The sequence below is a fragment of the Streptomyces sp. NPDC029674 genome (genome assembly GCF_044903205.1).
Classification (GTDB): domain Bacteria; phylum Actinomycetota; class Actinomycetes; order Streptomycetales; family Streptomycetaceae; genus Streptomyces.
Genome location: NZ_JBJDPY010000014.1, coordinates 1 through 54,131, shown reverse-complemented (window position 1 = coordinate 54,131; position 54,131 = coordinate 1). Strand labels below are relative to the sequence as shown.

Sequence of the window (54,131 nt, the reverse complement as noted above, 5' to 3'; positions counted from 1 at the left end):
CGCGCCCCCGCGCCCCCCCCCCCCGCCCCCCCCGCCGCCCCCCCCCCCCCCCCCCCCCCCCCCCCCACCGGGGGGGGGGCCCCCCCCCCCCGGCCCCCCGGCCCTTTTATGCGCTTTGTGCTGATGCGGTGCTACCGCGCCGTTCGCCCTCTCAGGCGGACTTGCGGCTGTCTCGCGGGTGCACCGCGATGTTCATGGCGCCGGACCGGAGAACCGCGAGTCGCTCCTCGAGGACCTCTTCGAGCTCCTCTCGGGTGCGGCGCTCCATGAGCATGTCCCAGTGCGTACGCGCCGGCTTGCCCTTCTTCTCCTCAGGTCCGTCGCCGTCCACGAGGAGTGCCTGGGCCCCGCAGACCTTGCACTCCCACTCCGGCGGGATCTCCGCCTCGACCGAGAACGGCATCTCGAAACGATGTCCGTTCTGGCATGCGTACTCCACGGCCTGGCGCGGAGCCAGGTCGATGCCGCGGTCGGTCTCGTAGCTTGTCACCACGAGGCGCGTGCCGCGAAGAGCTCGCTCACTCATGAATCGTGCCTCCCGGGCTTGTCGCCCACAGGACAGGTGTCGCTGTCGTCGTCATCCGGTCAACGTCCGGTCGGCGGTAAAGATTCCCGTTCTGGGTCATGCGTCGCCGTCGTATGCCGCCCCTTGTTGTACCCACCAGCGCCCGGTTTGTCACATCTAGTAGCAGATGTCACCCAGCGTTTCTGATTCTTCAGCTCGCAGTAACGGTCCGCCTGGCAGGCCAAAGGCGTACACTACCGCCCTTTGCCTCCAGTTGCTAAATCCGCCGGGGTACGGGATTGCCCGCGTCGTGTACCGCACGCCGTACGGGTACCCGTACGAGCAGGACGAAACCGAGCAAAAAGAACGCCACGAGCGAGCCGATCGCATCCCGGTAGCTCCCCGTGAGCTGATACGTGAGGCCGAAGATCAACGGTCCCAGCCACGCCATGCCGCGGTCACTGATCTCGTACGCGGAGAAGTACTCGGCCTCCTTCCCACGCGGGACCAGGTGCGAGAAGAGCGAACGGGACAGCGCCTGCGTGCCGCCCAGAACCAGGCCGATCCCCGCCGCGAGCACGAAGAACCACACGGGCGCGCCGGCGGGCAGGAAGTAGCCCGCCCCGATCGTGACCGTCCACGCCACCAGCGAACCGAGGATCGTGCGCTTGGCGCCGTACGTCCGGGCGAGCCGCCCCATGGCGAGCGCCCCGGCGACGGCGAGCAGCTGCACGAGCAGCACCGCGACGATCAGTGTCGACTGGTCGAGGCCCAGCTCCTCCGAGCCGAAGACGGAGGCCTGCGAGATCACCGTCTGGACCCCGTCGTTGTAGACGAGGTAGGCGAGCAGGAAGGCGAGCGTGTGGGGGTGACGGCGCATGTCGCGCACCGTCGAGCGCAGCTGCCGCCAGCCGCCCCTGGACGGCGCTCCCGCCTCGGGCGGCGCCGCCCGCCGGTCCCGCAGCCGCTTCAGGGGTACGAGGGTGAAGGCGCCCCACCACACGCCCGCCGACGCCAGACAGATGCGGACCGCGGTCGACTCGGAGACGCCGAAGCTGTCGTGGGCGAGGAACAGGACGAGGTTCGCCACCAGGACGAGGGCGCCCGCCGCGTAACCGAAGGCCCAGCCGCGCGAGGAGACCGCGTCGCGCTCCTCGGGGGGCGCGATCTGCGGCAGGTAGGAGTTGTAGAGCACCATCGAGACGGCGAGCGAGGCGTTGGCGACGATCAGCAGGAAGCCGCCGAGCAGGTAGCGCTCGCCGTCCAGGAAGAACATGCACGCCGTGGCGGCCGCTCCCAGGTACGCGGCCACGGCGAGGAGGGGCTTCTTGCGGCCCGTGCGGTCGGCGGCCGCGCCCGCCATCGGCATGACGAATACCGATACGAGCACGGACGCGGACACCGTGTACGCGAAGAAGGAGCCGGCGCGGACCGGGATGCCGAGCGGGTGCACGTACCCGTCCGGGTCGGCGGCAGCCTTGGCGATCTCCGTGAGATAGGGCCCCAGGAATACGGTCAGGACGCTCGTCGAATAGACCGAGCACGCCCAGTCGTAGAAGTACCAGCCCCGCTGCTCGCGCCGTCGCTCGGCGGTGTCGTCAGCCGCTGCCGCTGTCTTCACGGTGTCGGTGCCCACCCGTGACCTCGCTGTTCCCCGTGGTGCGACGCCGCTTCCCGGGATCCGGGGAGGTCAGACCCAGGCCCCCCGGTCCTTCAACACCCCGCGCAGCGTCTCGATGTGATCGGAAACTATGCCATCCACGCCGAGGTCGAGCAGGGCCGTCATCCGCTCGGCGTCGTTGACGGTCCACACGTGGACCTGCAGCCCACGCGCGTGGGCGGTGCGCACGAAGCGGTGGTCGACGACCCGGATCCTGCCGTGCGTCTCGGGCACCTGGGCGCAGACCGCGGAGCGGCGCAGGGCGGCGGGCACTCCGTAGGACACCATCCGCAGCGCCGCCACGCCCCGCGTGCCCAGCGAGGTGGCGAGGCGCGGGCCCGCCAGGCGCTGGGCCCTGGCCACGCGCGCCTCGGAGAACGAGCCGACGCAGACGCGGTCCCAGGAGCCGGTGCGGCGGATCAGGTCGAGCAGGGGGAGCAGCGCGGGCTCCGCCTTCACGTCCACGTTCCAGCGCACCTCGGGGAACGACTCCAGGAGCTCCTCGAAGAGGGGCACCGGCTCGCTGCCCGCCACGCGCGCGTGGCGCACCTCGCTCCAGGGGAGGTCGATGATGCGCCCCGTCGCGTCCGTCACCCGGTCCAGCGTCGTGTCGTGGAAGGCGACGAGCCGGCCGTCGGCGGTGGCGTGCACATCGGTCTCTATGTAGCGGTAGCCGAGGTCGACGGCGCGCCGGAAGGCCGCCGCGGTGTTCTCCAGGCCGTCCGCCGCGCCGCCGCGGTGGGCGAGGGCGAGCGGGCCCGGGTGATCGAGGTAGGGATGGCGTACGCGCGTGGTCACGGGTGCAGTATCGCCTGCTCCGAGGGGCCGCCGGAGGCTACGACGGCCGACGTTGCGGGCGCCGGCGCGGGGGCGGCGAAGCGGCGCAGGAAGAACTGGGCGAGCGGGCCGATCGACAGCGCGTACAGGACGGTGCCCACGCCGACCGTGCCGCCGAGCGCGAAGCCCGTGGCGACGACCGCCACCTCGATCGAGGTCCGGATCAGCCGGATGGAGCGGCCGGTGCGTGCGTGCAGGCCTGTCATCAGGCCGTCCCGGGGGCCGGGGCCGAAGGCCGCCGTGATGTAGAGCCCGGTCGCCACCCCGTTGAGGACGGTGCCGACCGCGAGCAGCGGAACGCGGACGGCGAGCGTGTGCACGTCCGGCAGGAGCGCCAGGGTGGCGTCCATCGCCAGACCGCAGACGAACACGTTCGACACCGTGCCCAAACCGGGCCGCTGCCGCAGCGGGATCCACAGCAGGAGCACCGCGGCGCCCACGACGATCGACACCACGCCGATGGTCAGTCCGGTCCGTTCGGACAGGCCCTGGTTGAGCACGTTCCAGGGCTCAGGACCCAGGCCCGCCGAGACCATCAGCGCGGAGCTCGCGCCGTACAGGGAGAGCCCCGCGTACAGCTTGACCAGCCGCCTCGTGAGGCGTGGCGTCAGCCGCGACCGCGGATGTGGCTTCGTACCGGACAAGGAACGCTCCCCCTGTAGTGCTGGTGGCCCGACGCATGACACCCTGTGGCTTGGAACCGGACCAAAACCATGGCCAATCCGGGGAAGGTGGACTGAAAATCATGGCTCAGTGGACTTCGGCGATGGGGTCGACACAGCTCGCCCGCCTTCTCGCCTCCCAGCAGGACCGCCCCACGGGCACCGGCTCGCGCCGCCCGCCCGCCTACCGCGCCCTCGCCGACGGCATCAGGCTGCTCGTCCTCGAAGGGCGCGTGCCCGTCGCCGCGCGCCTGCCCGCCGAGCGCGAACTCGCCGTCGCACTCGCCGTCAGCCGCACCACGGTCGCCGCCGCCTACGAAGCGCTGCGCACCGAGGGGTTCCTCGAGTCCCGCAGGGGAGCGGGCAGCTGGACCGCCGTCCCGGCCGGAAACCCGCTCCCCGCGCGCGGCCTCGAACCGCTGCCGCCCGAGGCGCTCGGCTCCATGATCGACCTGGGCTGCGCCGCGCTGCCCGCGCCCGAACCCTGGCTCACCCGGGCCGTCCAGGGCGCCCTCGAAGCCCTCCCGCCGTACGCCCACACGCACGGCGACTACCCCGCGGGACTGCCCGCCCTGCGCGAGATGCTCGCCGAGCGCTACACCGCGCGCGGGATCCCCACCATGCCCGAACAGATCATGGTGACCACCGGCGCCATGGGCGCCATCGACGCCATCTGCCACCTCTTCGCGGGCCGCGGCGAACGCATCGCCGTGGAGTCCCCGTCGTACGCCAACATCCTCCAGCTGATGCGCGAGGCCGGTGCCCGCCTCGTCCCCGTCGCCATGGCCGAGGGCCTCCAGGGCTGGGACATGGACCGCTGGCGGCAGGTCCTGCGGGACGCGGCGCCCCGGCTCGCGTACGTCGTCGCCGACTTCCACAACCCCACCGGCGCGCTCGCCGGCGAGGACCAGCGCAGGCAGCTCGTGGAGGCTGCCCGCTCGGCCGGCACGGTCCTCGTCGTCGACGAGACGATGAGCGAGCTCGGCCTCGACCCGGACCTCGCCATGCCGCGTCCCGTCTGCGGCTTCGACCCGGCGGGTTCCACCGTCATCACCGTCGGCTCGGCCAGCAAGGCGTTCTGGGCGGGCATGCGCATCGGCTGGGTGCGGGCCGCCCCCGACGTGATCCGCAGCCTCGTCGCGGCCCGCGCCTACGCCGACCTCGGCACCCCCGTCCTCGAACAGCTCGCCGTGAACTGGCTCCTGAACACCGGCGGCTGGCAGTCCGCCGTGGACGTACGCAGGGAGCAGGCCAGGGAGAACCGGGACGCGCTGGTCACCGCCGTGCGGCGCGAGCTGCCCGGCTGGGAGTTCGAGGTGCCGAGCGGCGGGCTCACCCTGTGGGTGCGCACCGGAGGCATCTCGGGGTCGCGCCTCGCCGAGGTGGGCGAGCGCGTGGGCGTACGGGTCCCGTCGGGGCCGCGCTTCGGAGTGGACGGGGCCTTCGAGGGGTATGTGCGGCTGCCGTTCACCGTGGGGGGCGCGGTGGCGGACGAGGCGGCGGCGCGGCTCGCGGCGGCGGCCCGGCTCGTGGAGACGGGCGCGGGCGCGGGCGCGCAGGCCGCTCATCCCTTCGTGGCCTGAGTCCGAGGCTGTTTCCCCTCGTGGCCTGAGGCTGACGCCGTTCTACGGAGTCAGCCCTCGGCGGGGACCGGCTGTACCCCGGTGGGCTTGGTGGCCTCGGGGACCTCGGGGGCGGGCGCGGGGGCGGGGGCGGGTGTGACGGCGTCCGGCCGGTCCGGCGGAGTGTTGCGCTCCGGCAGCAGCTCCATGACCGCCCGGCGGTGCGCCTCGCTGGTCGCGTCGTCGTACGGGTCGGGGGTCGCGGGCACCTGGAGACGGTGCACCTGCCCCGTACCGAGCCGGGCGTAGCCACGGCCCGGCGGCACGTCCGACGTGGGTGTCGTGTGGGGCGGCGCCCCGAGGACGTCCTCCACTTGGTCGGGCGTGGCGTATCCGAGCACTACACGCGCGCGCGTGTGCTGGTGCACGGCGTCGCTCAGCGCGTCCAGGCTGTCCAGCTGGTCCGCCACCACGACCGTCACGTTGGCCGCCCTGCCGTGCCGCAGGGGGACCTGCAGCAGTGACTGGGGGTCGGTGCGCCCGTCGGCCGCCGCGAGGTGCCCGAGCGCGCTCGGGTGGTCGAGGAGGATCCACAGGGGGCGCTTGGTGTCCTCCGGCGGCGGGTGCCCCGCCTGCCGGGCGCGGTTGGCGGCGATGAGCCTGCGCTCGGTCTCGTGCGCCGCCCATTCGAGGCTGGCGAGCGCTCCGGAGAGACCGCATTCGATGGCGAGAACTCCGGTACGGCCCGTCAGGCAGGCGTAGTCGCCGGTGCCGCTGCCTTCGACGATGAGGACATCGCCGTACCGGAGTGCTTGGAGCGCGATGGAGCGCAACAGCGTCGTCGTGCCGCTGCCCGGCTGGCCCGCGACCAGGAGATGGGGCTCCGTGGAGCGGATGCCGGTGCGCCACACGACGGGGGGTACGTCGCGCTGTCCCTCGGTCTCGGCCAGCGGCAGGGTGCGCTGGACGCCGGTCTCGTCGGTGAAGCCGAGGACGGTCTCTCCGGGGGCGGTGACGAAGCGCTGGGCGGCGATGTCGGTGGGCAGCGGGGGCAGGACCGTGAGGACGAGCTGGTTGGCCTCCTCGTCCCATGCGAAGTGGTACTCCCGGCCGCGGCCGGCCTTGGCGTGCAGCAGTTGCTCGATGCGCGCGCGGGACTCGGCCTCGCCGTCCGTGAAGTAGGCGGGGTAGTGCACGACGAGCCGGGAGATCCGCCCGGTGCCGTCGAAGTCGTACTCGGTGAAGGCCTTGTCCCATTCACCGCCGTGCGCGAAGACCGGGGCGGGGTCTTCGGGGACCGAGAAGTACGGGACGAGTGCTTCGTAGAGGGACTGCAGCCGCTGCACCTGTGCCTCGTCCGGGCCGGCCGGCGCCGGCGCGGTGCGCTCGCGGCCCGTCCACGCGGAGGCCGCCATCAGGGAGATGAGGGCGAGCAGCGGCCCGTAGGGCACGAGCGCCACGACCAGGACCACGGAGGCCACCAGGAACAGCAGCGGCCCGCGCTTGTCCTTGGGGGTGTCGGCCCACTTGCGCCGTCCGGCGGCAGCCAGCCGGCGCAGTCCGCGGGTGATCGTGATCAGCGGGTGGAGTACGTCGGTGGCGCTGTCGGCCGCCGACCGTGCCAGCTCCCGGCTCCGGGCGATGGACGCGGTGCCGTTGCTCAGAATGCGGGGGAGTGGGCGCCTGGCCACGTCTGTCTCCTGAAGGTGCGGGTGAACGGCGGGGACGTCAGAACTTGATCCCGCCGAGGAGGCTCGCCAGGCTCGCGCTGCCGGCCTTGATGCTCGGTGCGATGGCGGTGCCTGCCAGGAAGAAGCCGAAGAGGGCGCAGACCAGCGCGTGGGACGCCTTCAGTCCGTCCTTGCGGAAGAAGAGGAACACGATGATGCCGAGCAGCACGACGCCCGAGATGGAAAGGATCATGACGGTTCTCCTGGTTTCGTGGGGACAGTCACCATGAGTTCTTCCAGGTTCACAGCATGTATCCATGCGACAAAAGGTGCAAATGGGTTATTTTTCAGGGATTTCCCCTGAATGGAGGAGCCCGGCCGGGCGTTGCGGAAGCGTGCCCCGCAGGCTCCCTCTCTGCCGTGATCTTTGCCTCGGGCGGGCCGGGCCATGTGCCCGCCGGGGCAGTACCCTGTCGGTTCACTCGTACGGCTGCACCAGCAGCACACCCAGAAAGGCGGACGCCCCCATGAGCGAAGCCCCCGACCCCGAGGTCGTGGAGCTGGCGACCAAGATCTTCGATCTGGCCCGCAAGGGCGATGCCGCGGCGCTCGCCGCCTATGTCGACGCGGGCGTCCCGGCGAACCTCACGAACGACAGCGGCGACACCCTCGTGATGCTGGCGGCCTACCACGGCCACGCCGAGGCGGTCCGGGCCCTCGTGGAGCGCGGCGCCGACACCAACCGCGCCAACGACCGGGGACAGACGCCGCTCGCCGGGGCCGTCTTCAAGGGCGAGGACGCCGTGATCCGGGCCCTTCTGGACGGTGGCGCCGATCCGGCCGCCGGAACGCCGTCGGCCGTCGACACGGCCCGCATGTTCGGCAAGACGGAACTGCTTCAGCTGTTCGGGGCCGCCTGAGCGGGGTACCTGACCAGCAACAACGGGGGCGCTGGAAATGTGGTCGCGGCGGAGCTTACCGCCGGGTCATCATGACGACGTGATGCACGGACGCGACGGCGGGGCAGCAGGTGCCGCACCGCGTGGTCCGTGAGCGGCCCGCCCCCGGACCTCCCGTCCGGGACCCCTGGGCCATGGATGAGAGGCAGAGGAAGATGGTCTTCGACAAGCAAAAGACGGCGGGCGGCCCGACGTGTTGGCGCACGGCCAGGTAATGCGTGATTCCCGGTTGCGTCGACGCTTGATGTGAGGCTGTTTCCCATGTTCGATCCGGTCATAGCGCCCAGCGGTACGCTGCTCGGCCTGTTGCAGAGGGGCCGCGGCGACGGCACTCTGCACGCGCTCACCGCCCCACGCTCCGAGGCGCTCGCCGCCCTCGACCACTGCGTGCTGAACGATCCACGCCACGACTGGCAGGTGGAGAACCGTTCGCTGTACTACGCCCGGCTCTACCTCGACCTGCACGGCGGGCTCGGCGAGATCGAGCGCCACCTCTTCGATGCCGAGGACGTCCTGGACACGGACGACTCACGCACGGGCCTCGCCCTGGCCGTCCTCGGGCACCTCGCCTCGTACGGCAGGCAGGACGCCCTCGACCTGCTGCGGAGGTACGCGGCCTCCGGCTCCAACTGGGCCTGGGCCCTGGACGAGCTGGCGCTGCGGGACGACGACGCGGGCCTGCGCGCCCTCGCGGCCCCCGTGCTCGCCCGGTTCGCCCCCGACGCCGAGGGCGAGGCCGAGCTGTCCGCCGCCGTCCGCGACGCCTACGAACCACGGCCCTGGCGCCTCTGGGAGGAGGACCCCCGCGCCGACATCGGCGCCCGCGTGCGCGCCGCGCGGGAACAGGGCTCCTTCGACCGCTGGCAGCGCCAGATGCGGCCCTCGGGGCCACGCCCAGAGTGGAGCGTCCGGGCCATCTTCGACTGGGCGCAGGAGGGCCTGGAGCGCGGCTCCGTGCTCTACGTCCCCGCGGCCCGCTGCCTGGCCGCCGTCGCCGGCCCCGAGGACCGGCCCGAGATCATCGACGCCGCCCGCAACGGCTCGGACGGAGCGCGCGGCACCGCCCTGCGCTACCTCGCCGACGCCCACGATCCCGCCGCGCTCGACCTCATCGAGTACGCCGCGGAGGATTCCTCCCAGGTCGTGGTGGACGCCGCGACCGGCGCCTTCGAACGGATGCGGAGCGTCGCCGCCGTCGAGCGCGCCCGGCGCTGGGCCTACCGGCCCGACGACCTCGGAGCCGCCGCAGGACGGATGCTCGCCTGCCGGGGCGGCGCGCAGGACAGCAAGCCGGTCCTGGCCGCACTGCGCGAGGCGGTCCGCGGCGAGGGCCCGGACGCCCCCACGCTGTGGACCCTCGTCGACGGCGCGGGACGCCTCGGCATCGCCTGTGCCGCCCCCGTGCTGAGGCACGTCTACAGAGAGACCGCCTCCTCCCACCTCCGCGGCCGCGCCGCCCGCGCGCTGGCCGCCACCGACCCCACCTTCGCGGCCGGATTCGCCGTCGAGTGCCTGTGGGACTGCGAGGAGTCCACCCGGGAAGTCGCCGCGCGGCACGCCGAGACCGGTGACGCCCGTGTGGTCAACAGACTCCGGAGGCTCGCCTCCGACCCCGCCGAGGAGGACGACGTACAGAGCGCGGTACGGAGCAGGATCGGGCCCGACGCGCCCGCGGTGTAGTTCCGGGGCGCGCGCCGGGTCAGGTCCGGCCGGCTCCGACGAAACGTACCGGCGTTCCCGGCCGCGCCTGGGCCGCCGCCGGGAGGTCGGCCTCCCGGACGACCGCGACCACCGGGTAGCCCCCGGTGGTCGGGTGGTCGGCGAGGAAGACGACCGGCCCGCCGTCCGGCGGCACTTGGACCGCGCCGAGCACCATGCCCTCGCTGGGCAGTTCACCCGGGAGCGCCCGCTCCAGTACGGGGCCCTCGGTGCGCAGCCCGATGCGGTTGCTCGCGGACGACACCCGGTACGCGCGCGTGGTCAGGGTGTTCAGCGCCGCCGCCGTGAACCAGTCGGCGCGCGGGCCGAGCGTCACCCGGAGCACCAGCTCCCGGGGCGGCGCGGGCAGCGGGGCGACGTCCACGCGCGCGTGGACGGTGCCGGGGCGCCCCAGTGGCAGCACGGTTCCGTCCGCGAGCGGGGGCGGGCCGAGTCCGGAGAGCAGGTCGGTGGAGCGGCTTCCGAGCACCGGGTCGACGGCCACGCCACCGTCGAACGCGACATAGCTACGTACTCCGGAGGCAGCGGTCCCGACGTCCAGGAGTGCCCCCGCGGGCACCCGCACCGGCGCTCCCCAGGGCGCGGGGCGGCCGTCCACGGTCACCGGGCACGGCGCCCCGCCGACGGCGACCGTCACGGGCCGGCGGGGGCGCACGGCACAGCCGTTGAGGGTGGTCTCCAGGACGGCGGCGTCGAGCGGATTGCCCACCAGGCGGTTGACCAGGGCGGCCGCCGGCGGATCAAGGACCCCGGAACGGGGCACCCCCAGGTGGGCGTGGCCGGGGCGTCCGAGGTCCTGCACGGTGGTCAGCGCCCCGGCCCGCACGACGGCGAAGGCACGGTCGGTCATCACGCCCCCGCTGCCGTGGCGGTGGTCGAGGGCTCCCTCGGAGAGGTGCCCGTCACGAAGCGGACGCGTACGCCGGGGGAGAGCAGTGCGGCGGGCACGCGCGCGTGGTCCCACAGCACGGCGTCCGTCGAGCCGATCAGCTGCCAGCCGCCGGGCGAGGCCCGGGGGTAGACGCCCGTGTACGGACCCGCAAGGGCGACACTGCCCCGCGGGACGGAGGTGCGGGGCGTGGCCCGGCGCGGCACTTCGTAGCGCTCCGGCAGCCCGGTCAGATAGCCGAAGCCGGGGGCGAAACCGCAGAAGGCGACGCGGAACTCGGCGGCCGAGTGGATCCGCGCCACCTCGGCCACGGGCACCCCCCAGTGCGCCGCCACGTCCGCGAGATCCGGCCCGTCGTAGCGCACCGGGATCTCCAGGATGTCCCCCGCGCGCGCGGGCAGCGGCGGGACCTCCCAGCCGGGCAGCTCCGCCGTGACACGGCCGGGCTCGTCGAGACCGTCGAGGAGCACCGTGCGGGCCGCGGGGACGATCTCCCGTACCCGCAGGGAGCCTGCCGCACGGCGGCGCAGCAGCTCGGCGTGGAGGGCCTGGGCCCCGGCGCCGTCGGAGAGTTCGACGAGCAGGGCCCGGTCGCCGACCGGCAGGACCCTCACGCGAAGGCCTCCACCCGCACGCCCGCCGCCTCCAGTGCGGCTCTCACCCGGCGGGCCAGGCCCACCGCGCCCGGGGTGTCGCCGTGCAGGCACAGCGAACGCGCGCGGACCGCGATCTCGCGGCCCCCCTGGGACGTGACGACGCCCAGCCGTGCCATGCCGACGGACCGTGCGACGACGGTGTCCTCCTCAGTGATGACCGCTCCTTCACCAGTGCGTGGCACCAGCGTGCCCTCATCGGTGTAGGCGCGGTCCGCGAACGCCTCGGTGACGACCGGCAGTCCGGCCTTTTCCGCCCTCTCCAGGAGGCGTGATCCGGGCAGCCCCAGAAGGGGCAGCGAGGCGTCCGCGAGCAGTACGCCGTCGACGACCGCGCGGGCCTGCTCCTCGTCGTGGACGACGCGGTTGTAGAGCGCCCCGTGCGGCTTCACGTACGACACGCGCGTGCCCGCCGCGCGCGCGAACACCTCCAAGGCGCCGATCTGGTACGCCACTTCGGCCGCCAGCTCCTCGGCGGGCACGTCCATGGCGCGGCGCCCGAAGCCCGCCAGGTCCCGGTAGGACACCTGCGCGCCGATCCGCACCCCGCGCTCGGCGGCGCGGTCGCACACCCGGCGCATGGTGACCGCGTCCCCGGCGTGGAAGCCGCAGGCCACGTTGGCGCTCGTGACGACGGACAGCAGCTCCTCGTCGTCGGTGAGGCGCCAGCGGCCGAAGCCCTCGCCGAGGTCCGCGTTGAGATCGATGGGGGCCGTGCTCATCCTCGTGGGTCTCCCGTAGTGGTCGAAGGGTGCTGTCCGCGTCTCCGAAGGCCGCTGTCCGCGGCGGTCAGACCACGCGGTACTGCTCGTCCCTGGCGTCGGTGATGAACATCCGGCCCGGCGCGTGCGTGATCGCGAAGGGCGGCCGGGACGCCATCACGGCGGCCTGCGGAGTCACCCCGCACGCCCAGAACACCGGGATGTCGTCCGGCTCGGCGGTCACCGCGTCGCCGAAGTCGGGCCGGTCCAGGCGCGCGATGCCGAGGCCGCCGGGATCGCCGCAGTGCACCGGACTGCCGTGCACCGCGGGCATCAGGGCGCTCTCCCTGATGGCGTCGGCCAGCCGCCGGGGCGGCACCGGACGCATCGACACCACCATGGGGCCGTGCAGGCGCCCGGCGGGGCGACAGGGGCGCGAGGTCACGTACATCGGGACGTTGCGGCCCTGCTCGATGTGGCGCAGCGGCACTCCGGAGTCGGCGAGCGCCCACTCGAAGGTGAAGCTGCAGCCGATGAGGAACGTCACCAGGTCGTCGCGCCAGCGCCCGACGACGTCCGTGGGCTCATCGGAGAGCTCGCCGTGCTCCCACACCCGGTAGAGCGGCAGGTCGGTGCGGAGATCGGCGCCGGGGGCGAGCGGAGTGGTCCAGGAGCCCGCGTCCGTGACGTCGAGCACCGGGCAGGGCTTCGGGTTGCGCTGGCAGAACAGCAGCATCTCGTACGCCCAGTCGGCGGGGACGGAGATGAGGTTGGCCTGGGTGAAGCCCGCCGCCCAGCCGGCGGTGGGACGGGTCTCGCCCGAGCGGAACGCCGCGCGGGCCTCCCTGGCACCGCGGATCACGCGCGTGTCGCTGTTCACAGCAGCTCCCTCCCCCGCGTCTCCGGGAGGCCGAGCAGCGCGACGACGGCGAGGCCGTAACCCACCGCTCCGAAGACCAGCGCTCCGCCGACACCCCAGCTGTCGGCGAGGAAGCCGACCGTGGTCGGGAAGACGGCGCCGACCGCGCGCCCGGTGTTGTACGTGAAGCCCTGCCCCGTACCGCGCACGGCGGCCGGGTAGAGCTCGCTGAGGAACGAACCGAAGCCGCTGAAGATCGCCGACATGCAGAAGCCCAGCGGGAAACCGAGCACAAGGACAAGGCCGTTGGCGCCGTCGGGGATGTTCGTGTAGGCGAGGATGCAGGCCGCGGAGAGGAACGCGAAGAGCGTGATGTTCCGTTTCCGGCCGAGCTTGTCGGTGAGGTACCCGCCGGTCAGATAGCCGAGGAAGGCGCCGGAGATCAGGAAGGTCAGATAGCCGCCGGTGCCGACGACGGTGAGACCCCGGTCGCTCTTCAGGTACGTGGGCACCCAGGTGGCCAGCGTGTAGTAGCCGCCCTGCACGCCCGTGGACAGGAGCACCGCGAAGCACGTGGTGCGCAGCAGTCCCGGCTTGAAGATGGCCGTGAACGACCCCTTGTCGGCGCTCTTGCGCCGCTCCTCGGCGGCCTCCGGGGCGTCGTGCACATTGCGGCGCACGTAGATCACGAGCAGCGCGGGCAGGGCGCCGGTCCAGAACATCACGCGCCAGGCGACGTCGTCGTCCAGGAACTGGAACACCAGGGTGTAGACGATCACCGCGAGCCCCCAGCCGACGGCCCAGGAGCTCTGGATCGCGCCCAGCGTGCGACCGCGGTGCTTGGCGGTGGTGTACTCCGCGACGAGGATCGCGCCGACCGCCCACTCGCCGCCGAAACCGAGCCCCTGGAGGGCGCGGAAGACCAGCAGCGTCTCGTAGTTGGGCGCGAAACCGCAGGCGACGGTGAAGACCGCGTACGTGATGACGGTGATCATCAGCGCCTTGACGCGGCCGATCCGGTCGGCGATCACCCCCGCGATGGCGCCACCGACGGCGGAGACGACGAGCGTGACGGTGGTGAAGAGCCCGGTCTGGCCGCTGTCCAGGCCGAAGTACGCGGCGAGGGCCACCATGCTCAGCGGCAGCGTGAAGTAGTCGTACGAGTCGAGGGCGTAGCCCCCGAAGGCGCCGCCGAAGGCCCGGCGGCCGCGCGGGCCGAGGGCACGCAGCCAGCCGAACGGGCCGCTGTCGTCGGGGAGTTCCTCCTTGCCGAGGAGTATGTCGGCCGGGGCGGTCTTGGGTGGTGGGGTCGTGCTCATGGGCACCTCGCAGAAGAGGGACGGAGGGTGCTGGAGCGTGCGGTCCTTCGGTGCGCTCGAAGGGAGCGGTGCCCGACAAGGTAGAGGATCGTTGAACGATCCCTCAATACCCATGTTGTTTCGTTCTGCTGTCTGCGATTGAATCCGGGCATGGCTGAGGGGGTGGTAGGGGGTGGCTGAAGTGAACGGACTGGCCGGCGACCGCGCGCTCCTGGGGCGCACCAGCACGGCCGAGCGGGTCTCGGACATCCTCAGGAGTCGCATCGCCGCGGGTTTCTTCCCACCCGGCACGCGGCTCTCCGAGGACAGCATCGGCGGCGCGCTCGGCGTCTCCCGCAACACGCTGCGCGAGGCCTTCCGGCTGCTCACCCACGAACGTCTGCTGGAGCACCAGCTCAACCGCGGCGTCTTCGTACGCGTACTGACCGACGAGGACGTGCTGGACATCTACCGCACCCGCTCGCTCGTCGAATGCGCGGTCGTACGCGGACTCGGTGAGCCGCCGTACGCCGTGGACGGGCTCGCCGCCGCCGTGACGGAGGGCCGGCGGGCCGCGCGCGCGGGTGACTGGAAAGGCGTCTCCACCGCCAACATCGACTTCCACCGGGAGCTCGTCGCCCTCGCCGGCAGCGCCCGTACCGACGAACTCATGCGGAGCGTCTTCGCCGAACTGCGCCTCGCCTTCCATGTGATGGGCGACCCGCGGCGGCTCCACGAGCCCTACATCGCACGCAACCGGCAGATCCTGGAAGCGCTCCAGGAAGGCCGTCGGGACGACGCCGAGACGCTGCTCGCCGAGTACCTCGACGACTCGCGCAGACGGCTCGTCGACGCGTACGGGCGGCGCGGCGCCGACGGTGGACGGAGCGGGCGGGACCACGGCTGAGCGCCGCCGGGTCTGCGCCGTTTCGACCGTTGTCAGACCGAGGACCTAGTCTGTGCACCGTGACTTCGCCTGCCGTTACGGACACTGCTCCGCCCCAGCTCAGCGCGGGGCCGCGGCCCGCTCCGGGCCCGGCCGCCGACGAAGGCCTGGCGCGCCGCCTGCGCGCTCTCGCCTGCACGGCTCCGCTGCACGACCTCGACGTGCGCAAGGCCAACCTCGCGGGCGAGTACTCGGTGTACGCGATGGCGGAAGTGGCCCTGTCCGCCATCGACCTCGTCACGTTGAACATGGACTTCGACACCGGCGCCGACCACGAGCAGATCGTCGCCAGGCTGCTCCCGCGCGTCGCCGCCCAGGCCCCGCGGCGCCCGGCCGCCGAGCACGAGCGCGTCGCCCGCTGGGTCCTGGAGAACCTGATCAACGTCGGCAGTGTCGACCGCGGCTTCCGCGCGGTGTACGGCACTTTCGCCCCCGACGGCACATATGTCCGCAGGGACTACGACTTCAAGCTCCTCGAAGAGGTCCCCGGCTACGGCGGCAGTGTCTACCTGCGTACGACCGACGAAGCGGTCAACGTCCTGGTCGGCGCCCTCGACACCGACGTCACCAGCGCCCAGATCGCCGCCGAGGTGAAGCTGGAGGTCCTGATCAGCCGCGGCAGGCTCGCCGACGCCCAGCTCGCCGCCGAACAGGCCCGCTACCGGACCGTGCAGTACTCGGAAACCCTGCGCAAGGCCCTCGACGCGACCCGGCGCAACGTCCGCGCGGTGGACTGGCTCCGCGCCGTCCCCGACATGATCGCGGAGGCGCTCGACCACGTGGCCGACCGCTACCGCCACGAGAACGCCATCCTGACCAACATCCGCAAGGCCCGCGACGAGTCCGAGGACCCCGAGCAGAAGCGCCGCGCCGCCGAGCTCGTCGACATCGTCAAGGACTGCATCCGCCGCCACACCCAGCTCCAGTCCCGCCTCCTGGAGGCCGGCCCGCTGTTCCGCGCCGAGCAGGACCGGCAGGCCTTCGCCACCCCCACCGCGCGCTCGGGCCTCGACCTGTACGGACAGCTGGTCGCCCCCCTCCTGCCGCTCCCGGCGGAACAGGCCACCCGCGTCACGGACGCCTTCTTCGCGCGCGGCACCGGACTCCGCACCCCCGTGTCCGTCCGCGTCGGCGACCTCGTCGACATACTGCTGACGCCCCCCATGGAGCGTGAGCACCTCGGCGCGGAGATGCCCGAGCCGGACCTCATCGCCACCCCCGACGACAGCCGCTTCAGCGAAGAGCAGCTCGCCGCCGCCATGGAACTGCTCGACCTGCCCGCCGACGCGCCGCGACGGCTCTCCGGACTGCTCGCCGACGCCCGCCGCCGCGACCCCGAACTGCCGTACCTCGTCGCCCTGTTGGCCGTGCACGCGGCCAGCCCGCCGGTCGGCACCGCCTACCGCCAGGGCGAGGAGAAGCTCCTCTTCGCCGTGGACGACGGCACCGAACTCGACGACGAGGAGTTCGGCGGCGCCGACCTCGTCGTCGGCACGGCCCTCCTCGACGCCGCCGGCATGGCGGCCGACCGGACGGAAGCGGCCTGACCATGACCGACCCCCAGACCCCCCTCGCCCACAAGGAGCACACGCCGTGACCGACCACCCCGCAGAGCACGCCGCGTGGGGCGAGCCGGACCCCACGGCGGCGCCCGCCGCCCCCGCGCCCGTCACCCCGGCCGACGCCGCCGACGCCGCGCGACTCGTCGCCTTCGGCCTGCAGCCCAAGCTCCAGCCCGCCCGCGACCAGGAGTACGCCGAACTGCTCCGCCGCTACCGGGAGGACCCGCCCTTCGCCCGGCTCGCCGACGCCGTCGCCACCGGCCTCGGACTCGTCGTCCTCGAGGTGTCCCCGCGCGCGGGCATGGCCGTGACCGCCGCGGAGGACTCCGTCTTCGCCGTCCGCATGGGCGACTACGCCCGCCGCGCGGCCACCGACGCCTCCGACCGCTTCCTGCACGGCCTCGCCCACCTCGCCGTCGCCGCCATGGCGTTCCCGCGCCCCGAGGACCTCGCCGACGACGGCTACATCGGCCGCGTCACGGTCAACGGCGTCGACGCGTTCGTCCGCCAGGCCTGCCGCCGCCTGGAGGAGCGCGCCGAGGAACACGGCGAGAACACCGACCCCGCCACCGACGCCCCGGGCCTCGAAGCCGCCTGGCGGATCTGGGCGCGCCGCAGCTCGACGGGCGCCACCAAGGACGCCCGTCGGCTCGCCGGCTCCACCACCGGCATCATCGGCAAGGCCGTCGCCTTCCTCACCGACTCCGGCTTCCTACAGCGCACGGGAGACGACTCCGGAGGGACGTACCGCACCACGGCCCGCTACCAGCTCCAGGTCCGCGACATGGCGGGCAGCGCGGCCATGGCGGAGCTCCTGGAGCTCGGTGTCGTACCGGTCACGGACGGCTCGGCGACGCTCCTGCCGCCCGAAGACACCGACGACCTGGAGCTGGCCGCCGACGCGGGGCTGCCGTTCCACTCCTGAGTCACGCCGCGCACCCCGCGCCCTCCGCCTCCGCCTTCCTGCCGTTCCGCACGACTTACCACGAGAGTCCGCCGCCATGTACGAGCTGTCCCGGGTCCGCCTCTACTCCATCGGTCCGGCCGGTGCGCGCTACGCCGACACCGTGCTCGACCTGCGCGGAGTCGGCGCCGAGGTGCCCGACCCCGCGCCCGCCCAGGCGGAGTTCTTCGAGGACGAGCCGGTCGGCCCGCCGCGCCGCCCCGCGCCCGCCGGCGTGCTCTTCCTGGAGAACGGCGGCGGCAAGTCCGTCCTGCTCAAGCTGATCTTCTCGGTGATGCTGCCGGGCCACCGCAACACCCTCGGCGGCGCCAGCTCCGGCGTGCTGCGCAAGTTCCTGCTCGCCGACGACTGCGGGCACGTCGCCCTGGAGTGGCAGCACACCCTGACCGGCGAGTGCGTGGTCGTCGGCAAGGTCAGCGAGTGGCGGGGACGGCAGGTCTCCAACGACCCGCGGAAGTTCGCCGAGGCCTGGTACTCCTTCCGGCCCGGACCCGGCATGAGCCTCGACTCGCTGCCCGTCGCCGAGTCCACCGCCGTCCGGCCGTCGGTGGAGGGCGTCTCCGGAGCACAGGGGCGGCGCCGCACCATGAAGGGCTTCCGCGACGCGCTCACCGAGGCCGGCAAGGCGTACCCGCACCTCGAAGTGCACTGGGAAGAGATCCACGACCGCTGGAACGAACACCTCGGCGACCTCGGCCTCGACCCCGAACTCTTCCGCTACCAGCGGGAGATGAACGCCGACGAAGGTGAGGCCGCAGGCCTCTTCGCCGTCAAGAAGGACTCCGACTTCACCGACCTGCTGCTGCGCGCCGTCACCGACACGCGCGACACCGACGGCCTCGCCGACCTCGTGCACGGCTTCGGCAACAAGCTCGGCCGCCGTGCCGAACTCATGGCCGAGCGGGACTTCACCGCGGGCTCCGTCGACCTCCTCGGCCGCATCGTCGACGCCGCCGACACCCGGGCACGCGCGCGTGACGTGCACGCGGGCGCCGAGCGCCGCACCCGGACGCTGGCACGCAGGCTCTCTGCGCGCGCCACCGAGGAGCGGGGCCGCGCCGCCGAACTGGCCGAGCAGGTCACCGCCGCCGCCCACACCGTCACCGAGGCCGAGCAGGCCCGCGGCAAGAGCGCCCTGATCTCCGCCGAACTGGCCTACCGGCACGCCTCCTTGGCGCTCACCGTCGCCGAGAAGGCCGCCGCGGCCCAGCGTCGCGAGCTCGCCGACGCGCGCACCCTGCACGCCGCCTGGCAGGCCGCCGAAGCCGTCCTGCGGCACCGCGCGGCCGCCGACCGCTCCGCGCGCGTGGCCGTCGCGATCCGCGAGGCCGAGCGCGACGCGGCGCCCGCGCTCGCCGCCCGCGCGAAAGCCGCGTCCGACCTCGTCCGCGCCCTGCACACCGCCGCCGAAGGCGCGGAGAACGTGGCGAACGAGGAGGAGGAGCGCTCCGCCGCCCTCCAGGAGACCGGCGAGGCCGCGCACCGCGACGCCACCGCCGCCGCCACCGACGCCCAGCGTGCCCGCAGCGAGGCGGGCCACCTGAAGCAGCGCCTCGCCGAGGTCGAGCAGGAGACCGCCGAGGCCGTCCGCGCGGGCTGGCTCGACGACACCGCCCCCGACGCCGACCCGGCCCGCGCCGCCCTCGCCGCGAGCGACGCCGAGAAGACCACCGTCGCCGCCTGGGACACCGCCCGCGAGGCCGCCCGCCGCGCCGCCGACCACGCCAAGGAGACCGCCGCCGCCGAGGCCCGCGCCGAGCTGACCGCCGCCCGCGCCTCGGACGCCGCGGCCGCCGCCGAGGCCGCCCACGACGCCGAGCGCCGCGCCGCCGAGTCCATCGCACGGGACCCGCGCCTCGCCGAACTGCTGAGCCTGCCGGCCGGGTCCGCCGCGGTGCCGCAGCCCCGCCAGGGAGCCGACTCCGGCGTGGACGGCGCCCTCTCCGAAAGTGCGCTGACCGTAGAGGAGCTCGACCGCTCCGCCGACGACCTGCGCGCCCTCCTCGATGAAGGCGTCGCCTCCGCCGAGCGGCAGCTGTTCGAGCTGCGCACCGCGGCCGCCGACGACTCCCGCATCCTCGGCGCGCTCGGCGACGGCGGCCTGCTGCCGCCCGGTCCCGACGTCCTCGCCACCGTCGAGTTCCTCGGCGAGCACGGCATCCCCGCACTGCCCGGCTGGCGCTACCTCGCACAGGCCGTCGACCCCGCCGACCACGCGCGCGTGCTCGCCGCCCGGCCCGAGCTGGTCGACGGCGTGGTCATCACCGACCCCGACACGCACGCACGCGCCCGCGAAGCCCTCGCCGACGCCGCGCTGCTGCCCCGCTCCGCCGTCGCCGTCGGCACCGCCGCCGCCCTCCTCGCCCCCACGCCGGGCGAGCAGGCCTCGGACACCGGCGTCTTCCTCGTACCGCCGAACCCGGCCATGCACGACGAGCACGCCGCCGACGAGGAGCGGCAGGCGCTCCGCGCGCGGGCCGCACGGCGGGACGAGGAGATCCGGGCGCTCGCCGCCCGCCTCGCCAGGGACCGCGAGCTCGCTGCCCGCCTCGCCTCCTGGCGCACCGGCTGCCCCAGCGGCCGGCTCACCGAGCTCGCCACCGCCGCCGCGCAGGCGCGCGCCTTCGCCGAGGAGGCGGAGGCCGAGCTCACCGAGGCCCGTACCGCGCGCGCCGAGGCCGACGAGGCCGCGAGCGAGGCGGCACGCGTGCGTGACGAGCGCCAGGAAGCCGCCCAGCGTGCCCGGCGCTCCGCCGACGCCCTCGCGGGCCTCGCCTTCCGGCTCCGCGAGCGGGCCGGCTGGCAGGCCAAGCTGCGTGAACTGGCCGACGACGCCGTCGAGTTCGAGGCCCGCGCCCAGACCTGCCTGGACCGCGCCCGCGCCGCCGACGAGGACCGCCGTGCCGCTCAGCGCGCCGCCGACGACGCCCGCCGCACCGCCCGCGCGCTGCGCGCCGAGCGCGCCGAGATCGCCGGCGCACCCGAGGACGTACCCGCGGAGAGCGAGGCCCCGAAGGCGTCGCTGCCCGCCCTGCGCGAGGCCTACCGCGCGGCGTCCCAGCTCTACGAAAAGGTGGGTGTCGGCGCCGACCTCCGGGCCGAGCAGGCCCGCGCCGAGAGTGACGAGAGCGCCGCGCTCGCCGAGCTCGACCGGCTCAGCAACAAGGTCCGCACCCGCGCCGCCCTGCTCCTCGAAGGCACCGACGGCTCCGACGGCCCGTCCCGGCAGGCCGCCGCCGCGCGCGCCGAGGCCCAGGTCCAGCTCATCGAGGCCCGCGCCGCCACCGCGAGCGAGCAGCTCGGCCGGCTGCGCGGCGAGGCCGAGCGGCACGCCCCCGAGGACGGCGACGCCCACACCGAGCTCCCCGAAGAGCTCGTCCCCGCCGACGCCGAGCAGGCCCAGACGCTCCTGCGCGCCGCCACCGGCGAACTGGCCGCGCGCACCGAGGCGCTGAGCCGCGCCAAGGAGGCCCACGCCGCCCTGCTGCACACCCACCGCGTCACCGAGGACGCGGCCGGCGGCTTCGACGAGACCGCGGCCCTGCTCCGGGACCTCCTCCGCGAACACCACGAAGAAGAGGCCGAGGAAACCCCCGAGGCCTACCCCGGCTCCCTCGAAGAGGCCCGCCAGGCCGCCGCGGAGGCCCGCCGCTCCCTGCGCGGCTGCGCCGCCGACCTCTCGACGGCCGAGTCCGCGGTCCGCGAGGCGAGCGACATCCTCGTGCGGCACGCGAACTCGACGCGGTACGAGCAGGTGCGCACCCCCGCGCGCCAGCAGATCCGCGAACTGCCCGCGTCGGCGCTGCCCGAGCACGCCAAGAAGTGGGCCGACGCCTTCGCGCCCAGGCTCCGCGTCCTCACCGACGAGCTGGAGCAGCTGGAGCGCAACCGCGACAGCATCGTCGACCGCCTGCGCGGCCTCGTCGAGTCCGCGCTCGCGACCCTGCGCTCCGCCCAGCGCCTCTCCCGCCTGCCCGAGGGCCTGGGGGAGTGGTCGGGGCAGGAGTTCCTGCGGGTCCGCTTCGAGGAGCCCGACCAGGCCACGCTCGTGGAGCGGCTGGGCGAGGTCATCGACGAGGCCACGCGTGCCGCCGTGAAGAAGAACTCGGACATGCGGCGCGACGGCATGTCCCTGCTTCTGCGCGGTGTCCAGGCCGCCTTGGAGCCGCGCGGTGTCGCCGTCGAGATCCTCAAGCCGGACGCCGTGCTGCGCGCCGAGCGCGTCCCCGTCGGGCAGATGGGCGACGTGTTCTCCGGAGGGCAGCTGCTGACCGCCGCCATCGCCTTGTACTGCACGATGGCCGCGCTGCGCAGCAACGACCGGGGCCGCGACAAGCACCGGCACGCCGGCACGCTGTTCCTGGACAACCCCATCGGCCGCGCCAACGCGACGTACCTCCTGGAGCTCCAGCGGGCCGTCTCCGACGCGCTCGGCGTGCAGCTGCTCTACACGACAGGGCTGTTCGACACGACCGCGCTCGCGGAGTTCCCGCTGGTCATCCGGTTGCGGAACGACGCGGACCTGCGCGCGGGCCTGAAGTACATCAGCGTCGAGGAGCACCTGCGGCCGGGTCTGCCGCAGCGGGACCCCGACGACCCGGACGGTGAGACGGTGCACGGGCAGATCACCGCGACCCGCATGTACAAGCGGCCGGCCGCACAGCCCGAACCGGTCACTCCGTAGCGAGCTGTTTCGTCAGCCACTCGTGGAAGAGGCCGATGTGGTGCTCGGTCGGCACCAGCACCCCGCCCTCGCGGTAGGCGCGTGACGCCATCGCGGGCTGGGTGCGCTCGCAGGCCGCGAAGTCCTGTGTGTTGACCCGGTGGAAGAGCTCCACGGAGCGCGTCAGGTCGGCGCCGGACGCGACGACGTCGGGTGCGTACAGCCAGTCGCACTCGACGACCGTGCGGTCCTCGGCCAGCGGGAACATGCGGTGCAGGATGACGTGGTCGGGGACGAGGTTGACGAACACGGTCGGTTTCACGGTGATCGCGTAGTAGCGGCGGTCCTGGTCCTCCGGCACCTCGGGGAGCCGGCCGAAGCCCGCGCTGCCGTCGACCGTGAAGCCGCCCACCTCGTCGCCGAACGCGGCACCGTGCCCCACGTAGTACTGCGCGGCGAAGCCGTCCGTGAACTCCGGCAGTACGTCGGTGAGTTCGGGGTGGATCGTCGCGCAGTGGTAGCACTCCATGAAGTTCTCGACGATCAGCTTCCAGTTGGCGCGCACGTCGTAGGTGACACGTTTGCCGAGCGCGAGCCGTTCGGTGCCGTAGCGCTCGATGGACGCCGCGTCGCCGAGGCGTTCGACGGCCGCGCCGATGACGGTCTCCTCGAAGGAGGGCGGCTCGTCGGCCAGGCACACCCACGCGTAGCCGAGCCACTCGCGCAGGGCGACCTTCACCAGGCCGTACGCGGTGCGGTCCACGTCGGGCATCTTCACCAGGCTGGGCGCGGCGATCAGCCGGCCGTCCAGGTCGTACGTCCAGGCGTGGTACGGGCATTGGAGGGCGCGGCGGACCTGTCCGGACTCCGCCGTGCACAGCCGGGCGCCGCGGTGGCGGCAGACGTTGAGGAAGGCCCGCAGCTCACCGGTGCGGGAGCGGGTGACCAGGACGCTCTCGCGCCCCACCCGCACCGTGCGGAAGGCGCCGGGACCGTCGAGGTCGGTGGCGCGCACCGCGCAGAACCAGAGCGCTTCGAAGACGCGTTCCTGCTCCTGCCGGAAGATCTCCGGGTCGGTGTAGTAGTGGCCGGGGAGGGTCGCGATGAGACTCGGCGGCAAGGGGGTCGTCGTCACGGTTCTCGTACTCCTCAACGGTGTTCCTCAGACAGGTGTGGCGGCGAGACGGCTGGGGTCGAAGAGACCGATGGGGTGCCCGGTGGCGCCGTCGAGGGTCAGGTCGGCGACGATCTCGCCGACCACGGGCACGAACTTGAAGCCGTGCCCGGAGAAGCCGGCCGCGACGGTCACCGACCGCGGGTGCGCCGGATGGCGGGCGATCACGAAGTGCTCGTCGGGGGTGTTGGAGTACATGCAGGTGGCGGCCTTGACGAAGCCGCCGGGGAGGTCCGGGATCAGGCGCCCGACCTGTCCGGCCATGGCGAGGATCTCGCTGTCGTGGACCGACCGTTCTATGGTCTCCGGAGTGCAGGGCGTGCCCTTGCGGAAGAAGGCCACTTTCGCTCCCAGTGCGGGTCCGTCGATGGCGGGGAATCCGTAGACCTGGACGCCGTCCACGTCCTCCCAGATGTAGATCGGGTGGTTCTCGGGGAGGAAGGGGCCGACTCCTCCGGAGGGCTGGAACCAGTACATGACCTGCCGCTCGATGGTGAACGGCACGCCCAGGTCGGTCAGCAGCTCAGGCGCCCATGCGCCGGGACAGATCACCAGATGACCGGCGGTGTAGGTGTCCTCCGCGGTGTGGACGCGCACTCCGTCCCTGTACGGCTCCCACCGCGTCATCGGCTCCTCGAAGTGCAGGTCGGCGCCGTGCCGCGTGGCCAGCTGGAGGTGCGCGGCGACGGTGTTCTCGGGGCGGACCAGGCCGGCCCGTGCCTCGTACAGCGCCACGTCGTCGTCGTGCGGGGTCAGCGTCGGGAAGCGGCGGCGGATCTCCTTCGCGTCGAGCATCTCGTGCGGCAGGCCCCACTGTTCGGCGGAGCGCAGCGATCCGGCCACCGTGCGGCTGTCGGGGCGGCCGAGCATCACGCCGCCGCACAGGGTGGCGATGTCGCGGCCGGTGTCGCGTTCGAGGCGGTCGTAGAGCTCGTAGGCGCGCAGCAGCAGCGGTACGTACGCGGGGTCCTCGAAGTAGGACTGGCGGGTGATGCGCGAACCGCCGTGGCTGGAGCCGCGGCGGTGCACCGGGCCGAACTTCTCAAGGCCGAGGACGCGGGCGCCGCGCGCGGACAGGTGGTGGGCGGCGGCGCTGCCCATGCCGCCGAGGCCGATCACGATCACGTCATGGGTGGGGGACACCGGTGCCTCCTGGCGGTCGGCGGCGGATGGGTCGGCGGCGGATGGATCAGCGGCGGATGCGGGTCATCTCCGGGTCGAACAAGGGCTCCTCGGCGACCGTCGCGGGAATCTTCTCGCCGAAGTACTCGACGTGGATGCCGGTGCCCGTCTCCAGGGGCGGCAGCCAGGCGTAGGCGACGCAGCGGCCCAGGGTGTACCCGTAGGAGGCGCTGGTGACGTATCCGGCCGGGGTGCCGTCTACGTAGACGGGCTCCTTGCCCAGGATGACCGCGGCGGGGTCGTCGAGGAGGAGGGCGGTGAGCTTGCGCGCGGGCGGGCCGAGCCCTTCGAGCGCCGAACGCCCCACGAAGTCGCCCTTGTTCATCCGGACCGCGAAGCCGAGGCCCGCCTCGTAGGGGTTGTGTTCGGTGGTCATGTCCTGTCCCCACGCGCGGTACCCCTTCTCCAGGCGCAGGCTGTTGAAGGCGGACCGCCCGGCCGCGATCACGCCGTGCGCGCGCCCGGCCTCCCACAGCGTGTCCCAGAGGCGCAGTCCCAGATCCGCGCCGGTGTACAGCTCCCAGCCCAGCTCACCCACGTACGACAGGCGCATGGCGGTCACCGGCACGTACCCGATGTACGTCTCCTTGGCCTTGAAGTAGCCGAACGCCTCGTGCGAGAAGTCGTCACCGGTGAGCGGCTGGATGAGCGCGCGGGCCAGCGGGCCCCAGACACCCACGCAGCACGTCCCCGAGGTGATGTCCCTGAGGTGCACGTCGTCGGGCGCGTGGCGGAGCAGCCGGTCGAGGTCGGCGGGGGAGTTGGCGCCCACCTGGAAGCGGTCGGGGGCGAGCCGTGCCACGGTCAGATCGGAGCGGATGCCGCCGGCCTCGTCGAGGAGGAGGGTGTACGTGACCGAACCGGGCCGCTTGGCGAGGTTGTTGGTCGTCATGCGCTGGAGGAAGGCGAGGGAGCCCGGGCCCGTGACCTCCAGACGGCGCAGCGGCGTCATGTCGTAGAGGGCGACCCTTTCGCGGGTGGCGCGGGCCTCGGCCGCCGCGATCGGGGACCAGTGCCGGGCCGACCAGGCATCACGCGCGGGCACCTCGATGCCCTCGGCGAGCGCGGAGTTGGCCTCGTACCAGTGCGGGCGCTCCCAGCCGCCGCCCTCCAGGAAGACCGCGCCCAGCTCCTGCTGGCGGGCGTAGAAAGGGCTGACCCGTAGGGGACGCGGCCGGTCCATCGGCTGGAGCGGGTGGATGACGTCGTAGACCTCGACGAACTGCCGCGCGCCGCGCTCGGCCACGTACGCGGGGGAGCGCTGCGCGTCCTCGAAGCGCGTCAGCTCGCAGTCGTGCAGGTCGAGCGAGGGCCGTCCGTCGACCATCCACTCGGCGAGCGCCCTGGCGACGCCCGCGGAGTGCGTGACCCAGACGGCCTCGGCCAGCCAGAAACCGCGCAGCGCGCGGGACTCGCCGAGCACCGGCATGCCGTCGGGCGTGAAGGAGAAGACACCGTTGAAGCCCTCCGCGATCTCCGCCCCCTTCAGGGCGGGCAGCAGCCGGCGGCACTCCTCCCAGCTGGGCGCGAAGTCCTCCTCGGTGAAGGGGTACGAGGACGGCATGTCCTCGGCGTCGTCGTACGCCGGGACCGTGAACGGGTCGACGGGCAGCGGCCGGTGGGCGTACGACCCGATGCCGATGCGGTCGCCGTGCTCACGGAAGTACAGGTCCCGGTCCTGGTGACGGAGGATCGGCCGCGAGGCCTCGTCGCGCGGGTCGGCGTGCCTCGCGAGCTCGGGCAGGGGTGCGGTCTTCACGTACTGGTGGGCGAGCGGCAGCAGGGGTACGTCGACACCGGCCATCCGTCCGATCACCGGCCCCCAGAATCCGGCCGCGGAGACGACGTGGTCCGCGGGGAACGTGCCGCGGTCGGTCACGACGCCGGTGACGCGGCCGCCGTCCCGTTCGATGCCCGTCACGGTGTGCCGGCCCAGAAAACGTGCTCCACGCGCGCGTGCCCGTTCCAGCTGCGCCCGGCAGGCGGGCACGGCGCGGGCCAGACCGTCGTCGGGGGTGTACAGCCCGCCGTACACCCGCGCTTCGTCGACGAGCGGCCACAGCTCCTTGCAGCGGGCGGAGCCGACGAGCTCGGCACGCACGCCCCAGGACGCGGCGAACCCGGCCCTGCGGTGCAGGTCGGCCCAGCGCTCGGGCGTGGTGGCGAGCTCCAGGCCGCCGACCGGGTCGAAGCAGGGAAGCCCGTCCGCCTCAAGGGAGTTGAACTTCTCGACGGTGTACGCGGCGAACGCGGTCAGCGTCTTCGAAGGACCCGTCTGGAAGACCAGGCCCGGCGCGTGCGAGGTGGAGCCGCCCGGAGCGGGCAGCGGTCCCTGGTCGAGGACGGTGACGTCGGTCCAGCCGCGGGCGGTCAGTTCGTCGGCGAGCGAGCAGCCGACGATGCCGGCCCCGATGACGACCACGCGGGGCCCGCGGGCCCGGGCGGCGCTCACAGGACCACCACCGATCGCAGCACCTCGCCCCCGCGCATCCTCGCGAACGCCTCCTCCACCTGATCGAGGGCGATCGTCTCGGAGACGAACCCGCGCAGGTCGAGACGGCGGCTGAGGTACTGGTCGACGAGGATCGGAAAGTCCCGCGTGGGCAGGCAGTCGCCGTACCAGGACGACTTGAGGGCGCCGCCGCGCGAGAACAGGTCGATCAGCGGCAGCTCGACGGCCATCTCCGGTTCGGGCACGCCGACCTGCACGAGCACGCCCGCGTGGTCACGCATGTAGAAGGCCTGTTTGTACGTCGACGGGGTGCCGACCGCGTCGATCGCGACGTCGACGCCGTGGCCGCCGGTCAGCTCCCGCACCGCCGCGACCGGGTCCGTGCCGCGTGAGTTGACGGTGTGCGTGGCGCCGAACCGCGTCGCCCCGTCCAGCTTGGCCTCGTCGATGTCGATGGCGATGACGCGGCGCGCGCCGGCCAGGGACGCCCCGGCGACCGCGGCGTTCCCGACGCCGCCGCAGCCGATCACGGCGACGGTGTCGCCGCGGCCCACCCCGCCGGTGTTCACGGCGGCCCCGTACCCCGCCATCACTCCGCAGCCGATCAGGGCCACGGCCTCGGGGCGGGCCGCCGGATCGACCTTCACGGCCTGCCCGGCGGCGACCAGCGTCTTCTCGGCGAAGGCGCCGATGCCGAGGGCGGGGCTCAGCGGGGTGCCGTCCAGGAGTGTCATGGGCCGCGCGGCGTTGCGCGAGTCGAAGCAGTACCAGGGGCGGCCGCGCAGACAGGACCGGCAGGCCCCGCAGGGCGCCCGCCAGGCGATGACGACGCAGTCGCCGGGCACGAGGTCGGCGACGTCGGCGCCGACCGCCTCCACGGTGCCGGCCGCCTCGTGGCCGAGCAGGAACGGGAAGTCGTCGTTGATCGCGCCTTCCCGGTAGTGCAGATCCGTGTGGCAGACCCCGCAGGCCTGTACGGAGACGAGGACCTCTCCGGGGCCGGGATCTGGCACGACGATCGTCTGCACCTCGACGGGTGCGCCCTTCTTCGGGGCGACGACGGCACGGACCTCGTGGGGCACGGCCAGACTCCTCTGCTGTTGCGCACGGCGTGGCGGAGTTGTTGCGTACTGCACGTTCAGTTGCGCTATGGGAGACATAGTGAGAACGCCGACAACAGGCCGTCAAGAGGGTGGAGTCAAGCCTTACGCTCAGAAGCCGTACCCCATGCGCCGGGAAAGCTCGACGGCGGCCGAGACGGTGCGCTTGGCGAGCTCGGTCAGCCGGTCCTCGGTCAGCCGGTAGACCGGCCCCGACGCGCTGAGCGCCCCGATCACCTTGCCGTCGTGCGCGCGCACCGGCGCGGCGACCGCGGCGAGGCCCACCTCCAACTCCTCGACGGCGACGGCGAATCCCTGCGCGACCACGGCTTCGAGCTCCCGGCGCAGCGCCACCGTGCCGGTCACCGTGTGCTCGGTGAGCCGGGGCAGGGTGCGCGCCATCAGGCCCTCGCGCAGCGTCGTCGGCAGATGGGCGAGGAGCACCTTTCCGCTGGACGTGGCGTGCAGCGGGGTGCGCCGGCCGAGCCAGTTCTGCGCGGTCACCGAGGCAGGGCCCCTGGCCTGCATGATGTTGACCGCGGCGTCGTCGTCCAGGACGGCGATGTTCACCGTCTCGCCCAGCTCGTCCGCGAGCTCGCGGCAGACCGGGCCGCCCTCCTGCGAGATGTCCATGCGCACTGCCGCCGCCCCCGCGAGGCGGAGTACGCCGGCGCCCAGGAAGTACTTCCCGCGGTCCTTGGCCTGACCGACCAGACCGCGGTTCTCCAGGACGCCGAGGAGCCGGAAGGCCGTCGACTTGTGGACGCCCAACTCGTCGGCGATCTCGGTGACTCCGGCCTCCCCGAGCCGCGCGAGGATCTCCAGGACGCTCACCGCGCGGTCCACGGACTGGACGGATCCGGCCGCCCCCTTCGCCTGCCTCTCCCGCGGCTCACCGCCCGGCGCGCTGCCCTGATCAGCCTGTTTCCGGTCACCCGTCATACCTGAACCCTCACCACCTGGCGGCTTCTTGAAGCCGCGTCCACGGGACACCCTTGACGCGATGGGCGACCCACCCGGATTCTGTTGCGCATAGCGCTCTCTCGTGCGCCATGCGAAACGTGATGTTACCGAACGCCAGAGGGAGGCCCATGATCCCCGTATGCCGCCTTGAAGACCTCCCCGCGGGCGAGTCCGTCCGCCTCGATACGACGCCGCCCGTGGCGGTGTTCAACGCCGACGGTGAGCTCTTCGCCATCGACGACACGTGCAGCCACCAGGACGCGTCCCTGTCGGAGGGCTGGCTGGAGGGCTGTCAGGTCGAATGCCCGCTGCACGCCGCGTCATTCGATCTTCGCACCGGCAAGCCCACGTGCCTGCCCGCACGCCGCCCCGTGCGCACCCATCGGGTGTACGTCGAGGACGGCGTCGTCCACGTGCGTCTCGCGGCCGCCGAGGAGGGGTCCGCGGCATGAGGACCGTCATCGTGGTGGGCGCCTCGCTCGCCGGCCTGTACGCCGTGCGGGAACTGCGCGCCCAGGGGTACGACGGCCGCGTGGTCGTCGTCGGGGACGAACCGCACCTTCCGTACGACCGGCCGCCCTTGTCCAAGGGATTCCTCACCGGCGACGCGGACCAGGGCCAACTCGCCCTCTCCGAAAGGGAGGAGACCGCGGAGCTCGCCGCCGAGTGGGTCCTCGGCACGCGCGCCCGGGCCCTCGACACGCGGGGCCGCACGGTCGTCCTCGACGACGGCCGCGTCCTGGCGGGCGACGGCATCGTCATCGCCACGGGGGCCTCGGCGCGGTGCCTCCCCGGGCCCCCTCTCGCAGGAGTCCACACCCTCCGTACCCTCGACGACGCCCGCGAATTGAGAGCCGAACTGGACCATGGGCCGCGACGCGTGGTGGTGATCGGCGGCGGCTTCATCGGCGCCGAGACCGCGTCGTCGTGCGCGGCCCTCGGCCATGACGTCACCGTCGTCGAGGCCGCTCCGTTGCCACTCGTGCCCCAACTCGGGCCGGAGATGGCATCGGTGTGCGCGCGGCTGCACGCGCGCGGGGGAGTCGGACTGCTGACGGGGGTGGGGGTGGTGGCGCTGCGGGGTGCCGTGGGCGCCGGTACCGCTGTCACCGCTGTGGAACTGTCGGACGGTCGGCTGCTGCCCGCCGACGTGGTCGTCGTCGGCATCGGGGCGGTCCCCAACACCGACTGGCTCGCGGGCTCCCCCCTCGCCCTGGACGATGGCGTCCTGTGCGACGACGGCTGCGCCACCGCGCTGCCCCAGGTCGTCGCGGTGGGGGATGTCGCCAGGGCGGGTGGGATCCGCGCCGAGCACTGGACGAGCGCGACGGAGCAACCCCGGGTCGCGGTACGTAACTTGCTCGCCGGGCGCACGGTCGAGTCGGTACGCGCTCTGCCGTACTTCTGGTCGGACCAGTACGGCTCCCGCATCCAGTTCGCCGGGCGGCGGGGTGAGGGCGACAGCGTGCGCATCGTGGAGGGCTCGGCCGACGGGGTGCAGGACGGGCCTGACGTAGGCGGGAGCGGGGCCGTTGGCGGCGGAAACGGGTTCCTCGCCGTCTACGAACGGATGGGCCGGACCACGGCTGTCCTCGCGGTGGACCGCGCCCGCCCGTTCATGAAGGCGCGACGTGCCCTGGCGGCCGAGCAGGCGGCGCGGCTCGCAGAGGTCTGAGGCGGCGACGACCACTCAGGCCCTACGGGCGATGTCCACCACACCACTCCTCAGGAGTGGGACAACTGCCCCGACCCACCGCGCCCTTGTATGCCTTCCCGCCCCCGTATGCGCCCCTTCCCGCGCTCCGCGGCCCGTGCCTGACGGCGGGCCCGGCGCCGCTCGCGCCGTAGTCGCCGCGCCGTGCTGCTCGGCATCGACACGACTCCGTGCCGTTGGTTCCACACCTGGCGGGTCACCCACACGTCGAGCACGCCCCAGGTGGCCACGACCGTGCTGGCCACGCTGCTCAGCACCATGGGGAAGGAGAGCCAGGAGCCCGCGAGGGCGGCGAGGACGGCCACCATCGCCTGCACGAGGGTGACCGCCACTATGATCACGGCCCGCACCGCGGCCGTCCGCACCGGATCGGGCAGCCGCCTTCTGCGGGCGGGCTCCTCGACCCACAGCGGTGGCCGCCGTGCCGAGTACTCGTACTCTTGAGCACCGGCTTCCGCCGTACGACTCGCACTCACCGGCCCGTCCGCACCCACCGCGGCGGCCTCGTCCGCACTGAACACGACGGTGTCACCCGCACCGGACGCGACGGCCTCATCCCCACCGGACACGGCGGCCCCATCCGCACCGCCCCCGAACTCCGCCTCTGCATCCGTGAGTTCGGCCGCGCCGGCCCCGGACTCCCTGTGGCGCTCTGCCGTTCCCATCATCTCGTCACTCCCCCCGCTGCTCGCGGTCGTTCACGGGACACCTCTGGCTCTGGACTCCGAATCCGGTCCAACTCACCACTGGCTGCCCGTTTTGCCGCGCTTTATGTCGCCTGCCCCGTGCCGTACCGGCGGCGCGCCGGTGCCCTGCCCTCGATCCGCGGCTCTCTCCCTCATGGACGAACGGGAGATCCGAAAGATTCCCGCTCCGCTTCCGTGCAGCGAAGAGTTCCGGCCAACTGGCGTACGCGGTACGGCGGATGAGGCCCGCGGGCAGGTGCCGCATGCTGGGACGCAATCTCCCGTAATGGAGGGACAACTAGGGACGTCCCTTTCGCGTCACGGCCGAAAAGCGTTCGGATGCGCCTTCGAGTTGCCCGTGAGTCAGTAGTAGGCTCGCGCCGTTTGTTGACGCACATGTGTGCCCCTGGCCCGTGCAACGGCCTCAGGGGGCCGATCTGGGGGAGGCCATGCGCTTTCGCGGGAAGTCCATCCGCCGGAAGATCGTGGCGCTGCTGATCGTGCCGCTGCTCTCCCTCACCGCGATCTGGGGCTTTGCCACCGTCGTCACCGGTCGCCAGGCACTGAGCCTCATCGACACGGTGAACGTCGTCGACAAGATCGCCTATCCGGTCGAGGACACGGCGCGCGTGATCCAGCAGGAGCGCCGCCAGAGCCTCGTCTACCTCGCCGACCCCCGGGCCTCGGACGCACTGGCCGCGCTGCGCCGCAGCCGCACCGCGACCGACGACATGGTCGACAAGGTCCGGGCCAACGCCCAGGACCCCGACGTCCGTGACGGAGTCAGCGGGGACTCGCGGAAACGGCTCGACGAGCTCGTGGAAGCCTTCGACAGCATCGAGCCGCTCCGCAGAAGCGTCGAAGAGGGCACGATCACCCGGGCCGACGCCCTGAAGATGTACACGAAGCTGATCGACCCCTACTTCGACCTGCTCAACACGCTGAACGGCTTCTCCGGTCTCGACGACATGAAGTACGACCAGCAGGGCCGGGCGCTCGTCGGCGCCACACGCGCGCGTGACCTGCTGTCCCGCGAGGACGCGCTGATCGGCTCGGCACTCGTCGCCGGCAAGGTCACCGAGTCCGAGGTCCGGCAGGCCACCGAGCTGCGGGCCCAGCGCTCCCTCCTCTTCGAGGTGAACTTCGCGCAGATGCCGGAGGAGGACCGCGCGCGTTACGGGCGCTACTGGAACGGCACCGAGATCGACCAGCTGCGCAAGGCCGAACGGGACATCATCGAGGCCGGGCCCGACAAGCAGCGCGCGGTGACCGCCAAACACTGGGACCAGGCCGCGGGCCGCGTCCTCAAACAGCTCGCCGAGAGCAACATCGAGGCGAACGACCGCTTCCGGGACCGCGTCGAACCGGCGGTCGTCGGCGTGATCGTGCGGGTCATCGCGGCCGGTGTGATCGGCCTGCTGGCGCTGCTGGTCTCGCTCTTCCTCTCCGTGCGCATCGGCCGCGGCCTCATCCGTGACCTGCGCCGGCTGCGGCTGGAGGCCCACGAGGCGTCCGGCGTCCGGCTGCCGGGCGTGCTGCGCCGGCTGGCGGCCGGCGAGCAGGTCGACGTGGAGACCGAGGCGCCCCGGCTGACGTACGGCAAGGACGAGATCGGGCAGGTCGGGCAGGCCCTCAACACACTGCAGCGCGCCGCCGTCGAGGCCACCGTCAAACAGGCCGACCTGCGCCGCGGCGTCTCCGAGGTCTTCGTCAACCTCGCCCGCCGCAGCCAGGTCCTCCTGCACAAGCAGCTCACCCTCCTGGACGCCATGGAGCGCAGGACCGAGGACACCGACGAACTCGCCGACCTGTTCCGCCTCGACCACCTGACCACCCGCATGCGGCGGCACGCCGAGGGCCTCGTGATCCTCTCCGGCGCCGCCCCGTCACGTCAGTGGCGCAAGCCCGTCCAGCTCATGGACGTCGTCCGCGCCGCCGTCGCCGAGGTCGAGGACTACGAACGCATCGAGGTGCGCCGCCTGCCCCGCATCGCGGTCACCGGGCCCGCGGTCGCCGACCTCACCCACCTCATGGCCGAACTCCTGGAGAACGCCACGGTGTTCTCGCCCCCGCACACCGCGGTGCAGGTGCTCGGTGAGCACGTCGCCAACGGCTTCACCCTGGAGATCCACGACCGGGGCCTCGGCATGACGGCCGACGCGCTCCTGGACGCCAACCTGCGGCTCGCGGAGACCCCCGAGTTCGAGCTCTCGGACACCGACAGGCTCGGCCTGTTCGTGGTCAGCAGGCTCGCGCAGCGCCAGCGCGTCCGTGTGTCGCTGCAGCCCTCTCCGTACGGCGGCACGACCGCTGTCGTCTTCATCCCCGAGTCGCTGCTCACCGACGACGTGCCCGACACCGATGGTGCCGGCTTCCGGCTCGACCGGGACCGGACCAGGCAGGCGACGACCGGCGCCGACAAGGGCGCCGACCGCGCGGCGGCGCTCGCCCAGGTGCCCGTGCAGCTGCCCGGCCTGCCCGCCTCCGTCCTCGACGGCCCCGTCGAACTGGAGGCGCCCGTCGGCCTGGCCGACCTCGACGCCTTCCCCGGCGCCCTCGGCGACGAGGAGAGCGAGCGCGGCGGCCTCTTCCGGCCGCGCCGCCGGGTGGCGGGCACGCCCGGAGAACAGCACCAGCAGGCCCGCGACGACCGCGAGGCGAGCCGCGCGGAGCCGACCCGCAGGGACACCGCGCCCATCGGAGCCGAGGACGATTCCGCCGAGGACGCCCACTCCGGAGGGCCCGTCCCGCTGCCGCGCCGACGGACCCCGAAGCTGGTCCGCTCGAACGGCCGGCCGGTGACGCATACACGGCCGCAGGACAGTCGCTTCCCCGACGACAGGCCGCAGGACAGCCGGTTCCCAGGAGGAAGGTCTCCGGAGAGCAGGCCCCTGGCCCCGGCCGCCGAGGACGAGAGCCCGCGGCGCCCGCAGCCGCAGCCCGCCTGGCCGGACCTGTCACCCCCGCACCACGACGTCACAGCCGTCGACGACGAGACACCGGACCTTCCCCGACGCGGCCGCCGCACCGCCGTACCGGACCGCGCCACCCAGGATCGCGCCACGCAGGACCGCGTCACACCCGACCGCGCCCCGTGGGACGGGACGGGGCTCCGGCCGACCGCGGCGCCCGGCACCGACACGACCGCCCCGGGCGGACTGCCCCGCCGCGTCCGGCAGGCCAGCCTCGCCCCGCAGTTGAAGGACGGCCCCGACCGCCGCCCGCCAAGCGCCGAGACCCGGCCCGAGGAGCGCGACGCGGACGAGGTACGCAGCCGCATGGCCTCGCTCCAGCGGGGCTGGCAGCGCGGCCGCGACGAGAACGCCGCGGGCGACGACGCCACGAACGGCACAGCACCAGGAACGACATCCGAGGGAGACGGTCGATGACCGCACCGAATGCCGACGCACGCACCACCACGACCGGCGGGAGGGGGGAGCTGAACTGGCTCCTCGACGACCTGGTGCAGCGCGTCGCCAGCATCCGCAAGGCGCTCGTGCTCTCCGGAGACGGCCTGCCGACCGGTGTGTCGAAGAACCTGACCCGCGAGGACAGCGAGCACCTCGCCGCCGTCGCCTCCGGGTTCCACAGCCTCGCCAAGGGCGTCGGCCGGCACTTCGAGGCGGGCAGGGTCCGGCAGACCGTGGTCGAGCTCGACGACGCCTTCCTCTTCGTCACCGCCGCGGGCGACGGCAGCTGCCTCGCCGTGCTCTCGGACGCGGACTCCGACGTCGGCCTGGTGGCATACGAGATGACGCTGCTGGTCAAGCGGGTCGGCGCGCATCTGGGTACGGCGCCGCGCACGGATCCGCCCGCCGGGGGGTAGTGGGAGGTCATGAGCGAAGACGGTCGAGGGACGCAGAGAACAACAGAGGCCACGCGGAAATTACCGAAGGCGCAGGAGGCGCCCCGCTGGTTCGACGACGACGCCGGTCCTGTAGTGCGCCCGTATGCCATGACACGCGGCCGTACGACGAGCTCCGGGCAGCACCGGCTCGACCTGATCGCGGTCGTCATCACCGAGGCCCGGGCGTCCGGCGTCCACGAGGCCGACCAGACGCTGTCTCCGGAGCATGTGGACATCGTCGAGCTCTGCCGTGACACGCCCCAGTCGGTCGCCGAACTGGCGGCCGAACTCGACCTGCCCATCGGTGTCGTCCGTGTCCTCATCGGCGACCTCGTAGAGGACGAACTGGTGCACGTGACCCGCCCGGTACCCCCGGCCGAACTCCCGGACGAGAGTATTCTGCGCGACGTGATCAGCGGCCTCCGGGCGCTCTGAACAGCGCGGAAGCGGGAGTGGGAACGTGACTGGCTGGCAGTTCTGGGTCGACAGGGGCGGCACCTTCACCGACATCGTCGCGAGGCACCCGGACGGCGGCCTCCGCACGCACAAGCTCCTCTCCGACAACCCCGCCCGCTACCGGGACGCGGCGGTCGCGGGCATCCGCGAGCTGCTCGACGACGCAAAGGCCCACATCGACGACAGCGGCGGCGACGCCACGTCCGTCGACGTCGTCCGCATGGGCACCACCGTCGCGACCAACGCCCTCCTGGAACGCAAGGGCGAGCCCACCGCCCTGGTCATCACCCGCGGCTTCCGCGACGCCCTCCGCATCGCCTACCAGAACCGCCCGCTGATCTTCGCCCGTGAGATCGTCCTGCCCGAACTCCTGTATGACCGCGTCATCGAGGTCGACGAGCGCGTCACCGCCGACGGCGACGTGCTGCGCCCACCCGACCTGGCGGGTCTGGCGGGCCCTCTTCGGAAGGCGTACGACGACGGAATCCGCTCGGTGGCGGTGGTCTGCCTGCACAGCCACCTGTACCCCGCCCACGAACAGGCCATCGGTGACCTCGCCGTCCGCACCGGCTTCCCGCAGGTCTCGCTCTCCAGCGAGGTCAGCCCCCTCATGAAGCTCGTGCCGCGCGGCGACACCGCGGTCGTCGACGCATATCTGTCACCGGTCCTGCGCCGCTACGTCCAGCACGTCGCCGACGAACTCCACGGCGTACGGCTGATGTTCATGCAGTCCAACGGCGGCCTCACCGAAGCGGGCCAGTTCCGCGGCAAGGACGCGATCCTGTCCGGCCCCGCGGGCGGCATCGTCGGCATGGCCCGCATGTCCCGCCTCGCCGGCTTCGACCGCGTCATCGGCTTCGACATGGGCGGCACCTCGACGGACGTGTCGCACTACGCGGGCGAGTACGAGCGGGTCTTCACCACGCAGATCGCCGGGGTCCGGCTGCGCGCCCCCATGCTCGACATCCACACCGTCGCCGCGGGCGGTGGGTCCGTGCTCCACTTCGACGGCAGCCGCTACCGCGTCGGCCCCGACTCCGCGGGCGCCGACCCCGGCCCGGCGAGCTACCGCGGCGGCGGCCCGCTCACCGTCACCGACGCCAACATCGCCCTCGGCCGCATCCAACCCGCCCACTTCCCGGCGGTGTTCGGCCCCGACGGGGACCAGCCCCTCGACGGCGAACTCGTACGCGACCGCTTCACGGCCCTGGCCGCGGAGATCCGCGCGGCGACGGGCGACGACCGCACGCCCGAACAGGTCGCGGAAGGCTATCTGCGGATCGCGGTGGCCAACATCGCGGGCGCCGTCAAGCGCATCTCGGTCCAGAAGGGCCACGACGTCACGCGCTACGCCCTGACCACGTTCGGCGGCGCCGGCGGCCAGCACGCGTGCATGGTCGCCGACTCACTCGGCATCCGCACCGTCCTCGTACCGCCGATGGCCGGTGTGCTCTCCGCCCTCGGCATCGGCCTCGCCGACACCACGGCGATGCGCGAACAGTCCGTGGAGCTGCCCCTGGAGGCGTCCTCGATGCCTCACGTGCACAAGACGGCGGACGACCTGGAGAGCGCCGCCCGCGGCGAACTCCTCGCGGAGGCCGTGCCGTCCGACCGCATCCGCGTCACCCGCCGCGTCCAACTCCGCTACGACGGCACGGACACCGCCCTCACCGTGGAGCTCACGGACCCGGACACCATGACCCGGGACTTCGAGGACCGCCACCGCGCCACCTACTCCTTCACCCTGGACCGGCCCGTCGTCGTGGAGGCCCTCTCCGTGGAGGCCACCGGAGTCACCGAACCGCCCGACCTGTCGGCCCTCGCCGGCACGGTCACCCCGGGCACCCCGCGGCGCGTCAGCCTGCACACCGGAGGCAGCCGGCGCGACGTACTCCTGCACCGCCGCGAGGAGCTGCCGCCCGGCGAGACGGTCACCGGACCGGCGATCATCACGGAGTCCGGTGCCACCACGGTCGTGGACGACGGCTGGCGGGCGTCGACCACCGAAGCGGGCCACCTGCTCATGGAACGCGTCGCCGCGCCGGAGAGTTCCACCGCGAGCACCGCGGCCGACCCCGTGCTCCTCGAAGTGTTCAACAACCTCTTCATGTCCATCGCCGAACAGATGGGCGCCCGCCTGGAGTCCACATCCCAGTCGGTGAACATCAAGGAGCGCCTCGACTTCTCCTGCGCGCTCTTCGACCCCGACGGGAACCTCGTCGCCAACGCCCCGCACATCCCCGTCCATCTGGGTTCGATGGGCACCAGCGTGAAGGAGGTGATCGAGCGCCGCGGCAGCACCATGCGCCCCGGGGACACCTACGCCGTCAATGACCCCTACCACGGCGGCACGCACCTCCCCGACGTCACGGTCATCACGCCGGTGTTCGACAGGCCGGTGCCCGACAGGCCGGGGGAGCGCGGCACTCCGGAGGGGCGGATCCTCTTCTACGTCGCCTCGCGCGGCCACCACGCCGAGATCGGCGGCATCGCCCCCGGATCCATGCCGGCCGGCAGCCGCACCATCGACGAGGAGGGCATCCTCTTCGACAACTGGCTTCTTGTAGAAGAGGGCCGTTTCCGCGAGGCCGAGACCCGCGCCCTGCTCACCGAAGCGCCCTATCCCTCACGCAATCCGGACACGAACCTTGCCGACCTGCGCGCCCAGATCGCCGCCAATCAGAAGGGCGTCGACGAAGTCTCCCGGATGATCGACGACTTCGGCCTCGACGTGGTCCAGGCGTACATGAAGCACGTCCAGGACAACGCCGAGGAATCCGTACGCCGCGTCATCGACGTCCTTGAAGAGGGCGAGTTCGCCTATCAAACCGACTCGGGCGCCACGATCCACGTCCGCGTCACCGTGGACCGTGCGGAGCGCTCGGCGACCATCGACTTCAGCGGTACGTCACCACAGCTCCCCACGAACTTCAACGCCCCCTTCGCGGTGGTCAACGCCGCCGTCCTGTACGTCTTCCGCACCCTCGTCGCCGACGACATCCCGCTCAACGACGGCTGTCTGCGTCCCCTGCGCATCATCGTGCCCCCCGGCTCACTGCTCGCCCCCGAGCCGCCCGCGGCCGTCGTCGCGGGGAACGTGGAAACCTCGCAGGCCATCACGGGCGCGCTCTACGGAGCCCTGGGTGTACAGGCCGAGGGCTCCGGGACGATGAACAACGTGACGTTCGGCAACGACCAGCACCAGTACTACGAGACGGTGGCCTCCGGCTCCGGAGCGGGCGACGGCTTCGACGGTGCGCCCGTCGTCCAGACCCACATGACCAACTCCCGGCTCACCGACCCCGAGGTCCTGGAGTGGCGGCTGCCCGTCTTCCTCGAGGAGTTCGCCGTACGACGGGGCAGCGGCGGCAGCGGGAAATGGCGCGGCGGGGACGGAGCCGTGCGACGCATCCGCTTCCGGGAGCCGATGACGGTCTCCACCCTGTCGCAGCACCGCAGGGTCGCGCCGTACGGCATGGCGGGCGGTGCCACCGGCGCGCTCGGCGCCAACCGCGTGGAACGCGCGGACGGCACCGTCGTGGAGCTCGCGGGCAGCGACTCGGCCGACCTCGGCCCCGGCGACGTACTCGTGATCGAAACCCCCGGCGGCGGCGGATACGGACCGGCCCCGCGCGACACCACCGATGCAGGAGAAGTGAGCGATGATCTTCAGGCGCACTGAGCGCGGCAAGGCCCCCGTCGAGCCGGTCACACTGAAGATCCTGGTGGCGGGCGGCTTCGGCGTCGGCAAGACGACCCTGGTCGGCGCGGTCAGCGAGATCAGGCCGCTGCGCACCGAGGAGACCCTCAGCGAGGCCGGCCGCCCCGTCGACGACACGCGAGGCGTCGCGGGCAAGAACACCACCACGGTGGCCATGGACTTCGGCCGCATCACGCTCCGCGAGGACCTGGTCCTGTACCTCTTCGGCACCCCGGGCCAGGACCGCTTCTGGTTCCTCTGGGACGAGCTGGCCACCGGGGCGCTGGGCGCCGTGGTCCTCGCCGACACCCGCCGCCTGGAGGACTGCTTCGCCGCCATCGACTACTTCGAACGGCGCTCGATACCGTTCGTCGTCGGCGTCAACTGCTTCGAGGGCGCCTCGCGCTACCCCACGGAGACCGTGCGCCAGGCGCTGGACCTCGACCCCGAAGTGCCCGTAGTGCTCTGTGACGCGCGCGACCGCGAGTCCGTCAAGGAGGTCCTCATCGACGTCGTCGAACACGCGATGGCGGCCGCCGCGGCGTCCCGCGAGCACGCCACTACGTAGCGGCACACCGGCGGCATATACAGCGGCCCGTACCCCCGCCGACCGGGGTACGGGCCGCAGCTGTGGCCGGCTCAGCCCTCCCCGTCCTCCAGCCAGCCGAAGCTCCGCTCCACCGCCTTGTGCCAGTTGGCGAACTCGCGGTCCCGCGACGCGGCGTCCATCCGCGGTGCCCACTCCACGTCCTGCTGCCAGTGCGCCTTGAGCTCGTCGAGGTCGTTCCACACGCCGGTCGCGAGCCCGGCCGCGTACGCCGCCCCCAGACAGGTGGTCTCGGAGACCTTGGGACGGATCACGGGCACGCCGAGGACGTCCGCCTGGTGCTGCATCAGCAGGTTGTTCTTGGTCATGCCGCCGTCCACCTTGAGGGTGGTGATGCGCACTCCGGAGTCCTGGTACATGGCGTCCACGACCTCGCGGGTCTGCCAGCTGGTCGCCTCCAGGACCGCGCGCGCCAGGTGCGCCTTGGTGACGTACCGGGTGAGCCCGGTGACGACCCCGCGCGCGTCCGAGCGCCAGTAGGGCGCGTACAGGCCGGAGAACGCCGGCACGATGTACGCCCCGCCGTTGTCGTCCACGCTCGCCGCGAGGGGCTCGATCTCATCCGCACTGCGGATGATGCCCAGCTGGTCCCGGAACCACTGCACCAGCGCGCCGGTGATCGCGATGGACCCCTCCAGGCAGTACACGGGCGCCTCGGAGCCGATTCTGTAGCCCATGGTCGTGAGCAGCCCGTTCTTCGAGGGAACGGGCCGGTTGCCGGTGTTGAGCAGCAGGAAACTGCCCGTCCCGTACGTGTTCTTGGCGGTCCCCGTGTCGTAGCAGGCCTGTCCGAACACGGCTGCCTGCTGGTCGCCGAGTGCGGAGGCGACGGGCACTCCGGAGAGCTGGCCCACGGCCGTGCCGTACACCTCGGCGGACGACCTGATCTCCGGCAGGACCGCTTCGGGGATGTTCATCGCGGACAGGATCGACTGGTCCCACTGGAGCGTCTCCAGGTTCATCAGCATGGTGCGGCCCGCGTTGGTGACGTCGGTGACGTGCTTGCCGCCGTCGGTGCCGCCCGTGAGGTTCCAGATCAGCCAGGAGTCGATGGTGCCGAAGGCGATCTCGCCGCGCTCGGCGCGGGCCCGGAGCCCCGGCACGTTGTCGAGCAGCCAGGCTGCCTTCGGCCCGGAGAAGTAGCTCGCAAGGGGCAGCCCCGTCTGCTCGCGGAAGCGGTCCTGGCCGTCCGCGCCGCCCAGGTCGTTGCAGAGCCCGGAGGTGCGGGTGTCCTGCCAGACGATCGCGTTGTGCACGGGTTTGCCGGTGGCGCGGTCCCACAGGACCGTCGTCTCGCGCTGGTTGGTGATGCCGAGCGCGCTCAGCTGGTCGGCGCGGAGCCCCGCCTTGGCGATCGCTCCCGCGACCACCGCCTGCACCTTGGACCAGATCTCGGTGGCGTCGTGCTCCACCCAGCCGGGCTTGGGGAAGATCTGGCGGTGCTCGCGCTGGTCCACGGCGACGATCGCGCCGTCCTGGTCGAAGATGATGCAGCGGCTCGAAGTGGTGCCCTGGTCGATGGCGGCGACGAATTTCCCGGAGCTGTCCGGCATGGCTACCCCTTGATGAGAAGACTCAGAAGGCTGCGTTGTAGATGAGGCCCGCGAGGGCTCCGCCGATCAGCGGCCCGGCCACTGGAACCCAGGCGTAGCTCCAGTCGGAGGTGCCCTTGTTGGGGATCGGCAGGAAGGTGTGCACGATGCGTGGTCCGAGGTCGCGCGCCGGGTTGATGGCGTACCCCGTGGGGCCACCGAGGGAGAGGCCGATGCCGACGACCAGGAAGGCCACGATCAGCGTCTGCGTACCGGATTCACCGAGCCCCTCGGTGAGCCCGAAGGCCAGGATGGGCAGGACCAGGGCGACGGTCGCGATGACCTCGGTGATGATGTTGGCGACGGGGTTCCGGATCTCCGGGATGGTGGAGAAGATGCCGAGCGTCGGCGTCGGTTCGTGCGCGCTCGTCACCTTGTCCTTGACGCCGCGCGTGACGTTGGCGTTGAACTGCGCGAGGTACACCAGATAGGCGAGGACGGCGCCGAGCATCGCGCCCACCATCTGCCCGAGGACGTAGATCCAGACCTTGTCCCACTTGTCGGTGTCGATCGCGATGCCGAGCGTGACGGCGGGATTGAGGTGACCACCGGAGAGCGGGCCCGCGGTGTACGCGCCGGCGAGCACGCCGAAGCCCCATCCGAAGGCGATGACGACCCATCCGGAGGCCTTCGCCTTCGAATGGCTGAGCGTGACGGCGGCGCAGACGCCGGCGCCGAGAAGAATCAGAATCGCGGTGCCGATGACCTCACCGACGAAGATGTCCCCGTTCGAGTACATGGCGGCTCCTAGGCCCTCGCCCGGGGCGGTACGCCCCGGTCGTCCTCCGTGCAGGGTGCGTTGCCACGACCACTGCCTGGATACGCCCGGCTGACGCAGCCGGCGGCAGAGGCCTCCCGAACCCCGCCCGGCGCCCATGGCGAGCGTGCCGTCGCAGCCGGATCGCCGATGGGGGATGACCCGTTGAACAGGCCCTTTGTGCAACCCTTCGCGCGCGCAGAGGCTCTGAGCGCGTGGAGCCGAAGTGCGGCGACGCCGACTGACACCCGGAAGTGTTCACCGATGGTGATGGAGCGTCAAGGTCGCGGACGGCAACGGTTAACCGGCGCGTGGGCTTCCTCCACGGCGTGCCCGTACACGCGCGCGTGGAGGGCGGTGAGCGGCCCCGCGGCGGGGCTCAGCGCACCGCGACGACCGAGGATCCGTGCCCGAACAGCCCCTGGTTCGCGGTCACTCCCACCCGCGCCCCCTCAACCTGTCGCGCCCCCGCGGCCCCGCGCAACTGCCAGGTCACTTCGCAGACTTGGGCGATGGCCTGGGCGGGCACCGCCTCTCCGAAGGACGCGAGTCCTCCACTGGTGTTGACGGGCACGCGCCCGCCCGGCGCCGTCACTCCGTCGCGCAGCAGCTTGGCGCCCTCACCCTCGCCGCACAGCCCCAGGTCCTCGTACCACTGCAGTTCCAGGGCGGTCGACAGGTCGTAGACCTCCGCCAGCGATATGTCCTCGGGGCCTATGCCCGCTTCTTCGTACGCGGCCCGCGCGATGGACGCGCGGAACGTCCCGTCGGCGGGGTCCACGACCGCCGCCGAGTCCGTGGCGATGTCCGGCAGGTCGAGCACCGTCGTCGGGTACGTCGGTGTGACCGTGGACACCGCGCGGATGCGGACCGGATCCGCCACTCCGTGCCGCCGCGCGAACGCCATGCTGGAGAGCACCAGGGCCGCGGCGCCGTCCGAGGTGGCACAGATGTCGAGCAGCCGCAGCGGGTCGGCCACCACGGCGGAGGCGGCGACCTCGTCGGCGGTCACCGCCTTCCGGTAGCGCGCGTTCGCGTTGAGCGCGCCCGCCGCCGCGTTCTTCACCTTGACCTGCGCGAAGTCCTCCAGGGTGTCGCCGTGCACGGCCATCCGGCGGCGCGCGTACAGACCGAAGTACGCCGGGTTCGTCGCCCCGAGAACGCGGAACCGCAGCCAGTCGGGGTCGTCCGGCCGGTCCCCGCCGGCGGGCCGGAAGAACCCCTTGGGAGCCGCGTCGGCGCCGACCACCAGGACGACGTCGGCCAGGCCCGCGAGGATCTGCGTACGCGCCGCGTGGATGGCCTGGGCGCCGGACGCGCACGCCGCGTAGACACTCGCCACGCGCGCGCCCTGCCAGCCGAGCGCCTTGGCGAACGTGGCCCCGGCCACGTAACCGGGATAGCCGCCGCGCACCGTGTCGGCGCCGACGATGGAGCCCACGTCCCGCCAGTCGACCCCGGCGTCCGCGAGCGCGGCACGCGCCGCCGCCACTCCGTACTCGACGAATCCGCGCCCCCATTTGCCCCAGGGATGCATGCCCGCGCCGAGCACCGCCACCTCTCCGGTCATGCGCCCACCCCTACGGGCCGCCAGTGCCATGTCGTCCACGTCGTCGCATCGTCCTCGTTCAGCACCCCGGGGACGGCCTCGACCTCCATACCGACCTCCAGGTCGGCGACGGACACCCCCGGAACCGACTGCCCGAGCACCACCATGCGCTCCGCCTCCAGCTCCACAGCGATCAACGTGTAGGGCTGCCACGGAAGTTCCGGATCGGATACGTAGGGGGCGGGCGGCCGGTAGCGGCCGTCGGTGTACGACCAGACGCGCCCGCGCCGCGACAGCGGCACCTCGGCCAGCTCTCCGCCCGCGCAGCCGGGATTGCGGCAGAACCCGTCCTCACGCGGGAAGAAGACACAGGAGCACGCCGAACAGCGCGTGCCCAGAAGGCGGAAGTCCTCACCCTCCCCGGAGAACCAGTGGGCCACTACGGGTGTGCGCGTACGCGACAAGGCTCCTCCAGGCACTGGATCTGACGGAACGTCAGAAGTGTGCCACGGGGTACCCGCGGGCGCTACGTCCCCTTCGGCGCTACTTCCCCTGCAGCGACCGGCGCGAGACGGGGAAGTCGAAGTAGGTGTCGGGGAACGACTCGGGCTTGTAAGTGAAGTGCCACCACTCCTCCGGGAGGTTGACGAACCCCTCCTTGCCCAGCGTGTTCCGCAGCAGGTCACGGTTGGCCCGCTGCTTCCCCTTGATCCGCGGGTCGTCCGTGTGCGACAGCGTGTCGAAGCAGTCGAACCCCGTCCCCATGTCCACCGAGTTGTCGGGGAAGCGCTCGCTGCGAGGCCCGAAGCACGGCGTCAGGGGCTCCCCGGGGACGTACGGACGAGTCGGCAGGGCAGGCAGTTTCACCACCGTCAGATCCACCGTGGAGCCACGGCTGTGCCCGGACTTCTTTGCGATGTAACCGTCCGCGAACAGCCGCGACTTGTCGACATGGGGATAGAACTCCGCCTTCATGCGCTCATCGGCGAGATCCTCGGCCCAGCGCACGAAGTGGTCGACTGCCCGCTGCGGCCGGTAACAGTCGTAGACCTTCAGGGAGTAGCCCTTGCGAAGGAGCGTGCGCTGCGCCTTGTGCAGTGCCTTCGCCGCGGGCTCGGTGAGGATGCACATCGGCTTCCGGTACCCGTCGATGTGCTCCCCGACGAAATTGTGCGGGGTGAAGTAGCGCATCTCCTGGATGATCGTCGGGTCGACGTCGCGCAGCGCGACGAACTCCTTCGGAGCCTTCGGTTCAGGCTTCGCCTGCGCGGGGGAGGGAGTGGCGGCCACGGCCAGCAGAGCGGCGGCACCGACGGCGAGATTCCGCAGAGCGGGGACAATTCGTGTCATGCCCCTGCGTCTATCAGGGTCACCGCCACCCGCGAAAGACCGACGCATCGGGGATCGGATACAGTCCGCGGCGTGTCCGCATCCCCACACCCCACCAACTCCGTTCCGGGCTCCCACTGTTCGAGCTGTGGAGCGTCCTACGAAGACCAGCCCTCCGGCTGGCCCCGCACCTGCGCCGCCTGCGGCACAGTGGCCTACCGCAATCCGCTGCCCGTGGCCGTCGCCGTCCAACCCGCGTACGACACACAGGGCACCGGCCTGGTCGTCGTCACCCGCACCATCGCTCCCGCGCTCGGAGGCATCGCCCTGCCCGGCGGGTTCATCGACGACAGGGAGGACTGGCGCGACGCGGTCGTGCGCGAGCTGAAAGAAGAGACCGGCATCGCCGCCGAGAGCCGCGACGTCCGCCTGGCCGACGCGATGAGCGCCCCCGACGGATACCTCCTGCTCTTCGGCCTCCTCCCCGCACGGCCCGCCTCCGACCTGCCGGCGCCCGCACCGACCGACGAGACCGAGGGCTGGCACCTGCTGCGCCGCCCTGAAGAGCTCGCCTTCCCGCTGCACACACTGGTGGCACGCGCGTGGTTCGAGGGCCGCTACTGACCCTCGCCGGCCACCACTCACGCCCAGCCGTCGAGGCCCGCACCGCGCTCAGCCGTCGAGCCCCGCCCTACGCTCAGCCATCGAGCCCCCGCACCCGCACCGGACGCCCCGGTGCGGGACCGCCCTCGCCGCCCTCCCGCTCGACGACCACCCGCCCCGCGCTCCACCGCGTCGTGAACCGCTCCAGCTCCGCCTCTGCCCACCCGTCACCCACGTCGACGACCACGACGCCACCACCGGTACGCCCCTCGGCGGGCGCCCACGCCTCCAACTCCAGGCCCCCGTCACACCCCCGCACGGGCAGTACGGTGCCCGCGCGCGCGAACACCGGAATCCGCGCCAACGGAGCCTCCACCCACACCTTCCCGGGCCCCTCGTACGCCCTGCCCGTCGCCGTGTCGTACCAGCGCCCCGGCGGCAACCGCACCGCCCGCCGCGCCACGCCCTGCTCCAGGACCGGCGCCACCAGCAAGGAATCCCCGAGCAGGAAGGCGTCCTCACAGTCCCGCAACGCCCTGTCCTCGGGATTCCCCCACCACAAGGGCCGCACATAGGGAGCACCCGTACGCCGCGCGAGATGGGCGAGCGTCACGAAGTACGGCAACAGCCGCCCGCGCTCCTGGAGCACCCCACGCGCGTGCTCCAGCACCTCGGCACCGAACTCCCACGGCTCGCGCCGACCGGCCCCGATCGCCGCGTGCGTACGGAACAGCGGCAGATACGCCCCCAACTGGAACCACCGCAGATACAGCTCCGGCGACGGACTGCCGCCGAACCCGCCCACATCGGGCCCCGAGTACGGCACACCGCACAACCCGAGCCCCAGCACCAGCGCCAATGAGGCGCGCAGCCCCGGCCAGTCCGAGGACACATCACCGGACCACGTGCCTCCGTAGCGCTGCATTCCTGCCCACCCGGAACGCGAGAACAAGAAGGGCCGCTCCTCGGGGTGCAGCGCACAGAGCGCCTCGTACCCGGCGCGAGCCATCGCCAGGCCGTACACGTTGTGAGCCTCCCGGTGGTCACCACCGCGCCCCTCCAGGGAGTGCCGCGCCGACCTGGGCAGCGTCGTCTCGCCGAACGCCGCGAACGACACCGGCTCGTTCATGTCGTGCCAGAAACCCGCGAACCCCTGGCCGAGGCGCTCTCCATAGAGCGTCCCCCACCACTCACGCGCGCGTGGGTCGGTGAAGTCCGGATACACCGCCTCTCCGGGCCACACGACACCACGCACCGGCCGCCCCGCGGCATCCCGCACGAAGGCATCGGCCGCCACCCCACTGTCGTACACCTCGACGCCCGGCTCCGACTTCACCGCCGGATCGACGATCGAGACGAGACGGATCCCGTCCCTGCGCAACTCGCCGGCCAGCTGCGGCAGTTTGGGGAAGCGCTCCTTGTCGACGGTGAACACCTGGTGCGCCTCGTAGTGGTCGATGTCCAGATGGACGGCGTCCAGCGGCAGCCCGCGCTCCTGGTAGCCGGCGACGATCCGCCGTACCTCCTGTTCACTGCCGAAGCCCCACCGCGCGTGATGGTGCCCGAGCGCCCACGAGGGCGGCAGCGCGGGAGGACCGGTGAGCGACGCCCAGGTGTGCATCACACGCGCGGGAGTACCGACCATCACCCAGCACCGCAGCGGCCCGCCACTCATCCGCACCTCGCACGAACCGGCCCGGTCGTGACCTGACCCGTCGCCCTCCACCCCCTCGTGCACCGAGACGTCGCCCTCCCACGTGTTGTCGTGGAAGACCAGGTGCGTGGCGGCGTCGGCCACCACCATCTGCACCGGCATGGTGATGTACAGCGGATCGTCGCCCGGCCCGAAAGAGCCACCCGGATCGGTGTTCCACAGCCGGTACGTCCCGTTCCGCAGCCGTGGCCCCCGGGACCGCCCGCCGAGACCGAAGAACCGCGCGTCCGCCGCCACCTCCGACCGCTGCACCCAGCGCGCCGCGCCCCCCTCGGCCGGCTCCCACCACCGCGGAGGGAGATCACGCCGCAGCATCACCCCGCCCGGCGTGCGCAGCTCCACCGCCCCGTGCCGCGAGACGACGACCGTCGCCCGCTCCGACACGACCCGCCAGCCACCCTCCTTGTCGGGCTCCAGAACGGCTCGCGGGTCCGGCTCCGGACTCCGGCACGGCAACGCGTACGACGGCTCGGGCCCCGCCCCGTCCCACCCCAGGAAGACCGCCCCGCCGACGGTCACCCGCACCCGCAGCTCGGAGCGGGCGAACCGCACCACCCCACCGCCGGGCTCCGGCTCCATCCCCGTCACGGCCCCCGGCACCCGCGCGCGCTCCACACCCCGGGGCGCCAGCCCCGTCGCGTCGGCCCGCCACCTGCGCCACGAGGAGCGCACCGTGCGCAACCCCTGCGCCGTGCCGACCATGCCGACCGCCTTCACCGAACGCACCAGGTCACGACCGTTCATGCTGCTCACCCTGCCACCGAAGAAGCCGTGTGCGGGCCGCGTTCAACTCCCGTTCACCTGGTGCTACGACACATATCCGCCGTGCCGACCGTGTGAGGCAGACCCTGGTGCGGAAGTCGATCACGTGGCATCGTCCTTGCAGCCGTGTTCACGCGCACACACAGCACGTGCGCACCCCACACGCATACGACGCGTACAGTCCGGGAGCCGCCCCATGACGTCCTCAGCGAACCCCGCGCCGCTCTGGCAGCCGAGCCCGGAGAGGATCGCCGAAGCGCAGGTCACCCACTTCCAGGCCTGGGCGGCCGAGCACTACGGAGCCCCGGCCGACGGGGGCTACGAAGCGCTGCACCGCTGGTCGGTGACCGAGCTGGAGACGTTCTGGAAAGCCGTCACGGAGTGGTTCGACGTCCGCTTCACCACCCCCTACGCGCGCGTGCTGGGCGACCGCGCCATGCCCGGCGCCGAGTGGTTCCCCGGAGCGACCCTCAACTACGCCGAGCACGCCCTGCGCGCCGCCGAGGACCCCACGCGCGCGGACACCTGCGCCCTCCTGTACGTCGACGAGAGCCACGACCCGCGGCCCGTCACCTGGGCCGAACTCCGCAGCCAAGTAGGCTCCCTCACCGCGGAACTGCGCAACCTGGGCGTACGCCCCGGAGACCGCGTCAGCGGCTACCTGCCGAACATCCCGCAGGCCGTCGTCGCCCTCCTGGCCACCGCCGCCGTCGGCGCCGTCTGGACCTCCTGCGCCCCCGACTTCGGCGCCCGCAGCGTCCTCGACCGCTTCCAGCAGGTCGAACCGGTCGTCCTCTTCACCGTCGACGGCTACCGCTACGGCGGCAAGGAGCACGACCGCCGCGACACCGTCGCCGAACTCCGCTCCGAACTGCCCAGCCTCCGCGCGGTCGTCCACATCCCGCTGCTCGGCACCGAAGCCCCCGAAGGCGCCCTGGAATGGTCGGCCCTCACTTCGGGGGACACGGCACCCACCTTCGAACCGGTGCCCTTCGACCACCCCCTGTGGGTGCTCTACTCCTCCGGCACCACCGGCCTGCCCAAGGCGATCGTCCAGTCCCAGGGCGGCATCCTCGTCGAACACCTCAAACAACTCGGCCTGCACTGCGACCTCGGCCCCGACGACCGCTTCTTCTGGTACACGTCCACCGGCTGGATGATGTGGAACTTCCTCGTCTCCGGCCTCCTCGCGGGCACCACGATCGTCCTCTACGACGGCAGCCCCGGCCACCCCGACACCGGCGCCCAGTGGCGCATCGCCGAACGCACCGGAGCCACCCTCTTCGGCACCTCCGCCGCGTACGTCATGGCCTGCCGCAAAGCGGACGTCCACCCCGCCCGCGACTTCGACCTCTCCCGCGTCAAGTGCGTCGCGACGACCGGCTCCCCGCTGCCCCCCGACGGCTTCCGCTGGCTGCGCGACGAGTTCGCCGACACCCCCGGCGGCCTGTGGACGGCATCGGTCAGCGGCGGCACGGACGTCTGCTCCTGCTTCGCCGGCGCCGTCCCCACCCTCCCCGTCCACATCGGAGAGCTCCAGGCGCCCTGCCTCGGCACGGACCTGCAGTCCTGGGACCCCCAGGGCAAGCCCCTGACCGACGAGGTCGGCGAACTGGTCGTCACCAACCCCATGCCGTCCATGCCCATCCACTTCTGGAACGACCCGGACGGCACCCGCTACCACGACAGCTACTTCGACACCTACCCCGGCGTCTGGCGGCACGGCGACTGGATCACCCTCACCGCACGCGGCTCGGTCGTCATCCACGGCCGCTCCGACTCCACACTCAACCGCCAGGGCGTCCGCATGGGATCGGCCGACATCTACGAAGCCGTCGAACGCCTCCCGGAAATCCGCGAATCCCTCGTCATCGGCGTCGAACAGCCCGACGGCGGCTACTGGATGCCCCTCTTCGTCCACCTCGCCGAAGGCGCCGCCCTCGACGACGCCCTGCGCGACCGCATCAAGCGGATCATCCGCGAGCAGCTCTCACCGCGCCACGTGCCCGACGAGGTCATCGAGGTCCCCGGCATCCCGCACACCCTCACCGGCAAGCGCATCGAAGTCCCGGTCAAACGACTCCTCCAAGGCACACCTCTGGACAAGGCGGTCAATCCGGGCTCCGTCGACCGCCTCGAACTCCTCGACTTCTACGCGGACCTGGCCCGCAAACGCGCCTGAGAACCGCGCCTTCCCGCAGCTCAGCGACGATTGTCAGTGCCCCTCGTTACTGTGAGTGAGCATTGATCGACCGTACGCAGGGGGAAATCATGGCGCACACCCGACACGACACGATGCGACGCGCACTGCGCCGCGAAGTCGCCGGAACCATCGGCCTGCTGGCCGACGAGGAGGACTTCGCGGCCATGCGCCGCTACCGCACCTTCACCTTCGACGACCACGAGACCTACCTCCAGCAGGTCGAAGCCCTCCTCAGGACCCTCGCATCGCAGGGCAGCCACACCACCATCGCCCTCTTCGACCCCGAGGAGTACGAGGAGTACTGCGCCGCGACCGGCCTGAACCCGGACACCCCGGACAGCCGCACCCGCTTCACCGCCGAACTGGCCTCCGGCGGCCCTACCGTGCCCTACGAGGGCCAGCCTCTCGCCGACCTCGTCCCCGACCTCGTCGACGAAGCGGTCCGCCGGGCCACCTGGGAGTACGCGACAGTGGCGCTCGCCCGCGCCGGCACCTGCGCCACCTGCGGCGAGGACATCGGACGAGCCGCCTTCGCCCGAGCCTCCGAACTGATCACGAGGGCCCTCGACCCGTCCCGCCCGGGCACCCGCCACCTGGTGTGCAGCGTGCCCTCCCACCCCGAGACCCTCCTCGCCGCACTGCACATCGAGATCGAAGCCGACGGCCGCGCCCTGCTCGACGACCAGGAAGCCCTGGAGTTCACCACCGTCCTGGCCGTCGGCATCGCCACCCACCGCGCCGTCGGCATGGTGCTGCGCTCCAGCGCCGAAGGCACCCGCGACCGCGTCCACGGCTGGCGCATGCGCGGCGGCCGGCTCCAGCCCCTCAACGCGGCCGAGGTCTTCGACGCCTACTGCACCGACGCCATCTCCGGCGAACTCGTCGCCCCCGAATCCGGCGTCGACTACTGCGCCGCACCCGACCTGGAACCAGACGCTCCCGAAGGGGGACACACGCACTGAACGCCCGAGGGGCGCCCCACCGAACCGGTGGAGCGCCCCTCGGGATCGCGATCGAACTGAACGCTCTCGGGCTATTCGCCCGACAGCACCGCCTGCGCGGCCTTGCGCGCCTCTTCGGCACTGTCAGCGGCACGCGCAGCCGAAGCGGCACGCTCGCACTGCGCCAGCGTGTACTTGGCCAGCGTCGCACGCACGTAAGGAATGGACGCCGCACCCATCGACAGAGAGGTGACACCCAGACCGGTCAGCACACACGCGAGCAGCGGGTCGGAAGCCGCCTCACCACACACGCCACAGCTCTTGCCCTCGGCACTCGCCGCCTCGGCGGACATCGAGACCAGGTCGAGCAGCGCGGGCTGCCACGGGTCCTGCAGCCGGGACACCGCACCCACCTGCCGGTCGGCGGCGAAGGCGTACTGCGCGAGGTCGTTGGTGCCCAGCGACAGGAACTCGACCTCCTGAAGAATCGAGCGTGCCCGCAGCGCAGCCGACGGAATCTCGACCATCGCGCCGAACTTCGCCCGCAGCCCGGCCTCACGGCACGCGTCCGCGAAGGCCTTGGCATCGGTGCGGTCCGCCACCATCGGGGCCATGACCTCGAGGTAGACGGGCAGCCCCTCGGCAGCCTTGGCCAGCGCGGTCAGCTGTGTACGCAGCACCTCGGGGTGGTCGAGCAGCGTCCGCAGACCGCGCACACCGAGCGCCGGGTTCGGCTCGTCGCCCGGCGTCAGGAAGTCGAGCGGTTTGTCCGCGCCGGCATCCAGCACACGCACGACCACACGGCCCTCGGGAAAGGCCTCCAGCACCTTGCGGTACGCCTCGACCTGCTTCTCCTCGGACGGCGCCTTCGTGCTGTCGTCGAGGAAGAGGAACTCGGTACGGAACAGGCCGACACCCTCGGCACCCGCCTCGACCGCGGCCGGCACGTCGGCGGGACCGCCGACGTTGGCGAGCAGCGGCACCTTGTGCCCGTCGGACGTCGCACCCGGACCGGTTGAAGCGGCCAGCGCGGCCCTGCGCTCGGCAGCGGCAGCCGTGAGCTGCGCACGCTTCTCCTCGCTCGGGTCCACGAAGATCTCACCGGTGCTGCCGTCCACGGCGACGACCGTGCCCTCGACGAGCTCACCGGCACCGGGCAGCGCCACGATCGCCGGCACCCCGAGCGCACGCGCGAGAATCGCGCTGTGACTCGTCGGCCCGCCCTCTTCCGTGACGAAGCCGAGCACCAGCGCCGGATCCAGCAGCGCGGTGTCCGCGGGCGCGAGGTCACGCGCGATCAGTACGTACGGCTGGTCGCTGTCCGGAACGCCGGGCATCGGAACGCCCAGCAGCCGGGCGACGATACGATTCCGCACGTCGTCGAGGTCCGCCACGCGACCGGCCATGTACTCACCGGCACCGGCCAGCAGTTCGCGGTAGTGGGAGAACGCGTCGTAGACAGCGCGCTCGGCCGTGCTGCCGACGGTGATGCGCCGGTCGACGTCGGACATGAGCTCCGGGTCCTGGGCGATCATGGCCTGGGCCTCGAGCACCGCCTGGGCCTCGCCGCCCGCCAGGTTGCCGCGCGCATTCAGGTCGGCCGCCACAGCTTCCACGGCCTGGCGAGCGCGCCCCTGTTCGCGCTCGGCCTCCTCCGCGGGAATCTGCTTGGCCGGCGGCTCGAGCACAGCCGTACCCATGTGCCGAACCTCGCCGATCGCCACACCGTGGCTGACACCGACGCCTCGCAGCGTTGTCTCCATTTCACCCGTCTCCGGTAGTGCGACGGGCCCAGCCGCCGCGGTGGTTGTCCTGCGTTACGTCAGCGACGGCGCTGACGTCACTTCCAGCTGAAGAGCGCGTCGCCGGCCTTCACTTCGCCGTCCTCGACGAGGCCGGAGAGGGACTCGGCCGTGGCTTCGAGCGCCACGATCGGGCACACCGGGGACTTGCCGGCCGCCTCGACGGCGGACGGGTTCCAGCGGACCACGGCCTGGCCGCGCTGTACGGTGTCGCCCTTGTTGACGAGCAGCTCGAAGCCCTCGCCATTGAGCTGGACAGTGTCGATGCCCAGGTGCGTCAGCACACCGTGACCCTGGTCGTCGACCACCACGAAGGCGTGGGGGTGGAGAGAGACGACGATGCCGTCCACGGGAGAGACGGCCTCAGAAGGCTCGCGCGCGGGATCGATAGCCGTGCCGGGCCCGACCATGGCGCCTGAGAACACGGGATCCGGTACAGCAGAGAGCCCAATGGCGCGTCCTGCAAGCGGGGACGAAACGCTGGTCATGGCAAGCCTCCCAGGGGGTGGAGATTCATAGCCGTCGTCACTACCTGTCCGGGACGACGCGCTGTTCAGAAGGGTAAGTCATAAGAAGTCCCGGTTCCGCATGAGTGGTCCCGGTTGGCAGACGTAGCGGCGGCGCTCAAACGATTTGCGCCCGCCGGATGACCGATGTAGAGTCGTACTCCTGCCCGAGGCCGTGGGACGCAAGCGTCCGGCCGCGGCGGCATCCTTCACATCAGATCCTATCCCTGGGATCGGTTCCGCATGTTCGCGGTGACCGTGGTCAGAGAGACGAATGAGACCTGATAAAGTCGGAACCGCCGGAAAGGGAAACGCGAAAGCCGAAAGGCCGGAGCGGGAACCGGAAAGGCACCGAGGAAATCGGACACGAAAGAGTCTGATAG

41 protein-coding genes and 1 pseudogene are annotated in these 54,131 nt (G+C 72.2%); 17 read left to right on the top strand and 25 right to left on the bottom strand.

Annotated features, from left to right (window positions below; all coding sequences use genetic code 11):
- Positions 1–151 precede the first annotated feature (151 nt).
- From ACI2L3_RS29575 to ACI2L3_RS29560, 4 genes are all read right to left on the bottom strand, one after another.
- Positions 152–526 (bottom strand): RNA polymerase-binding protein RbpA, encoded by a 375-nt coding sequence (locus ACI2L3_RS29575; protein ID WP_030360404.1) that lies wholly within the window; start codon positions 524–526, stop codon positions 152–154.
- Between the two features lie 256 nt (positions 527–782).
- Entirely contained in the window at positions 783–2,141 is a 1,359-nt protein-coding gene (locus ACI2L3_RS29570) for an MFS transporter (RefSeq protein WP_404755448.1), read from the bottom strand.
- 54 nt (positions 2,142–2,195) lie between these two features.
- A complete protein-coding gene (locus tag ACI2L3_RS29565) occupies positions 2,196–2,963 on the bottom strand; it encodes a glycerophosphodiester phosphodiesterase (RefSeq protein ID WP_404755447.1) in 768 nt (255 codons plus the stop codon).
- Positions 2,960–3,646: a YitT family protein gene (locus tag ACI2L3_RS29560; RefSeq protein ID WP_404755446.1), complete on the bottom strand. Its 687-nt coding sequence runs from the start codon at positions 3,644–3,646 to the stop codon at positions 2,960–2,962. The genes ACI2L3_RS29565 and ACI2L3_RS29560 overlap by 4 nt, the downstream gene beginning before the upstream one ends.
- Before the next feature lie 101 nt (positions 3,647–3,747).
- On the opposite strand from ACI2L3_RS29560, the gene ACI2L3_RS29555 reads away from it, so the two are divergent.
- Complete coding sequence (locus ACI2L3_RS29555; RefSeq protein ID WP_404755445.1) at positions 3,748–5,247, top strand: PLP-dependent aminotransferase family protein; 1,500 nt, start codon at positions 3,748–3,750, stop codon at positions 5,245–5,247.
- A 50-nt stretch (positions 5,248–5,297) separates the two neighbouring features.
- Here the strand turns inward: ACI2L3_RS29555 and ACI2L3_RS29550 are convergent, their stop codons facing one another.
- A complete protein-coding gene (locus ACI2L3_RS29550; RefSeq protein ID WP_404755444.1) occupies positions 5,298–6,917 on the bottom strand; it encodes a hypothetical protein in 1,620 nt (539 codons plus the stop codon).
- 37 nt (positions 6,918–6,954) lie between these two features.
- The gene (locus ACI2L3_RS29545; RefSeq protein WP_362994889.1) at positions 6,955–7,149 is read right to left on the bottom strand and encodes a hypothetical protein; all 195 of its coding nucleotides are present in this window, start codon (positions 7,147–7,149) and stop codon (positions 6,955–6,957) included.
- A gap of 274 nt (positions 7,150–7,423) precedes the next feature.
- On the opposite strand from ACI2L3_RS29545, the gene ACI2L3_RS29540 reads away from it, so the two are divergent.
- Together ACI2L3_RS29540 and ACI2L3_RS29535 are read left to right on the top strand one after the other, a co-directional pair.
- Positions 7,424–7,816, top strand: coding sequence for an ankyrin repeat domain-containing protein (locus ACI2L3_RS29540; RefSeq protein WP_404755443.1), 393 nt, complete (start codon positions 7,424–7,426; stop codon positions 7,814–7,816).
- Between the two features lie 300 nt (positions 7,817–8,116).
- Positions 8,117–9,535: a HEAT repeat domain-containing protein gene (locus ACI2L3_RS29535; protein WP_404755442.1), complete on the top strand. Its 1,419-nt coding sequence runs from the start codon at positions 8,117–8,119 to the stop codon at positions 9,533–9,535.
- A 19-nt stretch (positions 9,536–9,554) separates the two neighbouring features.
- On the opposite strand, the gene ACI2L3_RS29530 is transcribed toward ACI2L3_RS29535, so the two are convergent.
- The 5 genes and pseudogenes from ACI2L3_RS29530 to ACI2L3_RS29510 form a co-directional block, all read right to left on the bottom strand.
- Positions 9,555–10,424 carry a biotin-dependent carboxyltransferase family protein gene (locus tag ACI2L3_RS29530; RefSeq protein ID WP_404755441.1) on the bottom strand — a complete coding sequence of 290 codons (870 nt, stop codon included), beginning with the start codon at positions 10,422–10,424 and terminating at the stop codon, positions 9,555–9,557.
- On the bottom strand, positions 10,424–11,077 hold the full coding sequence (locus ACI2L3_RS29525) for an allophanate hydrolase subunit 1 (protein WP_404755440.1): 654 nt from the start codon (positions 11,075–11,077) through the stop codon (positions 10,424–10,426). Before ACI2L3_RS29525 ends, ACI2L3_RS29530 begins: the two co-directional genes overlap by 1 nt.
- Positions 11,074–11,838 carry a LamB/YcsF family protein gene (locus ACI2L3_RS29520; protein WP_404755439.1) on the bottom strand — a complete coding sequence of 255 codons (765 nt, stop codon included), beginning with the start codon at positions 11,836–11,838 and terminating at the stop codon, positions 11,074–11,076. The genes ACI2L3_RS29525 and ACI2L3_RS29520 overlap by 4 nt, the downstream gene beginning before the upstream one ends.
- 67 nt (positions 11,839–11,905) lie before the next feature.
- A pseudogene (locus ACI2L3_RS29515) lies at positions 11,906–12,664 on the bottom strand (putative hydro-lyase); the annotation flags it as partial.
- 29 nt (positions 12,665–12,693) lie between these two features.
- Positions 12,694–13,995, bottom strand: coding sequence for an MFS transporter (locus ACI2L3_RS29510; protein ID WP_404755438.1), 1,302 nt, complete (start codon positions 13,993–13,995; stop codon positions 12,694–12,696).
- Between the two features lie 172 nt (positions 13,996–14,167).
- On the opposite strand from ACI2L3_RS29510, the gene ACI2L3_RS29505 reads away from it, so the two are divergent.
- From ACI2L3_RS29505 to ACI2L3_RS29490, 4 genes are all read left to right on the top strand, one after another.
- Positions 14,168–14,881 carry a GntR family transcriptional regulator gene (locus ACI2L3_RS29505; RefSeq protein ID WP_404755437.1) on the top strand — a complete coding sequence of 238 codons (714 nt, stop codon included), beginning with the start codon at positions 14,168–14,170 and terminating at the stop codon, positions 14,879–14,881.
- 59 nt (positions 14,882–14,940) lie between these two features.
- Complete coding sequence (locus tag ACI2L3_RS29500) at positions 14,941–16,467, top strand: hypothetical protein (RefSeq protein ID WP_404755436.1); 1,527 nt, start codon at positions 14,941–14,943, stop codon at positions 16,465–16,467.
- 46 nt (positions 16,468–16,513) lie between these two features.
- Positions 16,514–17,407: a hypothetical protein gene (locus ACI2L3_RS29495; protein ID WP_404755435.1), complete on the top strand. Its 894-nt coding sequence runs from the start codon at positions 16,514–16,516 to the stop codon at positions 17,405–17,407.
- 76 nt (positions 17,408–17,483) lie between these two features.
- A complete protein-coding gene (locus tag ACI2L3_RS29490; RefSeq protein ID WP_404755434.1) occupies positions 17,484–22,130 on the top strand; it encodes a hypothetical protein in 4,647 nt (1,548 codons plus the stop codon).
- Here the strand turns inward: ACI2L3_RS29490 and ACI2L3_RS29485 are convergent.
- The 5 genes from ACI2L3_RS29485 to ACI2L3_RS29465 all read right to left on the bottom strand — a co-directional run bounded on the left by ACI2L3_RS29485 (position 22,120) and on the right by ACI2L3_RS29465 (position 28,959).
- Positions 22,120–23,244, bottom strand: coding sequence for an aromatic ring-hydroxylating dioxygenase subunit alpha (locus tag ACI2L3_RS29485; RefSeq protein WP_404755433.1), 1,125 nt, complete (start codon positions 23,242–23,244; stop codon positions 22,120–22,122). The genes ACI2L3_RS29490 and ACI2L3_RS29485 overlap by 11 nt on opposite strands.
- A 27-nt stretch (positions 23,245–23,271) precedes the next feature.
- A complete protein-coding gene (gene solA / locus ACI2L3_RS29480; protein WP_404755432.1) occupies positions 23,272–24,426 on the bottom strand; it encodes an N-methyl-L-tryptophan oxidase in 1,155 nt (384 codons plus the stop codon).
- Between the two features lie 46 nt (positions 24,427–24,472).
- A complete protein-coding gene (locus ACI2L3_RS29475) occupies positions 24,473–26,917 on the bottom strand; it encodes an FAD-dependent oxidoreductase (protein ID WP_404755431.1) in 2,445 nt (814 codons plus the stop codon).
- The gene (locus tag ACI2L3_RS29470; protein ID WP_404755430.1) at positions 26,914–27,999 is read right to left on the bottom strand and encodes an S-(hydroxymethyl)mycothiol dehydrogenase; all 1,086 of its coding nucleotides are present in this window, start codon (positions 27,997–27,999) and stop codon (positions 26,914–26,916) included. Before ACI2L3_RS29470 ends, ACI2L3_RS29475 begins: the two co-directional genes overlap by 4 nt.
- Positions 28,000–28,128: 129 nt before the next feature.
- Positions 28,129–28,959 (bottom strand): IclR family transcriptional regulator, encoded by an 831-nt coding sequence (locus ACI2L3_RS29465; RefSeq protein ID WP_404755429.1) that lies wholly within the window; start codon positions 28,957–28,959, stop codon positions 28,129–28,131.
- 149 nt (positions 28,960–29,108) lie between these two features.
- Between ACI2L3_RS29465 and ACI2L3_RS29460 the strand changes: the two genes are divergently transcribed.
- Complete coding sequence (locus ACI2L3_RS29460; RefSeq protein WP_404755428.1) at positions 29,109–29,432, top strand: bifunctional 3-phenylpropionate/cinnamic acid dioxygenase ferredoxin subunit; 324 nt, start codon at positions 29,109–29,111, stop codon at positions 29,430–29,432.
- On the top strand, positions 29,429–30,655 hold the full coding sequence (locus ACI2L3_RS29455; protein WP_404755427.1) for an NAD(P)/FAD-dependent oxidoreductase: 1,227 nt from the start codon (positions 29,429–29,431) through the stop codon (positions 30,653–30,655). The genes ACI2L3_RS29460 and ACI2L3_RS29455 overlap by 4 nt, the downstream gene beginning before the upstream one ends.
- Positions 30,656–30,705: 50 nt before the next feature.
- Here the strand turns inward: ACI2L3_RS29455 and ACI2L3_RS29450 are convergent, their stop codons facing one another.
- Positions 30,706–31,359 (bottom strand): hypothetical protein, encoded by a 654-nt coding sequence (locus ACI2L3_RS29450; protein ID WP_404755591.1) that lies wholly within the window; start codon positions 31,357–31,359, stop codon positions 30,706–30,708.
- Between the two features lie 470 nt (positions 31,360–31,829).
- Here ACI2L3_RS29450 and ACI2L3_RS29445 point away from each other — a divergent pair, with 470 nt between their 5' ends.
- From ACI2L3_RS29445 to ACI2L3_RS29425, 5 genes are read left to right on the top strand one after another with little or no spacing between them, the layout of a single operon-like run.
- Positions 31,830–34,769, top strand: coding sequence for a nitrate- and nitrite sensing domain-containing protein (locus ACI2L3_RS29445; protein WP_404755426.1), 2,940 nt, complete (start codon positions 31,830–31,832; stop codon positions 34,767–34,769).
- Entirely contained in the window at positions 34,766–35,206 is a 441-nt protein-coding gene (locus tag ACI2L3_RS29440) for a roadblock/LC7 domain-containing protein (protein WP_404755425.1), read from the top strand. Before ACI2L3_RS29445 ends, ACI2L3_RS29440 begins: the two co-directional genes overlap by 4 nt.
- Before the next feature lie 9 nt (positions 35,207–35,215).
- Positions 35,216–35,662 (top strand): DUF742 domain-containing protein, encoded by a 447-nt coding sequence (locus tag ACI2L3_RS29435; RefSeq protein ID WP_404755424.1) that lies wholly within the window; start codon positions 35,216–35,218, stop codon positions 35,660–35,662.
- A 25-nt stretch (positions 35,663–35,687) separates the two neighbouring features.
- Positions 35,688–39,365 (top strand): hydantoinase B/oxoprolinase family protein, encoded by a 3,678-nt coding sequence (locus ACI2L3_RS29430; RefSeq protein ID WP_404755423.1) that lies wholly within the window; start codon positions 35,688–35,690, stop codon positions 39,363–39,365.
- Positions 39,346–39,951 carry a GTP-binding protein gene (locus ACI2L3_RS29425; protein ID WP_404755422.1) on the top strand — a complete coding sequence of 202 codons (606 nt, stop codon included), beginning with the start codon at positions 39,346–39,348 and terminating at the stop codon, positions 39,949–39,951. Before ACI2L3_RS29430 ends, ACI2L3_RS29425 begins: the two co-directional genes overlap by 20 nt.
- Positions 39,952–40,022: 71 nt before the next feature.
- On the opposite strand, the gene glpK is transcribed toward ACI2L3_RS29425, so the two are convergent.
- The 5 genes from glpK to ACI2L3_RS29400 form a co-directional block, all read right to left on the bottom strand.
- Positions 40,023–41,543, bottom strand: a complete 1,521-nt coding sequence (gene glpK / locus ACI2L3_RS29420) for a glycerol kinase GlpK (RefSeq protein WP_404755421.1) — start codon at positions 41,541–41,543, stop codon at positions 40,023–40,025.
- Positions 41,544–41,565: 22 nt separating this feature from the next.
- The gene (locus ACI2L3_RS29415; RefSeq protein WP_404755420.1) at positions 41,566–42,321 is read right to left on the bottom strand and encodes an MIP/aquaporin family protein; all 756 of its coding nucleotides are present in this window, start codon (positions 42,319–42,321) and stop codon (positions 41,566–41,568) included.
- 397 nt (positions 42,322–42,718) lie between these two features.
- Entirely contained in the window at positions 42,719–43,909 is a 1,191-nt protein-coding gene (locus ACI2L3_RS29410; RefSeq protein WP_404755419.1) for a lipid-transfer protein, read from the bottom strand.
- On the bottom strand, positions 43,906–44,352 hold the full coding sequence (locus ACI2L3_RS29405) for a Zn-ribbon domain-containing OB-fold protein (protein WP_404755418.1): 447 nt from the start codon (positions 44,350–44,352) through the stop codon (positions 43,906–43,908). The genes ACI2L3_RS29410 and ACI2L3_RS29405 overlap by 4 nt, the downstream gene beginning before the upstream one ends.
- 79 nt (positions 44,353–44,431) lie before the next feature.
- Positions 44,432–45,238: a M15 family metallopeptidase gene (locus tag ACI2L3_RS29400; protein ID WP_404755417.1), complete on the bottom strand. Its 807-nt coding sequence runs from the start codon at positions 45,236–45,238 to the stop codon at positions 44,432–44,434.
- A gap of 72 nt (positions 45,239–45,310) precedes the next feature.
- On the opposite strand from ACI2L3_RS29400, the gene ACI2L3_RS29395 reads away from it, so the two are divergent.
- Positions 45,311–45,841, top strand: coding sequence for an NUDIX domain-containing protein (locus ACI2L3_RS29395; RefSeq protein ID WP_404755416.1), 531 nt, complete (start codon positions 45,311–45,313; stop codon positions 45,839–45,841).
- 73 nt (positions 45,842–45,914) lie between these two features.
- Here the strand turns inward: ACI2L3_RS29395 and ACI2L3_RS29390 are convergent, their stop codons facing one another.
- Complete coding sequence (locus ACI2L3_RS29390) at positions 45,915–48,278, bottom strand: glycoside hydrolase family 31 protein (protein ID WP_404755415.1); 2,364 nt, start codon at positions 48,276–48,278, stop codon at positions 45,915–45,917.
- 214 nt (positions 48,279–48,492) lie between these two features.
- Here ACI2L3_RS29390 and ACI2L3_RS29385 point away from each other — a divergent pair, with 214 nt between their 5' ends.
- Together ACI2L3_RS29385 and ACI2L3_RS29380 are read left to right on the top strand one after the other, a co-directional pair.
- Entirely contained in the window at positions 48,493–50,478 is a 1,986-nt protein-coding gene (locus tag ACI2L3_RS29385; RefSeq protein ID WP_404755414.1) for an acetoacetate--CoA ligase, read from the top strand.
- An 89-nt stretch (positions 50,479–50,567) separates the two neighbouring features.
- A complete protein-coding gene (locus ACI2L3_RS29380; RefSeq protein ID WP_404755413.1) occupies positions 50,568–51,461 on the top strand; it encodes a hypothetical protein in 894 nt (297 codons plus the stop codon).
- 71 nt (positions 51,462–51,532) lie between these two features.
- Here the strand turns inward: ACI2L3_RS29380 and ptsP are convergent, their stop codons facing one another.
- Positions 51,533–53,203 (bottom strand): phosphoenolpyruvate--protein phosphotransferase, encoded by a 1,671-nt coding sequence (gene ptsP, locus ACI2L3_RS29375; RefSeq protein ID WP_404755412.1) that lies wholly within the window; start codon positions 53,201–53,203, stop codon positions 51,533–51,535.
- Positions 53,204–53,280: 77 nt separating this feature from the next.
- On the bottom strand, positions 53,281–53,730 hold the full coding sequence (locus ACI2L3_RS29370; protein ID WP_404755411.1) for a PTS glucose transporter subunit IIA: 450 nt from the start codon (positions 53,728–53,730) through the stop codon (positions 53,281–53,283).
- Between the last annotated feature and the right edge of the window lie 401 nt (positions 53,731–54,131).

Bases quoted from the DNA above. Each gene is read 5' to 3' on its own strand.
- ACI2L3_RS29465 (WP_404755429.1), bottom strand. From the start codon at position 28,959: ATGACGGGTGACCGGAAACAGGCTGATCAGGGCAGCGCGCCGGGCGGT.
- ACI2L3_RS29410 (WP_404755419.1), bottom strand. From the start codon at position 43,909: ATGACCGGAGAGGTGGCGGTGCTCGGCGCGGGCATGCATCCCTGGGGC.
- ACI2L3_RS29390 (WP_404755415.1), bottom strand. From the start codon at position 48,278: ATGAACGGTCGTGACCTGGTGCGTTCGGTGAAGGCGGTCGGCATGGTC.
- ACI2L3_RS29370 (WP_404755411.1), bottom strand. From the start codon at position 53,730: ATGACCAGCGTTTCGTCCCCGCTTGCAGGACGCGCCATTGGGCTCTCT.
- ACI2L3_RS29520 (WP_404755439.1), bottom strand. From the start codon at position 11,838: ATGAGCACGGCCCCCATCGATCTCAACGCGGACCTCGGCGAGGGCTTC.
- ACI2L3_RS29490 (WP_404755434.1), top strand. From the start codon at position 17,484: ATGTACGAGCTGTCCCGGGTCCGCCTCTACTCCATCGGTCCGGCCGGT.
- ACI2L3_RS29385 (WP_404755414.1), top strand. From the start codon at position 48,493: ATGACGTCCTCAGCGAACCCCGCGCCGCTCTGGCAGCCGAGCCCGGAG.
- ACI2L3_RS29415 (WP_404755420.1), bottom strand. From the start codon at position 42,321: ATGTACTCGAACGGGGACATCTTCGTCGGTGAGGTCATCGGCACCGCG.
- ACI2L3_RS29400 (WP_404755417.1), bottom strand. From the start codon at position 45,238: ATGACACGAATTGTCCCCGCTCTGCGGAATCTCGCCGTCGGTGCCGCC.
- glpK (WP_404755421.1), bottom strand. From the start codon at position 41,543: ATGCCGGACAGCTCCGGGAAATTCGTCGCCGCCATCGACCAGGGCACC.
- ACI2L3_RS29425 (WP_404755422.1), top strand. From the start codon at position 39,346: ATGATCTTCAGGCGCACTGAGCGCGGCAAGGCCCCCGTCGAGCCGGTC.
- ACI2L3_RS29535 (WP_404755442.1), top strand. From the start codon at position 8,117: ATGTTCGATCCGGTCATAGCGCCCAGCGGTACGCTGCTCGGCCTGTTG.
- ACI2L3_RS29575 (WP_030360404.1), bottom strand. From the start codon at position 526: ATGAGTGAGCGAGCTCTTCGCGGCACGCGCCTCGTGGTGACAAGCTAC.
- ACI2L3_RS29510 (WP_404755438.1), bottom strand. From the start codon at position 13,995: ATGAGCACGACCCCACCACCCAAGACCGCCCCGGCCGACATACTCCTC.
- ptsP (WP_404755412.1), bottom strand. From the start codon at position 53,203: ATGGAGACAACGCTGCGAGGCGTCGGTGTCAGCCACGGTGTGGCGATC.
- ACI2L3_RS29455 (WP_404755427.1), top strand. From the start codon at position 29,429: ATGAGGACCGTCATCGTGGTGGGCGCCTCGCTCGCCGGCCTGTACGCC.
- ACI2L3_RS29460 (WP_404755428.1), top strand. From the start codon at position 29,109: ATGATCCCCGTATGCCGCCTTGAAGACCTCCCCGCGGGCGAGTCCGTC.
- ACI2L3_RS29445 (WP_404755426.1), top strand. From the start codon at position 31,830: ATGCGCTTTCGCGGGAAGTCCATCCGCCGGAAGATCGTGGCGCTGCTG.
- ACI2L3_RS29530 (WP_404755441.1), bottom strand. From the start codon at position 10,424: ATGACCGACCGTGCCTTCGCCGTCGTGCGGGCCGGGGCGCTGACCACC.
- ACI2L3_RS29555 (WP_404755445.1), top strand. From the start codon at position 3,748: ATGGCTCAGTGGACTTCGGCGATGGGGTCGACACAGCTCGCCCGCCTT.
- ACI2L3_RS29435 (WP_404755424.1), top strand. From the start codon at position 35,216: ATGAGCGAAGACGGTCGAGGGACGCAGAGAACAACAGAGGCCACGCGG.
- ACI2L3_RS29540 (WP_404755443.1), top strand. From the start codon at position 7,424: ATGAGCGAAGCCCCCGACCCCGAGGTCGTGGAGCTGGCGACCAAGATC.
- ACI2L3_RS29380 (WP_404755413.1), top strand. From the start codon at position 50,568: ATGGCGCACACCCGACACGACACGATGCGACGCGCACTGCGCCGCGAA.
- ACI2L3_RS29440 (WP_404755425.1), top strand. From the start codon at position 34,766: ATGACCGCACCGAATGCCGACGCACGCACCACCACGACCGGCGGGAGG.
- ACI2L3_RS29450 (WP_404755591.1), bottom strand. From the start codon at position 31,359: ATGGGAACGGCAGAGCGCCACAGGGAGTCCGGGGCCGGCGCGGCCGAA.
- ACI2L3_RS29545 (WP_362994889.1), bottom strand. From the start codon at position 7,149: ATGATCCTTTCCATCTCGGGCGTCGTGCTGCTCGGCATCATCGTGTTC.